This window comes from Candidatus Limnocylindria bacterium (assembly GCA_036523395.1).
GTDB lineage: Bacteria > Chloroflexota > Limnocylindria > P2-11E > P2-11E > CF-39.
In genome coordinates, this window is the sequence record DATDEH010000015.1 from 1 (window position 1) to 45,875 (window position 45,875).

General features: G+C 67.6%; 43 protein-coding genes. 30 read left to right on the forward strand and 13 right to left on the reverse strand.

Going from position 1 to position 45,875, the window contains the following annotated elements; translation table 11 throughout:
• Nucleotides 1-141: 141 nt before the first annotated feature.
• Genes VI056_01910 through VI056_01970 form a run of 13 tightly spaced genes read left to right on the forward strand, consistent with a single transcriptional unit; the run spans nucleotide 142 to nucleotide 12,496 of the window.
• Nucleotides 142-1,005 carry an EamA family transporter gene (locus tag VI056_01910; protein HEY6201774.1) on the forward strand — a complete coding sequence of 288 codons (864 nt, stop codon included), beginning with the start codon at nucleotides 142-144 and terminating at the stop codon, nucleotides 1,003-1,005.
• A 46-nt stretch (nucleotides 1,006-1,051) separates the two neighbouring features.
• Nucleotides 1,052-1,435, forward strand: coding sequence for a hypothetical protein (locus tag VI056_01915; GenBank protein ID HEY6201775.1), 384 nt, complete (start codon nucleotides 1,052-1,054; stop codon nucleotides 1,433-1,435).
• 34 nt (nucleotides 1,436-1,469) lie between these two features.
• On the forward strand, nucleotides 1,470-2,165 hold the full coding sequence (gene rsmI, locus VI056_01920; protein ID HEY6201776.1) for a 16S rRNA (cytidine(1402)-2'-O)-methyltransferase: 696 nt from the start codon (nucleotides 1,470-1,472) through the stop codon (nucleotides 2,163-2,165).
• Between the two features lie 47 nt (nucleotides 2,166-2,212).
• Nucleotides 2,213-2,761 carry a dihydrofolate reductase family protein gene (locus tag VI056_01925; protein HEY6201777.1) on the forward strand — a complete coding sequence of 183 codons (549 nt, stop codon included), beginning with the start codon at nucleotides 2,213-2,215 and terminating at the stop codon, nucleotides 2,759-2,761.
• Between the two features lie 54 nt (nucleotides 2,762-2,815).
• Nucleotides 2,816-4,456 (forward strand): ABC transporter substrate-binding protein, encoded by a 1,641-nt coding sequence (locus VI056_01930; GenBank protein ID HEY6201778.1) that lies wholly within the window; start codon nucleotides 2,816-2,818, stop codon nucleotides 4,454-4,456.
• A 34-nt stretch (nucleotides 4,457-4,490) separates the two neighbouring features.
• Nucleotides 4,491-5,450 carry an ABC transporter permease gene (locus VI056_01935; GenBank protein ID HEY6201779.1) on the forward strand — a complete coding sequence of 320 codons (960 nt, stop codon included), beginning with the start codon at nucleotides 4,491-4,493 and terminating at the stop codon, nucleotides 5,448-5,450.
• Nucleotides 5,447-6,250 (forward strand): ABC transporter permease, encoded by an 804-nt coding sequence (locus VI056_01940; GenBank protein HEY6201780.1) that lies wholly within the window; start codon nucleotides 5,447-5,449, stop codon nucleotides 6,248-6,250. Before VI056_01935 ends, VI056_01940 begins: the two co-directional genes overlap by 4 nt.
• Before the next feature lie 31 nt (nucleotides 6,251-6,281).
• Nucleotides 6,282-7,502 (forward strand): membrane dipeptidase, encoded by a 1,221-nt coding sequence (locus VI056_01945; GenBank protein HEY6201781.1) that lies wholly within the window; start codon nucleotides 6,282-6,284, stop codon nucleotides 7,500-7,502.
• A 46-nt stretch (nucleotides 7,503-7,548) separates the two neighbouring features.
• Nucleotides 7,549-8,256, forward strand: coding sequence for an alpha/beta hydrolase-fold protein (locus tag VI056_01950; GenBank protein ID HEY6201782.1), 708 nt, complete (start codon nucleotides 7,549-7,551; stop codon nucleotides 8,254-8,256).
• A complete protein-coding gene (locus VI056_01955) occupies nucleotides 8,253-9,215 on the forward strand; it encodes a hypothetical protein (protein HEY6201783.1) in 963 nt (320 codons plus the stop codon). The genes VI056_01950 and VI056_01955 overlap by 4 nt, the downstream gene beginning before the upstream one ends.
• On the forward strand, nucleotides 9,194-10,546 hold the full coding sequence (locus VI056_01960) for a hypothetical protein (protein HEY6201784.1): 1,353 nt from the start codon (nucleotides 9,194-9,196) through the stop codon (nucleotides 10,544-10,546). The genes VI056_01955 and VI056_01960 overlap by 22 nt, the downstream gene beginning before the upstream one ends.
• Nucleotides 10,543-11,667 carry a carboxylate-amine ligase gene (locus VI056_01965; protein ID HEY6201785.1) on the forward strand — a complete coding sequence of 375 codons (1,125 nt, stop codon included), beginning with the start codon at nucleotides 10,543-10,545 and terminating at the stop codon, nucleotides 11,665-11,667. The genes VI056_01960 and VI056_01965 overlap by 4 nt, the downstream gene beginning before the upstream one ends.
• 13 nt (nucleotides 11,668-11,680) lie before the next feature.
• Entirely contained in the window at nucleotides 11,681-12,496 is an 816-nt protein-coding gene (locus VI056_01970; protein ID HEY6201786.1) for a DinB family protein, read from the forward strand.
• Nucleotides 12,497-12,568: 72 nt separating this feature from the next.
• Here the strand turns inward: VI056_01970 and VI056_01975 are convergent, their stop codons facing one another.
• The gene (locus tag VI056_01975; protein HEY6201787.1) at nucleotides 12,569-13,300 is read right to left on the reverse strand and encodes a hypothetical protein; all 732 of its coding nucleotides are present in this window, start codon (nucleotides 13,298-13,300) and stop codon (nucleotides 12,569-12,571) included.
• 115 nt (nucleotides 13,301-13,415) lie between these two features.
• Nucleotides 13,416-14,918 (reverse strand): cyclic nucleotide-binding domain-containing protein, encoded by a 1,503-nt coding sequence (locus tag VI056_01980; protein HEY6201788.1) that lies wholly within the window; start codon nucleotides 14,916-14,918, stop codon nucleotides 13,416-13,418.
• 24 nt (nucleotides 14,919-14,942) lie between these two features.
• On the opposite strand from VI056_01980, the gene VI056_01985 reads away from it, so the two are divergent.
• On the forward strand, nucleotides 14,943-16,211 hold the full coding sequence (locus tag VI056_01985) for a hypothetical protein (GenBank protein HEY6201789.1): 1,269 nt from the start codon (nucleotides 14,943-14,945) through the stop codon (nucleotides 16,209-16,211).
• A gap of 76 nt (nucleotides 16,212-16,287) precedes the next feature.
• Here the strand turns inward: VI056_01985 and VI056_01990 are convergent, their stop codons facing one another.
• From VI056_01990 to VI056_02000, 3 genes are read right to left on the reverse strand one after another with little or no spacing between them, the layout of a single operon-like run.
• Nucleotides 16,288-17,736: a M28 family metallopeptidase gene (locus VI056_01990; protein HEY6201790.1), complete on the reverse strand. Its 1,449-nt coding sequence runs from the start codon at nucleotides 17,734-17,736 to the stop codon at nucleotides 16,288-16,290.
• Entirely contained in the window at nucleotides 17,733-20,105 is a 2,373-nt protein-coding gene (locus tag VI056_01995) for a M28 family peptidase (GenBank protein HEY6201791.1), read from the reverse strand. Before VI056_01995 ends, VI056_01990 begins: the two co-directional genes overlap by 4 nt.
• Nucleotides 20,105-21,028, reverse strand: a complete 924-nt coding sequence (locus tag VI056_02000; protein HEY6201792.1) for an ABC transporter permease — start codon at nucleotides 21,026-21,028, stop codon at nucleotides 20,105-20,107. The genes VI056_01995 and VI056_02000 overlap by 1 nt, the downstream gene beginning before the upstream one ends.
• A gap of 48 nt (nucleotides 21,029-21,076) precedes the next feature.
• On the opposite strand from VI056_02000, the gene metG reads away from it, so the two are divergent.
• The 6 genes from metG to VI056_02030 all read left to right on the forward strand — a co-directional run bounded on the left by metG (nucleotide 21,077) and on the right by VI056_02030 (nucleotide 27,066).
• The gene (gene metG, locus VI056_02005) at nucleotides 21,077-22,618 is read left to right on the forward strand and encodes a methionine--tRNA ligase (GenBank protein ID HEY6201793.1); all 1,542 of its coding nucleotides are present in this window, start codon (nucleotides 21,077-21,079) and stop codon (nucleotides 22,616-22,618) included.
• Nucleotides 22,619-22,628: 10 nt separating this feature from the next.
• The gene (locus tag VI056_02010; GenBank protein ID HEY6201794.1) at nucleotides 22,629-23,390 is read left to right on the forward strand and encodes a TatD family hydrolase; all 762 of its coding nucleotides are present in this window, start codon (nucleotides 22,629-22,631) and stop codon (nucleotides 23,388-23,390) included.
• A gap of 61 nt (nucleotides 23,391-23,451) precedes the next feature.
• Nucleotides 23,452-24,369: a DUF4349 domain-containing protein gene (locus VI056_02015; protein ID HEY6201795.1), complete on the forward strand. Its 918-nt coding sequence runs from the start codon at nucleotides 23,452-23,454 to the stop codon at nucleotides 24,367-24,369.
• Nucleotides 24,370-24,444: 75 nt separating this feature from the next.
• Nucleotides 24,445-24,885, forward strand: coding sequence for a GNAT family N-acetyltransferase (locus VI056_02020; GenBank protein HEY6201796.1), 441 nt, complete (start codon nucleotides 24,445-24,447; stop codon nucleotides 24,883-24,885).
• A 10-nt stretch (nucleotides 24,886-24,895) separates the two neighbouring features.
• Entirely contained in the window at nucleotides 24,896-26,197 is a 1,302-nt protein-coding gene (locus VI056_02025; protein ID HEY6201797.1) for a Phenylacetic acid catabolic protein, read from the forward strand.
• Entirely contained in the window at nucleotides 26,155-27,066 is a 912-nt protein-coding gene (locus VI056_02030) for an LLM class flavin-dependent oxidoreductase (GenBank protein ID HEY6201798.1), read from the forward strand. Before VI056_02025 ends, VI056_02030 begins: the two co-directional genes overlap by 43 nt.
• Here the strand turns inward: VI056_02030 and VI056_02035 are convergent.
• Nucleotides 27,063-28,316: an MFS transporter gene (locus tag VI056_02035; protein ID HEY6201799.1), complete on the reverse strand. Its 1,254-nt coding sequence runs from the start codon at nucleotides 28,314-28,316 to the stop codon at nucleotides 27,063-27,065. The genes VI056_02030 and VI056_02035 overlap by 4 nt on opposite strands.
• Between VI056_02035 and VI056_02040 the strand changes: the two genes are divergently transcribed.
• From VI056_02040 to VI056_02065, 6 genes are read left to right on the forward strand one after another with little or no spacing between them, the layout of a single operon-like run.
• Nucleotides 28,289-28,804 (forward strand): (2Fe-2S)-binding protein, encoded by a 516-nt coding sequence (locus VI056_02040; GenBank protein HEY6201800.1) that lies wholly within the window; start codon nucleotides 28,289-28,291, stop codon nucleotides 28,802-28,804. The genes VI056_02035 and VI056_02040 overlap by 28 nt on opposite strands.
• The gene (locus tag VI056_02045; GenBank protein HEY6201801.1) at nucleotides 28,801-29,658 is read left to right on the forward strand and encodes a xanthine dehydrogenase family protein subunit M; all 858 of its coding nucleotides are present in this window, start codon (nucleotides 28,801-28,803) and stop codon (nucleotides 29,656-29,658) included. Before VI056_02040 ends, VI056_02045 begins: the two co-directional genes overlap by 4 nt.
• Nucleotides 29,655-30,098 (forward strand): SRPBCC family protein, encoded by a 444-nt coding sequence (locus tag VI056_02050; GenBank protein HEY6201802.1) that lies wholly within the window; start codon nucleotides 29,655-29,657, stop codon nucleotides 30,096-30,098. Before VI056_02045 ends, VI056_02050 begins: the two co-directional genes overlap by 4 nt.
• Entirely contained in the window at nucleotides 30,095-32,260 is a 2,166-nt protein-coding gene (locus VI056_02055; GenBank protein HEY6201803.1) for a xanthine dehydrogenase family protein molybdopterin-binding subunit, read from the forward strand. The genes VI056_02050 and VI056_02055 overlap by 4 nt, the downstream gene beginning before the upstream one ends.
• Before the next feature lie 29 nt (nucleotides 32,261-32,289).
• Entirely contained in the window at nucleotides 32,290-33,012 is a 723-nt protein-coding gene (locus VI056_02060) for a Phenylacetic acid catabolic protein (protein HEY6201804.1), read from the forward strand.
• 13 nt (nucleotides 33,013-33,025) lie between these two features.
• The gene (locus tag VI056_02065) at nucleotides 33,026-34,564 is read left to right on the forward strand and encodes a benzoate-CoA ligase family protein (GenBank protein ID HEY6201805.1); all 1,539 of its coding nucleotides are present in this window, start codon (nucleotides 33,026-33,028) and stop codon (nucleotides 34,562-34,564) included.
• A 24-nt stretch (nucleotides 34,565-34,588) separates the two neighbouring features.
• On the opposite strand, the gene VI056_02070 is transcribed toward VI056_02065, so the two are convergent.
• The 7 genes from VI056_02070 to VI056_02100 all read right to left on the reverse strand — a co-directional run bounded on the left by VI056_02070 (nucleotide 34,589) and on the right by VI056_02100 (nucleotide 43,172).
• Nucleotides 34,589-36,340, reverse strand: a complete 1,752-nt coding sequence (locus tag VI056_02070) for a thiamine pyrophosphate-binding protein (GenBank protein HEY6201806.1) — start codon at nucleotides 36,338-36,340, stop codon at nucleotides 34,589-34,591.
• 25 nt (nucleotides 36,341-36,365) lie between these two features.
• Nucleotides 36,366-37,418 carry an ABC transporter substrate-binding protein gene (locus tag VI056_02075; GenBank protein HEY6201807.1) on the reverse strand — a complete coding sequence of 351 codons (1,053 nt, stop codon included), beginning with the start codon at nucleotides 37,416-37,418 and terminating at the stop codon, nucleotides 36,366-36,368.
• A 73-nt stretch (nucleotides 37,419-37,491) separates the two neighbouring features.
• Nucleotides 37,492-37,722: a hypothetical protein gene (locus tag VI056_02080; GenBank protein HEY6201808.1), complete on the reverse strand. Its 231-nt coding sequence runs from the start codon at nucleotides 37,720-37,722 to the stop codon at nucleotides 37,492-37,494.
• Nucleotides 37,723-37,740: 18 nt separating this feature from the next.
• Nucleotides 37,741-39,222 carry a UbiD family decarboxylase gene (locus VI056_02085; GenBank protein ID HEY6201809.1) on the reverse strand — a complete coding sequence of 494 codons (1,482 nt, stop codon included), beginning with the start codon at nucleotides 39,220-39,222 and terminating at the stop codon, nucleotides 37,741-37,743.
• A gap of 11 nt (nucleotides 39,223-39,233) precedes the next feature.
• Nucleotides 39,234-40,349 (reverse strand): ABC transporter ATP-binding protein, encoded by a 1,116-nt coding sequence (locus VI056_02090; protein HEY6201810.1) that lies wholly within the window; start codon nucleotides 40,347-40,349, stop codon nucleotides 39,234-39,236.
• Between the two features lie 2 nt (nucleotides 40,350-40,351).
• Nucleotides 40,352-42,070, reverse strand: coding sequence for an iron ABC transporter permease (locus VI056_02095; protein HEY6201811.1), 1,719 nt, complete (start codon nucleotides 42,068-42,070; stop codon nucleotides 40,352-40,354).
• 16 nt (nucleotides 42,071-42,086) lie between these two features.
• Nucleotides 42,087-43,172: an extracellular solute-binding protein gene (locus VI056_02100; protein ID HEY6201812.1), complete on the reverse strand. Its 1,086-nt coding sequence runs from the start codon at nucleotides 43,170-43,172 to the stop codon at nucleotides 42,087-42,089.
• A 76-nt stretch (nucleotides 43,173-43,248) separates the two neighbouring features.
• Between VI056_02100 and VI056_02105 the strand changes: the two genes are divergently transcribed.
• The 4 genes from VI056_02105 to VI056_02120 form a co-directional block, all read left to right on the forward strand.
• Entirely contained in the window at nucleotides 43,249-44,037 is a 789-nt protein-coding gene (locus tag VI056_02105; protein ID HEY6201813.1) for an ABC transporter ATP-binding protein, read from the forward strand.
• Nucleotides 44,038-44,937, forward strand: coding sequence for an ABC transporter permease (locus VI056_02110; protein ID HEY6201814.1), 900 nt, complete (start codon nucleotides 44,038-44,040; stop codon nucleotides 44,935-44,937).
• A gap of 7 nt (nucleotides 44,938-44,944) precedes the next feature.
• Nucleotides 44,945-45,490 carry a flavin reductase family protein gene (locus tag VI056_02115; GenBank protein HEY6201815.1) on the forward strand — a complete coding sequence of 182 codons (546 nt, stop codon included), beginning with the start codon at nucleotides 44,945-44,947 and terminating at the stop codon, nucleotides 45,488-45,490.
• Nucleotides 45,491-45,564: 74 nt separating this feature from the next.
• The coding region (locus VI056_02120; GenBank protein ID HEY6201816.1) for a class II aldolase/adducin family protein at nucleotides 45,565-45,875 on the forward strand (311 nt) is incomplete at its 3' end.

Here is a 45,875-nt window from a genome sequence, read left to right on the forward strand (position 1 = left end):
CCGACCGAGGGCCCCCGCGCGCGAGGGGTCCCCGTCCCGACGAGGGACGGGGTTTCGCGCGAAGAGAGGGTTTCGGTCGGCCCCGCGTCGGGGGAGCCTTCGAGCGAAGCCCCGCCTCTTCGCCTGGCTCTCGGTTATGCATTGGCCTTCACCGCTGCGTCGTGTTTCGGCGTTGGCGGCATCATCGCGAAGGCGGCGTTCAACGCGGGCGTCCCGCCGTCGTTATTGGCCGAGTGGCGCATCTTGTTTGGTTTTCTCGTCTATGCAGCGATCTTCGTGGTGATCCGTCCTTCGGCATTCCGAGTTCGACGAGCCGATGCGCCGCTCTTCGCCTTGTTCGGCGTCGTTGGCCTCGCTGGAGTCCAGTGGTCCTACTACGAGTCGATCCAACGGCTGCCGGTCGGGGTCGCGGTGGTCATCCAGTACACAGCGCCGGTCCTGTTGCTCATCTGGGCGCGGCTGCGCGGACGCACGGTCGGAAGCCGTCTGTGGCTCGCGGCAGCGCTCGCTCTCGTCGGCTGCTTCTTCGCCGCCGGCGCGTACGACGCCACGCTCTTCCAACTGAACACCGCGGGCGTCGCGCTCTCGGTGCTGTCCGCGTTCATCTTCGCTCTGTACTTCTCGCTCGCCGAGCGGATCCTCAAGCGCTATGACACGCCGACGCTCCTGATCTATGGATTCGGGTTCGCGCTTCTTGCCTGGGCGGCGTTCCGACCGCTGTGGACGCTCCCGTGGACCACGACGCCACCAGAGATCTACGGGCTGCTCGCAGGCGTGATCGTCATCGCGACGGTCATTCCATTCGGCCTCACGCTCGCCGCCGTGAAGCTGATCCCCGCGGCCCGCGTCGGCCTGACCGCCACGATCGAGCCGGTCATCGCGGCGATCGCGGCGTTCCTCGTGCTCGGCGAGCAGCTCGCGTTGCCGCAGATCGCCGGTGGCGCGATCGTGATCGCCGCCATTCTCATCGCGCAGAGTCTTCGTCCGACTGTGGATAGCGTCTAGGCCTGGTAAGAGAGACGGTCTCTGGCCGAATGAAAGGGCGTCGACGGTGAAGGACATAAGCACGGGTCGCGCGTGGGTGCCATCCCAGCTCACCATTTCCGGCGCAGTCGTCGCGTCGATTCTTGTAATGCGCCTTCCGGACGGAATCGCCGTGCGCTTCACGGAATGCCAAGGCCGATCGCCTGGAGTGCGGGAGTGGATGCGTCGGTGGTTTGAGGATCGTCGAGCGAAGTACGAGCGCGAGAAGGCGGGCGAGTTGGCGGTGCCGACAGCGGTGGTCACACTGAGTGTGCAGCGCGCGAAGTCTGGAGGTGAGTACGCCATTGTGGAAGCGTTCTCAGCAACCTCCGAAGCCACTTCGATCCCTGATGATTGGCCGGACGTCCCATACGCCGAGTTGGTTGCGCGAGCGGTCGCATTTCTGAGCTGAGCCAGAATCACGCCAGGCGAGAGAATCTCCACTGATGGGCAAGCTGTATCTCGTCGCGACGCCGATCGGTAATCTCGAGGACGTCTCGCAGCGCGCGCTGCGCATCCTGCAGGAAGCGCACATGGTCGCGTGTGAGGACACGCGACACACGCAGATCCTGCTGCGCAAGCACGAGATCCGCGCGAAGCACCTGACTGCGTACACGGAGTTCAACCACAAGCGACAGGTCGCGGTGCTCGTCGGGCAGCTTGATCGCGGCTGGGACATCGCGCTCGTCTCCGACGCCGGCACTCCCGCACTCTCCGACCCGGGAGAGCAGCTCGTGCGCGCGGCGATCGCGGCAGGCCACGAAGTCGTTGCGATACCCGGCCCGGCGGCGGCGATCGCGGCGCTCGTCGCGTCCGGCCTCCCCACACGCGAGTTCACGTTCGTCGGCTTCGTCGAGAAGAAGAGCGGGCCACGTCGTCGCCTCCTCGAGCGCCTCATCGCCGAGGGCCGCACCGTGGTGCTGTACGAGAGCCCGTACCGCGTTGCCGATCTTCTCGCGGACCTCGCGGCGGTCGCGCCGACCGCGTCGGTGGTTGTCGCGCGCGAGCTCACGAAGATCCACGAGGAGCTTGTGCGCGGCACGGCGACGGCGCTCGCGGCGCGGTTCGCGGAGAAGGCCGCCAAGGGTGAGGTGACCATCGTCTTCGCGGCCAATGTGCCCGCGGATCGGCCCACCGGCTAGGCGAGCAGACGTCTGATCTGACCTTCGATCGGCGATACGCTTACGTGATGCGACCCCTTCGGTATTCCATCAACGTCACGCTGGACGGGTGCTGCGATCATCGTGAAGGCTTCGCGGACGAAGACTTACATCGTCACGCGGTGGAAAACCTAGAACAGGCCGATGCTCTCCTCTTTGGCCGGGTGACGTACGAAATGATGGAGGCAGCGTTTCGGTCGCCGGCGCGGACGGGAACGAGGCCCGATTGGATGGAACCCTTCGCCCGGACGATCGACGCGGCAAAGAAGTACGTCGTGTCGAGCACCCTGGACCGGGTCGATTGGAACGCGGAGCTCGTGCGCGGGGATCTGGGGAAGGCCGTTCAACAGCTGAAACGGGAGTCGGGTAAGGGACTGCTCGTGGGAGGCGTGAAGCTCCCGCTGGCGTTGGCGGAGCTGGGCTTGATCGACGAGTACGAGTTCGTGGTGCATCCCAGGCTGGCGGGTCACGGGCCGACGTTGTTCGCGGGGCTATCGGAGCGTATCGACCTGAATCTCGTGAGCCGGCTGGAGTTCAGATCGGGGGCGGTGGCGCTGCGGTATGAGCCCAGAAGGTAGCCATCGGGCGTGTCTTCTAGACTCCGCGCGACAGACGACGTGGGGGAGGACGCAATGAAGCTCGGACTGCACACGATCTTGCTCCGTGCGACTTCGACGATGCTCGTCGCAGCGCTCGCGGTCTCGGCTTGCACGAGCACGACGACGCCACCCGGAGCATCGACCGCTCCGTCTGCGGCGGCGGCCGGGCCGGTGTCCGGCGGGACCGTGACGATCCCGATCGGCGCGGACCCGACGCTGAACCCCTGGAGTCCGAACGCCTTCGTGGAGTCGCTCTTCATCAACCGCGCGATCTTCGAGGGACTCACAAAGCCGGGCAAGGACCTTGCGCCGGCGGCGGACCTCGCCCAAAGCTGGACAGTCGCGCCGGATGGCCTGAGCTGGACGTTCAAGCTCCGCAGCGGCGTGAAGTGGAGCGACGGCAAACCCTTCACGGCCGACGACGTCGCGTTCACATTCAACGACATCGTTCTCAAGCCAGACCTCGGCGCGCAGAACAGGGCCAGCTATGCGGCGGTCAAGAGCGTCACGGTCGTCGATCCGACCACCGTGCGCTTCGATCTGACGCGGAAGTTCGCGGCCCTGGCGTCGTTCCTCGCCTACAACGCGGGCATCCTGCCCAAGCACGTGCTCTCCGCGAACCCGCTCACGACCACGACATTCAACAAGGGGATCCCGGTCAGCACCGGGCCGTTCAAGGTCGAGAAGTACACCTCCGGCCAGAGCGTCTCCCTGGTGCCCAACGAGAACTACTTCGGTCCGAAGCCGTTCCTCGACAAGGTCGTCTTCACCGTCGTGGCGGATCCGAACACACAGGTCGCGCAGGCGCTCTCCGGTGACCTGCAGATCATGATCTTGGACAACAAGGCGGCGGTGGACCGCATGAAGAGCGCGGCTGGCCTTGTCGTCGTGGCGCGTCCGCTCGTGCAGTACTACTGGCTCTCGCTCAACCAGACCGACAGCCGCTTCACCGACGTGCGCGTCCGTCAGGCGTTCGTTCACGCGATCGACCGCCAGGCGATCATCAAGTCGGTCGAGCTCGGGTACGGCTCGATCGCGAACAGTCCGATCACGCCGGCCCTCGCCGCGTACTACGACCCTTCGCTCGCGTCGAAGTACCCGTACGACCCGGCGAAAGCGACCGAGCTGCTCAAGGCGGCCGGGTGGACGCCAGGCGCGAACGGCGTGCTTCAGAAGGATGGCAAGCCGTTCCAGTTCACGATGGATGTTGGACAGCGCGGCGTTCTCGAGCCGGTCAACGCGCTCATCCAGCAGGACCTGAAGAAGGTCGGCGTCGTCGTCGACCTGAACACGATGGAGTGGAACTCCTACATCCAGAAAGACGTGGTGCGTCGTGAATACACGGCCACGGTGAACTGGTGGACCTACCCAAGCGACCCGGACGTCTTCCCCTACTACCACTCCAGCGCGGCGGGCAAGGGCTTCAACATTCCGGGCTACCAGGACCCGAAGCTAGATGACCTGCTCGTGCAGGGCCAGAGTGCCAGCGACCTCGAGTCGCGCAAGGCGGTCTACAAGCAGCTCCAGCAGTACACCTCCGAGGTGCTGCCATACCTGTTCCTCTGGTACCCGCAGGAGATCGACGTGCTGAGCTCGTCGCTCAAGGGCGTGCCGGAGCTCGGCCTGCGTGACGCCATGCACTACATCGGCGAATGGTGGTTGGCCAAGAAGTGACCTTCGCCTGTCGGCTCCGGCTTTCCGGAGCGGCCTGGCCGCTCCGGCAGTAGCCCGCTTCCTTTTCCAGCGCGTCGCGTTGGGGGCGCTCGTGATCGTTTTCGCGAGCGCCCTCACCTTCTTCTTCGTCAACCTCGCGCCCGGCGGTCCGGCCTCGGTCATGCGATTCGACGTCACGGCCGAGCAGCGCGAGGCACTGATAAAGCGCATGGGCCTCGACAAGCCCGTCACGCAGCGATACGTCGAATGGGTCACCGGGGCGGCGCGTGGCGACTTCGGCACGTCGCTCCTGACGGACGAGCCCGTCACCCAGCGCATCGGCGAGAGACTTCCGAACACTCTCATGCTCGCGGGCGCCGCGTTCGTGCTGTCGGTGCTGCTCGGTATCCCGATCGGTCTGATCCAGGCATTGCGCCGCGGGAGCCCGCTCGATCATGTGCTGAGCTTTCTCAGCGCGGTCGGACTCGCTGTGCCGGTGTTCTGGCTGGGCATCGTGCTGATCCTCATCTTCTCCGTGTCGCTCCACGTGCTGCCATCTGCCGGAGTGACCGGGATCACGACGGACACGTTGTTCGACCGCGCGCAGCACCTCGTCCTTCCCGCGGTGGTGCTGGCCTCGACGGTGCTTCCCACCATCGTCCGTTACATGCGTTCGGCGGCGATCGAGGTCCTGCACGAGGACTACATCCGTACCGCCGAGTCGAAGGGTCTGGGGCCGCGCCTCGTCGTCACGCGCCACGTCCTGCGGAACGCATTGGTCCCGGTGGTCAGCGCGCTGGGGGCGCTCGTGCCGCGTCTTCTGGGTGGCGCGGTCGTCACGGAGGCGGTGTTCAGCTGGCCGGGCCTCGGCCGGCTCGCACTCGAGGCGGCTCAGGGCCGGGACTATCCGCTCATCACCGGCCTCACGGTGGTCGCCGCCGCCATCGCGGTCGGGACGACGCTGCTCGTCGATGTCGCGTACACGCGCATCGATCCACGGGTGCGAGTCGCATGACGCGTCTCGGTGCCGCGGCCCTCGCGGTGCTCGCCGCGATATCCCTGCTCGCGATCGCCGGCCCGTTGCTGTGGACGATCCCTCCGGAGGCGACCAATCCGGCGCTGAACCTGGCCGGCCCGAGCGCCGCGCACCCGCTCGGAACCGACGAGCTCGGGCGCGACGTCCTGAGTCGGCTGCTGCACGGGACCCGCGTCACGCTGCTCGTGGGCGTTGCCGCGATGCTCGCCGCGCTGTCGATCGGCGTGTTCGTCGGTGCGATCGCGGGTTTCAGGGGCGGCTGGACCGACGCAGTCCTCATGCGTTTCACCGACGGGATGCTCGCGGTGCCGGCGTTCTTCTTCATCCTCGTCGTGGTCACCGTGCTCGGACCCGGTATCGCGACACTGGTCTTCGTCATCGGCGCGCTCTCGTGGATGCCGGTCGCACGCGTCGTGTATGGGGAGACGCTGCGCTGGAAGACCGCCGAGTTCGTCGTTGCCGCGATGTCGCTTGGCGTGCCGGCGCCGCGTCTGCTCGCTCGCCATATCCTTCCGCAGGCTATCCCGTCGCTCGTCGTCTCGGCCACTCTCGGCGTAGCGTTCGCGATCCTCACCGAGTCCGCGCTCAGCTATCTGAGCTTCGGCGTACAGTCGCCATTGCCATCACTGGGCAACATGCTGCAGAAGGCGCAGATCTACGTGTTCACGGCCCCGGTGCTCGCCATCTATCCCGGCCTCGTGATCACCGCGGTCGTGCTCGCGTTCAACTTTCTCGGCGATGGTCTGCGCGACGCGCTCGATCCGCGTCGTCGTCGTTAATATCGGCGCCTAGGCGCAGGGGAGGACAGACATGAAGACAGCCGATATCGGCAAGCGCACGAAGTACTCCGGCTACTCGAGCTTCCAGTACCTCGAGGGCGGCACTGACTACCGCGAGTTCGAGCTCGCGAAAGAGCTCGACCGCGTTCCGTCGCGCAAGGTCGAGGTCAGCGGCGCGCAGGAGCAGCGTGTCCAGCGCCTCCTCGACGAGAACCTCGCGGTCTCGCTGCACGATCACTGCTTCGTTGTCCCCGCGGACTTCGACGATCTCGCGGAGTACCGCCGCCAGGGCCGCGATGTCACGGGCTACGCCGGGATGGCGCAGTCCGGCCTCGACGCGGTGTTCGACTGCCTCATGGACGGTACCGCGACGATCACGTCGAAGGCGGGCTGGAAGTGGGACGACATCATCTACGACCTCGGCATGCGCCTCTCAGACATCGCGCATCAGGACTTCATCGTCCGCGGCGAAACGCTCGAAGACATCCGCCAGGCCAAGGCGAACGGTCAGATCGCGTTCATCGCGTCGCTCGAGGCCGCGACGGCGATCGAGAACGAAGTCGACCGCCTCGACATCCTCTACGGCCTGGGCATACGGTCATCGGGCATCGCGTACAGCGAGGCGAACACGCTGGGCAGCGGCTTGAAGGAAGCGCGCGACGGCGGCCTCACCGAATTCGGTCGCCAGGCGGTCCGGCGCATGAACAAGCTCGGGATCGCCATCGACATCTCACACTCTGGCGACCAGACGTGCCTGGACACGATCGAAGTCAGCGAGAAGCCGATCTTCATCACGCACGCCGGCGCGCGCGGGCTGTGGAACACGAAGCGGATGAAGCCGGATGAGGTCCTGAAGGCCATGGCCGCGAAGGGCGGCGTCATCGGTATCGAGGCCGCTCCGCACACAACGTTGACCAAGGCACACCCGAAGCATTCCATCGAGAGCTTCATGGAGCACTTCGAGTACTGCGCCGACCTCGTCGGGATCGACCATGTCGCGTTCGGTCCCGACACTCTGTTCGGCGACCACGTCGGGCTGCACCACTACTTCGCGAAGCAGCTCTCGATCAAGTCAGCGCACGGCGCGCAGGCCTTCGAGGAGGTCGAGTACGTCGACGGGATCGAGAACCCGGCGGAGGCGTTCCCGAACATCGTTCGCTGGCTCGTGAAGCACGATTACTCGGACGGCGACATCACCAAGGCCATCGGAGGGAACGTGATGCGCGTGCTCGAGGAGGCGTGGTTCCGGTAACTCCAAGCCCGCGTATCCTCCGACGGGCGAAGGGGGAGCCGGTCCATTGAAGCGCGACTACCGCAAATGGAACAGTCCCGCGCTGGGACGCGACATGGACCTGCTCGTTTTTGGGGAGGGCGGCACCCCGGTGCTCGTCTTCCCGACGTCGATGGGCCGCTTCTTCCAGTGGGAGGACTTCGGGATGATCGCCCACATGGCGCCGCGGATCGACGCCGGCTGGCTGCAGCTTTGGTGTGTCGACAGCGTGGATTCGGAGTCCTTCTACGACAAGAAGAAGTCACCGCAGGAGCGCGCTCAGCGGCATCTCGAGTACGAGCGCTACATCGTGGATGAGGTCCTGCCGATGATCCGCGCGGAGAATCCGGTCGACTTCCTCATCGTGGTTGGCGCGTCGTTCGGTGCGTTCCACGCGCTCGCGCTCGCGACACGCCGCCCAGGTCTGGCGCGCAAGGCGATCGGGCTCTCCGGCGCGTACGACGCGGCCCGTTGGCTGGGTGGCTCGCGTGAGGGCGAGGCGTACTACGTGAACCCGCTGACCTTCCTCCCCAACCTTAACGACGAGCGCTACCTCGAGCCGCTGCGGGCGACGGAGATCGTCATCGCCACCGGTCGCGACGACGCGAACGCGGACGAGTCGCGCCGCATGGCCAAGCTCCTTCAGGACAAGGGCGTTCCAGCGAGCCTGCATGTCTGGGACGGCTGGTCGCACGACTGGCCGTATTGGAAAGAGATGGTGGACGTGTTCCTGTGAGCAAGATCGTCGGACTTCTGGTCGGGCGCGAGAACACCTTCCCCGGACCGTTCATCGAGACAGTGAACCGCAAGGGCGCGGCCCACGGTGTCACCGCGGAGCTCGCGCTCCTCGGTGGCACGCGCGAGCTCGAGCTGCCGCGCTACCGCGTCATCGTCGACCGCATCAGTCACGAAGTGCCCTACTACCGCGCGCATCTCAAGAGCGCCGCGCTCATGGGCACCGTCGTCGTGAACGACCCGTTCTGGTGGGAGGCGGACGAGAAGTTCTTCGAGTGCACCCTCGCGCGGATGCTCGGCGTTGCCGTTCCGAAGACCGTCGTGCTGCCGAACAAGTCGTACATCTCCGACATCACCGAGCAGTCACTTCGGAACCTCAAGTACCCACTCGACTGGGACGACATCCTGTCGTACGTCGGCCTGCCCGCGATCCTCAAGCCCAACACCGGGGGCGGCTGGAAGGACGTGTATCGCGTCGATTCCAAACAGGATCTGCTCTGGGCGTACGACCAGTCGGGGGGCCTGCCTCCAGGACAGCGCCCCAAGACGATGATCCTGCAGGAGTTCATCAAGTGGGAGGACTACGTCCGGTGCATCTGCATCGGACGCAGGGACATCCTTCCCATCCGCTACGACCCGACGGCTCCGTTCGCGGACCGGTACGTCGTGAACCGCCCGGTCGACGGCGAGCTGCGCGACCGCGCCGTGCATGACGCCCGCGCGCTCGTGGATGCCCTCGGCTATGACATGGACACGGTCGAGTTCGCGGTCCGCGACGGGATCCTCTACGCGATCGACTTCCTCAACCCCGCGCCGGACTTTGACTCGTTCTCCATCAAGGAGGACAACTTCAACTGGGTGCTCGAGAAGATGAGCGATCTCGTCATCTCGTACGCGACCGATGCGGCGACGCCGCCCTGGAAGGGCGACCATCGCTGGTGGAAGCACGTCAGGTCGTGATCAAAGAGCCCGCCTTCGTCGTGGCGTGGAACGCGCTGCTCGCGGATCCGGCGACGGCGGCGGCGTGCGCGGAGGCCCTCTCGCAGGGCCAGCGCGAAGGCGGCGCGATGTGGGGCGAGCGGCCCCTGTGCGTTTCACTTCGGCCGAACCTGATCACCAAGCGCCAGCACTCAGCGAACGCGACGGCATCCGAGGCGCTGTACGGCGCGCTCGGTCGCCTGGAGCGCGCGCTCCTTCGTGAGGATGATCTTCGCCTCGAGCTGGACCTCTCGCCCGAGGAGGACCGCCTCGCGCTCGCCGACCCGGGCTTCACGGCCGCGTCCCCCTCATCACGGCTCGACGGCTTCGTCTCTGACGGAGTGATCCGCTACGTCGAGTACAACGCCGAGTCCCCGGCCGGCATGGCCTACAACGATGTGCTCGTGGGCATCTTCGAACGACTTCCGGCGATGAAGGCGTTCCGCAAGCGCTATCGCGCGCGTCCGATCCGCGCGGCGAGCAAGCAGCTGACCGCGATGAAGCGCGCGCACGGACGAAAGGTCGGCACCATCGCGATCGTCGACTGGACGGGCCTCCCGACGCTCACCGAGTTCCAGATGTTCCAGCGCGCGTTCACGGATAGCGGCGTGAGGACGATCATCTGCGCGCCGGAGGACCTCACGTACCGCGGCGGGCGCCTGCGCGCGAAGGGAACGCCGATCGACGTCGTCTACCGCCGCGTGCTCCTTTCGGAGCTGCTCGCGAAGCCCGAGGTCGCGCGACCGCTACTCCTGGCATATCTCGCCGGCGACGTGACCGTCGTGAACAGCCTGCGGGCGAAGCTCCTCCACAAGAAGATGAGCCTCGCGCTCCTCTCGGACGACCGCTACGCGCGGCTGTACACGCCGGCGCAGCGGCGTGCCATAGCGAAACACGTGCCGTGGACGCGCAAGGTGCGCGAGGGTCACACAACGTATGGCGGAAAGGTCATCGATCTCACCGAGTTCGTGGTGCGCAATCGCGAGCGTCTCGTGCTGAAGCCGAACGACGAGTACGGCGGCAAGGGCGTCGTGCTCGGCTGGACCGTCGATCGCCACGAATGGGAGCAGACGCTGCTCGGCGCGCTCACGTCGTCGTTCGTCGTGCAGGAGAAGGTCGCCGTGCCACGCGAGCCGTTCCCGGTCGTCCTCGACCGCGTGCACTTCCTCGACCTCAGTGTCGACTGCGATCCGTATCTCTTCTGGGGTCGCGTCGGCGGGGTGCTCACTCGCCTCTCCTCGAGCGCGCTGCTGAACGTCACCGCCGGAGCGGGCAGCGTCGTGCCGACCTACCTCGTCGAAGGCGCCGCATGAAGATCACCGACGTCCCGCGCCTCACGATCGGCATCGAAGAAGAGTTCCAGATCGTCGACGCGCAGGGTCAGCTGAAGAGCCACATCGAGACGCTCCTCACGGCGGCGGGTGGTCGCTACGGCGATCAGATCAAGCGTGAGATGATGCAGTCGGTCGTCGAAGCCGGCACGAAGATCTGCGCCGACATCAGCGAGGCACGTGACGAGATCGCCACGCTTCGCGGAACGCTCGCCGCGCTCCTGAAGCCTGCGGGCCTGCGGATCGCGTCCGCCGGCACGCACCCGTTCTCGCACTGGCAGGACCAGGAGGTCACCGAGCACGAGCGGTACAAGATCCTCGAAGAGGAGCTGCAGGACGTCATCCGCGAGCTGCTCATCTTCGGATTGCACGTGCACGTCGGGATCCCCGACCGCGAGCAGCGCATCGAGGTCATGAACGAAGCGCGCTACTTCCTGCCGCACCTGCTCGCGATCTCGACCTCGAGCCCGTTCTGGCTGACGCGCATCACGGGTCTCAAGTCGTACCGCCAGATCATCTGGCAGCGCTTCCCGCGGACCGGCATCCCGCCGGAGTTCAGCTCGTACGACGAGTACGAGAACTTCGTCGAGCTGCTGGTGAAGACGAAGTGCATCGACGACGGCCGGAAGATCTGGTGGGACCTCCGGCCGCACGCGACCTTCCCGACGATCGAGTTCCGCGTCTGCGATGCCGCGACGCGCGTTGAGGAGACGCTCTGCCTCGCCGCTCTGGTCCAGGCGATCTGCGCGAAGCTTCTCGTGCTGCGTGCGCGGAACCAGGGCTTCCGCCGCTATGCGCCGGCCCTGATCCAGGAGAACAAGTGGCGCGCGGTGCGCGGCGGGATGGACGCGAAGCTCATCGACTTCGGCAAGCAGATCGAGGTGCCGATGCGCGACCTCGCCGTCGAGCTGCTCGAGTTCGTCGACGACGTGGTCGACGCCCTCGGCTCGCGCCGCGAGGTCGAGTACCTGCAGACGATCATCCGGGAGGGGACCAGCGCAGACCGGCAGCTGCGAGCCTTTGCCGCGACCGGCCACCTGCACTATGTCGTCGACCACATCGCCGAGGAGACGATCGCGGGCGTGCCTGTCCTCACCGTATGACCGCCCCCGCCGTATGACGAAGACCGTCACGCAGGCGGTCGAGGAGCTCGTCCGCGCGACGGTGCATCTCTCGGACGAGGACATGGGCCGCGAGTGGAAGTGGGGGGACTACGACGACGAGGGCTTGCGCTTTGCCCTGCTCCTGACGCACCACGAGCTGCGGGACCTCGGCGTTCGGCTCGCCGCTCGCCAGCGACCGCATTCGCAGGCGCAGCGGATCCTTACGCAGTATCACCAGACCTACCGCGACCTCACCGGTGTCCTCGCCGGCGTCCGCAACGAGGATCTCGACCGCGCCCCCGCCGAAGGTGAATGGCCGCTGCGGGAGACGCTCGACCACATGCTCGGGGCGGAGTACGGCTTCCTCGGCGTGAATCGACTCGCGATAGAGCGGCATCGCGCGGGCTTTGCGACGGAGCCATCCGAGTCGGAGTTCAAGGAGTTCCGCAAGGCGTACGCCCCGCCGAAGGACGCCGTGACCGGCCCGATCGAATCGATCCGCAATGCCTTCTTCGAGATCCACCGGCGCGTCCTGCGTGAGCTCGGCGACGTGACCGACGCCGAACTTGAGAAGCGCGCGACGTTCTGGGAGGACGAGCCGATGCCGATCCGCTTCCGGCTGCATCGGTTCGAGGAGCACCTCCGCCAGCACACGATCCAGCTCGACAAGACGCTCGCCGTGATCCGTCCGCCGACCGAGGCGCACCGCCTGGTGCGCAACATCTACAACGCGCTGGCCGATGTCGAGATGGCGGACGCGCCCGCGGAGGATCTGCGCTCGGCCGCGGCGAACGTCATTTCCGAGCGCGCCGCCGCGATCGTGGCGTGATGCCCTCAACCCCGGCCGCCTTCGGGGCTGGACCGACCAGCACCGAAGGCAGACCAGGGCAGAGGCGGGAGATCAGCTCGCTGGTGTCAGTGTGAACATCAGGTAATGGCCGCCGGCCGGGCCGGCGGTCAGCACGAGGCTCGCGCCGGGTAGGGAATAGGCGCCCTGGCCCGCGGAGACGGTACCGGTCATGGCCGCGTCGCCACTCACGGTGAGACTTCCGTCGAGTACGAACAGCACGCGGAGTGACGGTCCCGATTGCCGGTCGACGCCTGTTGCGGCGAGGCGGCTGTCGGTAAGCGTCTCGGTGTAGGAACCCGCGGCGATCTGCGTCAGATCGCCCGTCGTGTAGAGCTCCTTCTGTCCGGGCACGATGATCGCGAGGGGGCGCGACGCTGCCGGACGCAGGCCGATGAACCACCAATCGTTGGCGGACGTGCCAGGGTTGACGTGCCCGTGCATGACGGCGGCACCGATGAAGGCGGCTTTGCCGGGCTGGACCATCACGGATGCTGCGCCGTCGACGTCCATCTGGTGTGTGCCCTGGACGGTGTAAACGAAGCCGGCGATGTGCTGATGCTTGATCGATCCGCCGGCCGCCTGGGGCAGATCCACGTAGTTGACGAACAGCGCGCCCGCGGGGATCGAATCGAGTTTGCCGGATGCGAGGATCGTGGCTGTTGCGCTCGGCGGTGCCGCCGTCGCGACGGCCGGCGCGCTCGTCGGCGCCGGCGCCGCCGCGCCTCCACACGCCGCTGCGACGAACAGGACCGTCGCGACGATGGGAACGATGCGTCGGAACACTTGAAAAACCTCCTCTACCGACTCTGCGGTCGGGTCCCGCTGTGCGAGACCGATGGCAGATTCGGTCGGTCAGGAGGAGCTCGCTATGACCCCTGTCATTCGCGGGCTGTGATGTTCAGCACAGCGCGCGCAGAGCCTCCGCGTCGAGGACGGTGATGGTGCCCCGGTCCATCGCGAGCGCGCCCATCCTGACGAACTGACCGAGGGCGCGGTTCACGTTCTCGCGGCTGGAGCCGACCATCGCGGCGAGGTCGCCCTGGGGCACCCGGACGGCGATCCGGACACCGCCGTCGACCTTCTGACCGTGCTTGTCCGCGAGCTCGAGAAGCTTGTGAGCGAGCCGGCCGGGCAGGTCCAGAAAGGCGATCTCGGCCAGCTCTTCGTCACCGCGCCGGACGCGATCGCTGAGCCTTGCGAGGAGCCGTAGCGCGAGGTCAGCGTCTTTTCGCACCACGGCGCGAAGGTCGTCCCTCCCGAGCGCGACGCAGGTCGTCGCTTCCACAGCGATCGCGTCGGCCGTGCGGACTCCGCTGGCCTCGATCGCGTCGAGCTCGCCCAGCGTTTCGCCCGGACCGAAGAGACCAAGGACGAACTCGCGTCCGTGTCGCGAAGTGCGGGAAACGCGCACCAGACCGCTTTCGATGACGAACATGGAGTCTGCCGGCTCACTCTCTCGCGTGAGATAGGTTCCCGCAGGGAAAGACCGGCGCCGCACGCGCGGTCCCAGCCCATCGGACACTTTTGGCGCGAGGCCCGCGAACAGCGGCGTGCGCAGCAGTACAGCCATCGGCTCGACGCCGCTGCTGACCAGTGCGGCGTCGAAGGCCAGCCGATAGGTCTGGACTGGAGCGCTTCGCCCAGCCAGCGTCACGATGTCGCCGCTTAGGAACGAGAACTCCGTGGCAGCCGCGCGAGTCGCCGCGTCGACGATGGCTTCGCCTGCATCGGCACGCGCAGTCAAACGGGCCGCGGTGTTGGTGATCTCGCCGACAGCGGTGAAGTCTTTGAAGCCACCGCCGCCGACGTTGCCGCAGAATTCCTCGCCCGTGGAGATCCCGACACCGATCTCCAGCCATGGGCCCCCAGACGCCCGGTAGCCGACGGCTTCGATGAGCGCGGCTGCGGCGGCGACCGCTTTGCGCGGATAGTCGCCGCCGCTCAGCCCTGGAACGAATAGGCCCATCACGTGGTCGCCAGCGACCTGGCCGAGGACGGCTTCATGCTGCAGAAGGACGCGCGAGGCGATGTCATAGAACCGTTTCAGACGTACTGGGACCACGTCTCGCGGCACCGATTCCGTCAGGCTCGTATACCCGCGGACGTCAGCGAACAGGATGCTGAGCGGGACGATCGCGCCGCCTTCGGGTGCCCACTCGAGGCAGCGCGCGCAAACGTGGGGTGTCTTCTGTGATGGGCGATAACCGAGGAGACGGAACGGTAGGGTGACCGGTCCGCCGTACGGAGCGTTGCAGAACTTGCAGCGCGGCCGCCCCGGGAAGAGCGCGAACAATCTTCGTGCGAGCCGTGGTCCGAGAGTCGTCGATCCGTCGCCGCGGAGGATCGCGGACCAGTGCGCGTCCATCTCGGGGTGGTTGCCAGTTGACTCAGACACTGCCACTTTGGGGCGATGGTATCGGCGAACATGCGGCGCCTCTTCGTTGGAGCGGCCGCTGTCGCGGCGAATCTCGGGTGGCTTCAGCTGGCTCCGGCGTTCGGTCTTCCGGTCACGGCACCCGCGGGGATATTGGACCGCGCACTCGGTGCGGATCGCGAGGCTGGTCCCGCGGGCTGGGCGCTGCTGCTAGTGGGTCAGGCCGTATTCGCTGCCCTCGCGTTCCTCGTCATCCTGCCTCGAAGGCGGGTGTGGCTGGCGTCGTTCGCGTTCGTCGTTGGCGCGTGGTTCGTCTCCGGAGCTGTCCTGATGCCTGTTATCGGGCTCATCCAAGGCGCCGCGCCAGCCGGCACCGCAGCCGCTATGCAGGCGAACTTCTTCATGCTGAACCTTGGCCTGGGGGCTGCCGCTGAGGCACTGGTTGGATGGCTGCTGTTCGGTGGTGTGATCGCAGCCGGCGCGACGCTCAACGTCACCCCGAGGGCTTTCGCGCTTGCGGCCGGCGCCGCGGCGGTCGCCGCCGTCATCGCGTTCGCGGCGCCGGCGCTCGGTGCGCAAGCAGGTTCGGGCCGGCTCGTCGAGGGCCGTATCGAAGCGCTGCCGCCGGCACCCGTCTTCATCAGCGTGCTTGAGCTCCCGCAGCCGGCTGGTGATGCGCTCATTCCGCATCCCCCACACATCGCCGGCTTCGTGGTCGACGTTTGGGGGACAGCGACGATGGTGATCGCCGGAGCGAATGTGGACGTTGCTCCAGGTGGAGCGGTCTTCTTGCCGAACCAACAGCCCCACGACCACGAGAATCGCGCGGCGGCTCCACTCGCGATCGCTTTGGCCGCCGCGATGGTCGGCATGACGGTCGGAGTCGTCTTGCTGCAGGGTCGTGCGCCCGCCGTCGCGTTGATGGCGGCGCTGCTGGTCGCGGGCACTGTGGCGACGATCAATCCGTTGATGAACCACTGGTACTTCATTGGTGTTCGCTCGGCCACCCAGCGTGGCGGCCCGATGCCCGTACCGGCGGGGCACCGGACATACGAGTCCGAGAACCTGACTGGCCTTGCGAGCGGGCCCTATCTGGAGCAGCTCACGCATCGCCGGCTTGGCGCCGGCGAATCCGTTCGCGTTGTCGGCCCCGCGGCGGTCGTCGTGCTCGACGGCCAAGTCTTGATCGCCAACGATGTACGAACGTTACGTCTGTCCGCGCAGTCCGGGACCACGATCGCGGGCGGTACGGAAGCGACAGCTCGGGTCGAGTCAGGAAGCGCGCGAGTCTTGATCGTCCAGCTGCTACCCGCCCGTTAAGTCGACCGCGCTAGCGTCTGCGATCCCGACCGTTTCCATCGCGAGGAAGTCAGGCTCTTGCACCGTCCTCCGCTGGCTATGGCCCCTCGCCCCGACCGAGGTCGAGCGCAACGGCCGTCACGACGTCGCCGGCCTGCTGCAGCCGCGGCGTCTCGATGAGCGCGATCGTGTCGCGAGGTGTGTGGAGGACGTAGTCGCTCCACAGGATCAATGACGACGGGACGCCGCGCTTCGCGAACGTCGTCTGGTCACTGCCCCCGCCGCGCATCGACTGGAACGGCACGCCGAGCGTCCGAGCCGCCGCGCGGATCCGGTCGACGAGCGCGGGGCTCTCATCGGATGCCTCGAGCGTGTTGCCGCAGCACCCGATGACGTCAAGGTTCAGATACGCGACCAGACTCTCGACCCGTCCCGGAGACGCGGCCATGCGAGCGGCGTAGGCCTCGGATCCGAGCAAGCCCTCTTCCTCGCCGGCCCACGCGACGAAGACGATGGAACGCTTGAGCTCGGCCCGTCTCGCTGTGAGCGCGCGTGCGACCTCGATCGTGACCGCGGGCCCGGACGCGTTGTCATTCGCGGCGGCGAAGACCGTGCCGTCGGGATCGGTGCCGACGCCGTCGAGGTGGCCGCCAATGAGGACGGCGCGTTTCGCGAGGTCCGGTTCGTTCCCGCGCAGCAGACCGACGACGTTGATGCCCTCAACATCGCGCACCGCCGTCAATGGGAGCGACATGCGCACGGTCACGCCGGTCTCGAACGCCGGCGACGGCGCGGTCGGGTTCGATCGTCGCGCGCGGACGCTGCTCTGCACCTGCGCGACGGTCCGCGCCGCGGGCGCGAGAAGCTCGTTGGCGACCCCCTCCGTGATCACGAGCACCGGGAGCGTTGGCGTGGAGAAGCGTGGGATGAACGAATAGCGGATCGAGGTGTCGCCGACGACCAGGACGCCGACCGCGCCCTCCGCGAAGGCGCTCTCGACGACGCCGCTCGCCGTCGGGCCGGTCACGAGCGCGATGCGCCCGCGAGTCGTCACGCCGGCGTAGTCATCCTGGCCGCCGCCCTTCGCGCCGCCTCCGACCACGACGACCTGTGCCTCCACGGCTCCGTCGCCGGAGCGACCGCCGACGCTCTCGGTGAAGTCGATGCGGTGCTTCCACGACCTCTCGTCCGCCCCGGTTCGCGTCAGGGTCGGCGTCGCGCTGAGATCGACGATCGGCATCGAGAAGCGCTGGAAGTACGTACCGCCGTCGCCCAGCGGCTCGAGGCCGATCGCCTTGAACTGGTCGGCGACGTACCGCGCCGCTTCCAGGTAGCCCGCCGACCCGCTGTAGCGGCCGCCGCGTGCCGGATCGGCGAGGTACGCGATGTGCTCGCGCGCCCGCGGTCCGTCGAAGACACCGGCGCCGGCGACGACGATCGCGGTTGACGGCGATACGGTAGATGAGACGCGCGGCGTCGGCGACGCGATGACCGGCGTCGGTCCGCACGACGCGACGATGAGTGCGGCGAATAGGAGCCGCCTCAACCGGTCGCCGCCATCTCGAGCACCGACTGCAACACGACCTCGCCCGACGCGCGGAGGCGCGCGGGATCGACGGTCGTTGGCGTATCGCCGACGGTGTGGAACGGGCCGACCTCCGTGCCTGTGATCATCACCGCGGGCACCCGCCGGCGCAGGAATGTGAAGTGATCGCTGCCCCCGATGCCCGATGGGTACTCGAGGTCGTAGCCGAGGCGGTCGGCCGCGGAACGCAGGCGCTGGTGCAGCTCGAAGCTCTCGTCGGACGCCGCGAGACCGCCGCAGCATCCGTCCATGTCGAGATTGATGAAGGCCACGATGTTCTCGGCGCGCCACGGTTGCGTGACGGCGTTGGCGAGGAACGCGTCCGAGCCGAGGAGTCCCTCCTCCTCGCCCGCGAAGGCCACGAAGATGACGGAGTTCTTCAGCATCGCCTTGTTCGCGGCGAGCACCCGCGCGATCTCGATCGTGACCGCCGGACCCGACGCGTTGTCGTTCGCGGCCTGGAACACCCTCCCGTCCGGGTCGGTCCCGACGCCGTCGAGGTGTCCGCCTATGACCATGAATTTCTTCGAGCGCTCGGGATCGGTCCCGCGCAGCATGCCCACCACGTTCGCCGTGCGCACCGGCTCGGGCTGCCGGAGCGAGACCTCGATGCGAACGCGCGTCGGCGTATCGAACGAGAGTGGCTGAGGTGTGCTGCGGACCAGGCTGGGCCGTTGATCCGCGCGGCGGCGTCGCTCCTGGAGCGCGCTGCGCAGGTCGGCGATGCGCTTTCCCGACGGCGCGATGAGCTCGTCGGCCACCGTTTCGGTCACGGTGATGACCGGGATGACGTCCTTCTCGAAGAACGCCGAGTACGACGGCCGGATGATGCCGAGCTCGGGTGCTGCGACGAATATCACGGCTTTGGCGCCGGAGCGGATCGCCGCGTCGATCGGATCGCCCTGTGTCGGTCCGGCGATCAGGACGATGTTCCCCTCGGGGTGCGTTCCCTGGTAGTCGCTGTAATCCTGGGTCCGGATCCCACCACCGACGTACACGACGTTCCCCTCGGCCGTGCCGCTGCCAGCGCGGCCACCGACGCGCTCGCTGAAGTCGGCGCGCGGCGCGTAGATCCTCGGATCGTCGCCGGTGCGTTCGAACACCGGCATCGCGCTCAGCCTGACGATGTTCGTTCCCCAGTTCTGGAGGTACGTGCCGTCGCTTCCGATGGGCTCGAGGCCGATCGACTTGAACTGCTCCGCGACATACCGCGCGGAGTCGTTGTAACCGGCGGACCCGGTGTACCGTCCCGCGCGCGCCGGGTCGGCCAGCCAGTCGACATGCGCGCGCGCCTTGGCCGAGTCGAACTCGCGCGCGATCGGGACATAGCTGCCCGCCGGTCCGACGTAGGGGCTCGCGAGGCGGAGGGCGACGAAGATCGCCACGACCGCGAATCCGGTACGCAGCGACAGGAGCTTGCCAAGCGCGACCGGTGCGCGCTCGAAGAACGTCCGCAGACCGTGCCCCATCAGGTTGAAGCCGAGGATCGCGCTCGCGAACGCGGTCGCGGGAACGAGCGCGATCCACTGCGCGCGGTAGATCTCGAACTTCCCCTGCGCCAGAATTGCGCCCCACTCCGTCGTCGCGAAGATGAACTCGGTCCCGCCCCCGCGACCGGTGACATCGGTCGACACGTTCTGCCCGCCGCCCACGACGATGCCGAGAAAGCCGAGCTCGCCGAGCACGAGGAGGATCGCGCTCGCTTCGAGCGCCGCGGCCACCGCGAGCATCGGAAGCAGATTCGGAAGCACGTGGCGCGCGAACACAGCGAACTCCGAGAGGCCGAGCGATCGGGCGGCCTCGAGGAACGGACGCCCGCGCAGTGCGACGACGGCGGAGCGCGTCGCGCGGCCGAAGCCCCACCAGCCGGTGATCGCCAGCGCCGCGGCGAAGGCACTGACGCCCGAGCGGATGTCGAGGGCGAAGATCCAGAGCATCGCGAAGAGGACCGTCGGGAACGCGCCGAACGCGTCGATGAGCGCGGACACGCCGCGGTCGAGCGACGAGCCGGCGAACCAGCCCGCGAGCGCGCCGAGCGTCGTCCCAACGACGAGGCGCACCGCGAGCACGACGAACGCGATCGTGAGCGTCGCGCGCGCGCCGTACATGACGCCCGCCCACAGGTCGCGGCCGTTGCGATCGGAGCCGAGCGGGTAGCCGTACGTTCCTGGGTCGTACGGCGCGAGGACCGAGCGCGGACCGTCGATGATCAGCGTCGTGCTCTTGAGCGGATCGACGTTCGTGAGGAGCGGCGCCGCGAGTCCGAGGAAGATCCAGCCGCCGATGATCGCCGCGCCGATGATGAGCTGCCACGTGAGCGCGCGGCGCATCAGGACGCCGCTCCGGTGGACGCATGCACCAGACGCGCCGCGGCCGCGTCGAGCGCGAACCGGGTCACCGCGATCGTCACCACGAGAGCACCGAGCAGCGTGCCGGCGGTCGCGGCATCGAATCGCTGGATCGCCTGCAGCAGCGAGAAGCCAAGCCCCGGCCACGAGAAGAACACTTCGACGACCGGCAGCGTCGAGAGTCCGATCGAAAGCGCGGCGGCGATCGCGCCGAGGATCGGCACGAGCGCGTTGCGCAGCGCATGGCGACCGATGACGACGCGCTCGAGGAGGCCCTTTGACCGTGCGGTGCGCACATGGTCCGCGCCGAGTTCTTCGTCGACGGCGACGAACGCGAAGTTCGCGATCTGGGCGAACGGGCGCGCGGCGAGGACGAACGTCGGAAGGATGAGATGGTCGTCGACGCCGAAACCGAAGCTCGGCCAGAGGCGGATGTTGTAACGGCGCACCATCTCGGCCGACAACAGGATGAGGAGGATCGCGAGGAGGAACGACGGCGTCGAGATCACCGCGGTCATGCTGCCGACGAGCACCGCCCGCAGCCGCGTGCTGCGGGTGGCTGCGGCGACCACACCGACGGTGACGCCGAACACCGTGGCCAGCGTCACCGCGAGGCCGACGAGCAGCATGCTCTTGGGGTACGCGTCGAGCAGCACCTCGCCCATCGAGCGCCGCCGTCCACCGAGGATCGATGTCGACGTGGCCTCGCCGAGCGAGCCCTGGAAGAGGCTCGCGAAGTAGTCCTGTGTCCCTTCCCAAGCTTGCTGGAGGATGTCGGCGATGGGCGCGTGATCGAAGCGGGAGCGTGCCGCGACGAGGGCGATCTGCGCGAGCACGACGATGAGAACGAAGGTGAAGATGACGAGCAGGACGCGCGTGAGGATCGCGACGGCAGCGCGACTCAACGGAGGTCGACAAGGGGCATGTCGACCTAGAATACCGAGCAAATTCCGATGAAGTTCTATGTCACGACCGCCATTGCCTACGTCAACGACCGGCCCGGACTCCATCACGGTTACGAGTTCACGGGGGCGGACGCGCTTGCTCGCTTTCACCGCCAGCGCGGCGACGAGGTGTTCTTCCTCACCGGTACCGATGAGAACGCGACGCGCAACGAGCAGGCGGCCAAGGAGCAAGGAATACCGACCAGACAGCTCGTCGACAAATATGCCGCCCAATTCCAGCAGATGGCTGATCTTTGGAACATCTCCTACGACCGCTTTATCCGCACGACGGACGCCGACCACGTCGCGGGTGTCCAGGAGTTCGTGCGCCGCTGGATCGCGAACGACGACGTGTATCTCACCACCTACGAGGGCTGGTACTGCACCGGGTGCGAAGCGTTCTACGAGGAGAGCGATCTCATCAACGGGCAGTGTCCGATCCACCCAACGCGGCAGATCCAGCGTCTCAAAGAGGAGAACTACTTCTTCCGTCTGAGCAAGTACGAGCAGCGCCTCAAGGACCTGTACCGCGAGCATCCCGAGTTCTGCGTGCCCGAGATACGTCGCAACGAGGTCCTCGGCTGGCTGGACCGAGGGCTACGCGACATCAGCGTGTCGCGGCGGAATCTCACCTGGGGGATCCCGTTCCCCGACAAGCCTGGCCACACGGTGTATGTCTGGTTCGACGCGCTCATCAACTACGTGACCGGCGTCGGCTTCGGGGCCGACGAGACCACGTTCAAGAAGTGGTGGCCGGCCGACCTGCATGTCATCGGCCTGGACATCACACGCTTTCACTGCATCTTCTGGCCAGCCATGCTGATGTCGGCCGGCATCGAGTTACCGCGGCAGGTCTACGCGCACGGCTTCTTGCACTACGCGGGTGAAGGCAGACTTTCGCGTTCGAGCGGCAACATGATCGATCCCATCGCCGCCGCGAACGAGTGGGGGAGTGATGCGCTTCGATACCTACTCCTGCGCGAGGCGCCGTTCGCGAAGGATTCGCCGATCTCCCCGGAGATCCTCGACCTTCGCTTCAACGCCGATCTCGCGAACGGGCTCGGCAACCTGGTCTCCCGCGCCACGAAGATGGTCGAGCTGTACTCCGACGGCCGGGTGCCAACGCCAGGGAAGGGCGGTCCCTCAGAGAAGGCGCTGCGCGAGACTGCCGAGCGCGCGCTCGAGACGCACGATGTATCGGCCGCGCGGCTCGACTTCTCCGATGCCCTCGCCGCGATCTTCAGCGTCGTCGAAGAGGCGAACAAGCATTTCCAGCGCACCCAGCCGTGGCAGGCGGTGAAGGACCCAGCCCGGAAGGACGAGGTCGACGCGGCTCTTTACGCCGGCCTCGAGGCGGTCCGCCTTGTCGCGTACCTCCTGTTCCCGTACATGCCGACGATCAGCCCGCGCATCGCCGAGGTGCTCGACGTCGAATCGCCGGCGTCTGCGAAATGGGAGGCCGTCGCGCGTTGGGGCCTGCTGCAGCCGGGGAAGCAGATCCGCTCCGCGCCGTCGCTTTTCCCAAGGCTCGAGCGAGCGAAGACGGCCTGACGCGCCGCGCGTGATCGACGCACACGCGCACCTCGACGACCGCCGCTTCATTGACGATCTCGACGACGTGCTTGCGCGCGCGTCGGCGGCGGGGATCGAGCGCGTGCTCTCGTGCGCCGAGGATCTCGCGTCCAGTGAACGGAACGTCCTCATCGCGCGTCGACACCCGTCGGTGCGTATCGCGGTCGGTGTTCATCCGCACCGGTCGGAGTCGTGGAACTCCGACGTGCTCGGAATGATCGACCGCCTCGCGCGCGACAAGCACGTCGTCGCGATCGGCGAGATAGGGATCGATCTCTCCGGCCGCAGTGCGCCGCGCGAGGCGCAGGAGATCGCGTTCCTCGCGCAGCTCTCGCTCGCGAACGTTCTCGGGTTGCCGGTCGTCGTCCATGTGCGCGACGCGGGTCAGCTGACGCGCGAGCTCGTCGATCGGGCCGGTGCTGCGCGCGGCATGGTGCACTGCTTCAGCGAGGGACCGGAGGAGATCGACGAGTGGATGCGACGCGGCTTCTTCGTCTCGTTCGCCGGCACCGTGACGTATCCGAAGAACGACGCGCTGCGGCGCGCCACCGCCCGTGCGTCCGGGGACCGGATCCTGGTCGAGACCGATGCGCCGTATCTGACGCCACAGGCGCGCCGCGGCGAGCGGAATGAGCCTGCTTTCGTCCTTGAAACCCTGGCCGCGGTGGCCGCCGCTCGGGGCCGGGACCCCGCCGAGCTTGGCCTCCAGTGCACCGAAAACGCCCAGAAACTCTTCGGAGACCGCTTCTAGGGAACACAACCGAGCCAGCCGTCGTATCAACCAGCAGCACCTTGAAAGGCTGGTGAGGGACATGCGGCGCTCACTGCGCGTCCTCGGGCTTCTCGCGTTCGTCCTCGTGCTCGCAGCGGCCTGCTCGCAGGCGGCTGCCCCGACAGCATCCGGGCCTGAGTTCAGGAACATCGGCGGCAACCTCGGCGACGGCGCCGCGGCAGTCCCGGCGCCCCCGAAGGGCGCTCCCGGCAGCATCGCGGCGTTCGACGCGACGACCACGACGCAGAACGGCATCCCGACGCTCGTCACGAGCCCCAACCGGAATCTCATCCTGACCGCGAATGTCTCGATGAAGACGCAGGATCCGTGGGCGACCGCCGACAAGGCGCGCGCCATCGCGAGCGGACTCGGCGGCGACATCCTCGCCATGAGCCAGACCGGCCAGGGCGACAACCGCAGCGCGCTCATCACCGTGCGTGTTCCATCGGACCGCTTCGATGAAGCGCTCCGCCAGCTGAAGCTCCTCGACGGCGAGGTCCTGACGTCGAACGTCGACGCGAAGGACGTCACCGACCAGTTCACCGACCTGCAGGCGCGACTCGTCGCGAAGCAGGCCGAGGAACAGCGTTACCTCCAGCTCTTCCCGCAGGCGAAGACGGTCGATGAGACGCTCAAGATCGACGCGGCGCTCGGCAACGTGCGCACGCAGATCGAGCAGCTGCAGGGTCAGCTCAACCTCATCAAGAACCGGACCGAGTTCTCGACGATCACCATGTCGATCGCGCCGATCGTGACCGTGCCCCCGACGACGGGTGGCGCGTGGGACCCGTCGGTCACCTTCGCGAAGGCGATCGCCGCCCTCTCCGTGTTCTTCCGCTTCGCCGCCGACCTTGCGATCTGGGTCCTCGTGTTCGGCTGGCTCCCGCTCATCGGCCTCGCGCTCGCGTTCGCCGCGATGCGCATGCGCCGTCCCAGCGCAGCCTCTCCTACGGCCTAGCGCTCCCTCCCCGACGCGGCGGTGGCCCTACCCCTCAGCGGGTGGGGCCGCCGCCATCTCCTAAACTCGCCGTCGATGGCTGACGTGCGCATCCGTCCGGTGAACGAGCTCGACATCGAGGCGATCTGCCGCATCGACGAGCGCATCACCGGCACGTACCGCCCCGATATGTGGGAAGACCGCGTCGTCTACTTCATCCGCCGCGACCCGGACTCATCGCAGGTCGCCGAGGTGGATGGCAAGGTCGTCGGCTTCATGCTCGGCGAGGTCCGCGGCGGCGAGTTCGGAATGGAAGAGCCGACCGGCTGGCTCGAGTTCTTCGGCGTCGATCCCTCGGCGCGCGAGCGCGGGATCGGACGCGGGCTCACCGACGCCCTGCTCGCCGGTTTCAAGAGGCGCGGCGCGCATGTCGCGCGCACGATGGTACGGACGCAGGACGCCGACATCGCTCGTTTCGTGGCGGCGATGGGCTTCACGCCCGCGCCGGTCAGCGCCCTGGAGAAGCGGCTCGGGTAACCTAGACCTCGTGAGCGATCAGATCCACATGCTGCCGAAGGCGTATCACGAGGCTGTTGAGCATTGGCAGCGGCACAACTTCCCTGAATTCCCGGAGCTCAGCAAGCGCTGGCAGCAGTACTTCCCCAAGGACGAGGAGTTCTGCCTATGTGCGCGGATCGAGCAGGGCATGCCGGGCGAGATCCAGGTCGGCGACAAGAAGGGGCAACCCAAGGCGGCCGTCCCGAGTGAGCTCGACAAGGAAGCGGCGGAGCAGCTCCTCATGATCGTTCGCGCGCAGGCGTCGACCGAGTTCGGCTCGATCCAGCAGCACCACGGCACCTTCGAGCGTGCCAACGACCCGCACGATCAGACCTGGGTCCTGCGCGTCATGGCCGAGGAGCTCCGCCACGGCTACCAGATGATCCACCTGCTCACGTCGGCTGACTGGTCGTCGGTGACCGACACGAAGCCGCAGGACATGGTCGAAGAGATCCTGTCGATGCAGACCGGTTCGCACGTACTCGCCGCGTTCAACCTTGAGTACGACAGCTTCGGCGACAGCATCGTCTTCGCCGCGTTCATCGACCGGGTCGGCAAATACCAGCTCACGATGCAGAAGGTGAACGCCTACGCGCCGATGGCCGCGTCGATGCCGCCGATGCTGCGAGAAGAAGCCTTCCATCTCGCCGCGGGCGTCATCCCGATGCGCCGCTGGATGGAGGCCGCCGCGAGCGATCGCAACGCGACGATGGATGTCTCGACGATCCAGAAGATGGTCGCGAAGTGGTACGGCAGGGGTCTAGAGATGTTCGGCGACGAGCGAGGCGGGCAGACGAATGTGAAGCTCGGCCTCAAGGACATGGCCAATCGTCAGGCGCAGGATCTCTACATCGAAGAGTGCACGAAGATGCTCGACGATCTGAACATCCGCTTCGTCCGCGCCCGGCTCGCGCACCTGTCGCGCGAGCAAGCCGATTCGGCCTATGAGCGCGTCAAGGCAGGCGACACGGTCGAGGCGGTCTCGCGCGACGACCTGCTGCGGCTGCCCGATCGCCGCTTCTTCCGACGTCGTGGCGAGCCGGCCTTCCAGCTGGTCGGGTTCGACGGCGAGGAGTTCACCGACGTCGAGGCGTACATCGCGCACGTGCTGAAGCACCTTCCCGAGGCGTACCGCGCGTCGATCGACGTCAAGCACTGGATCGAGATGCAGCGCAAGGTCAGCAGTGGCGAGCTGGAGTTGAAGAAGGCGATCTCGTCGATGCCGCGTCTTGCCCGCTCCGGCGGCGCGTGCCCGTGCTCGAAATCGGTGCGCTGGGTGATGGACTCGTAGAGACCGGTCTGGGCGTCGACTCGCGTCTTGGCCTGTCTCCGTCGCAGCTTCGCGATCTTGCGCCCGAGGCGAGCGCTCTCGGTTACCAGAGCCTCTGGACCAACGCGAACGTCGACTACGACCCGATCGCGATGTGCGTCGCATGGCACGAGCGATCGGGCCTCGCGACGGGCGTGTCCGTTGTCCCCATCGCGCGCAACCCCGCGCCGGTGCTCGCGCTCGCCGCGCGCACCGCGCACGAGATCACCGGGAACAAGTTCATCCTCGGCGTGGGCTCGGGCAGCGTGACCGAGCGGCCGATCCGCGCGGTGCGCGCGTATATCGACGAGCTCCGGAGGACGGCCAAGGATGTGCCGACCTACATCGGCGCACTCGGGCCGCAGATGCTCGCGCTGGCCGGCCGCCACGCCGACGGTGCGGCGCTCAACTGGTGCACGCCCGGGCAGGTCGCGTGGAGCCGCGAGCGGGTCGGACCTCGCGCGAAGCTGGTCGAGTACATACGCATGTGCGTCGACGACGACATCGCGGCGGCGCGCCTCGCGCTCGCGAAACAGATCCTCGCGTATGCGCTCATGGTGCGACCGAGTGGGGCGCGCGGTTATCGCGCGCATTTCGAGCGCATGGGCTTCGGCCGCCAGCTCGATGAGCTCGAGCGCCGGCAGGCGGCGGGCGCCTCTGAAGACGACCTCGCGCGCGCGGTGCCCGACGAGGTCCTGAATGCGATCGGGTACGCCGGTCCCGCTTCGGGAGCGGCCGCCGCGTTCAAGACGCTGAGCCAGGGCCTCGACGTCGCGATCGTCCGGGTGCTGGTCGCCCGGTCCGGGAGTGTCGACGGGGTCCGCGCGGTGATGCGAGCGGCGCTGGCCTAGGACGCGGCCGCGTCCGTCGGTCCTTCGAGGACCGGTGTCGGATCCCGGAAGCTTCGCACCTCATCGTTGCGCGCGTTCACGCCGACGATCACAGCGGCGATCACCACCGCGCCCGCGGTCGCCGCGATCTGCGGTCCGAACGCCTCCACCGTGATGCCGGTCTGCAGCTGCGACGTCTGCGCCATCCCGCGGCCGACCAGCAGGAACGCCGACAACGTCCGTCCTCGATACGCCTCATCCGCCTGAAGCTGGAAGATGCTGTTGCGCATCGTCGCCCACCAGGTATCGGCGAAGCCGACGAGCGCGAGCGTGGCAGCCGAGAGCTCGAACGAGCGCGACCACGCGAAGAGCGCGAACGCCACGACGTAGGCGTAGCCCGACAGCATCATCGATCGACCCTTGCGCTCGATGTCGCCGCTCATCACCAGACCGCCCGTTCCGACGAGGGCGCCGGCACCGAGAGAGCTGAGCAGGAAGCCGAGCCCCCCGGGACCTGCGTGCAGCACGTCCTTCGCGACGATCGTCACGAGCGCGGTGTTGGCGCCAAAGAGGCTGTGCGCGGACTCGAGGAGCAGCAGGTTGGCGAGGATCGGCTTGCCCAGCGTGTAGCGCGCGCCGTCGATCGTCTCCGCCACGAGTGACCCTCGTACTCGATCGACGATCGGGGGCTTGCTGATGAGCAGGAGCGCACCGATGATCGCGAGGAAGCTGACGGCATTGATGAAGTACGGGAGCGCCGGTCCGGTCGCCACGATGAGGATCCCGGCCAGGCTGGGCCCGATGAGCCGGGCGATGCGGAACACCGCGGCGTTCAGGGTGATCGCGTTCTGCATCTGCGACCTGGGGACCATCGTCGTGTACATCGCGCGGCGCGCCGGTGCATCGAAGGTCTGGAGCGTCCCGTTGATCGCGCTCGCCAGATAGATGTGCCACACCTCCACCTGCCCCGTCGCGACCACGAGACCAAGTCCGAAGGAGGTCAGGGCCGAGCCGCTCTGCGTGATGAGAAGCAGGCGGCGACGATCGACGCGGTCAGCGATCGCCCCGGCGAGGAGCCCGAATGCGAAGGTCGGGATCGCGCGCATCGCGCCGCCGATCCCGAGAAGCACGGGCGACCCGGTGATCTCGTAGAGCAGCCACGTCGTGAGCGTTTGCTCCATCCAGCTGCCGCACTGAGAGACCGTGAGGCCGGTGAAATAGAGCGCGAAGTCGCGATGACGGAGTGGGGCGAGGCCGGGAGCGAAGCGCATCTGCGCGTCCTATATTCGTTTTTCTGAGCACGCACCGTCTTCGCTTCACACTGAACGGTTCACCGCAGTCGCCCGAGGTCCGTGCGGATCGGCGGCTCATCGACGTGCTGCGCGTCGACCTCGCATTGACCGGGACCAAAGAGGGCTGCTCCATCGGCGTGTGCGGCGCGTGCAGCGTGCTCGTTGACGGAGAGCTGCTTTCGGCCTGCCTGCTGCCCGCGGTCTACGTCGACGGCCGTGCCGTGACGACGGTGGAGGGCCTCGCGAACGGAGAAACGCTTTCGCCGCTGCAGGACGCGTTCATCCGCGACGGCGGCTTCCAGTGCGGCATCTGTACGCCGGGCCAGCTCATCGCGGCGACCGCGCTTCTCGCCGAGCACCCGCGGCCCACCGACGACCAGATCCGCGAATGGATGATGGGCAACCTCTGCCGCTGCACCGGTTATCACGGCATCACCCGGGCGATCAAGACCGCGGCGGCGGCGTGACGTACGACTACCACGAGCCCGAGTCGGTGCCCGAGGCGCTCGACCTGCTCGCCCGGCACGGCGACGACGCTCATCTCGTCGCAGGTGCGACGGCGTTCACGCTGCTGTGGCGTCAGGGCCTGCTGCGACCCGGGCACGTCATCGGTCTTCGCGGCATCGCGGCGCTCGGCGGTATCACCGCCTCGGGCGGCGGTCTTGTGATCGGCGCGACGGTGACCCATCGCACGATCGAGCGGTCGCAGGACGTCGCCCGCTACTGTCCAGCCATCACGCGAACGTTCGCGTCGGTGGCGACGGTGCGCGTGCGCAATCAGGCGACGATCGGCGGCAATCTCGCGCACGCCGATCCGGCGCAGGATCCGCCGCCGATGCTCATCGCCCTCAGCGCAGAGGTCGTTGTGGCATCGAAGACGGGTGAGCGTGCCGTTCCGGTCGAGGACCTCTTCGTCGACGTCTTCACGACGTCGCTTCGTCCCGGCGAGATCATCACCGCCGTTCGGTTCCCCGCGCTGGCCGCGGGAACGCGCGCGACGTATCTGAAGTTCCTGCCGCGGACGGCGGACGATTACGCGACTGTTTCAGTGGCCGCGGCGATGCGGCTTGCGGACGACGGCACGGTGGCGGACGTTCGCGTCGCGCTCGGCGCGGCGGGACCCACGCCGAGACGCGCCCGCTCTGTGGAGGACGCCCTTCGCGGGGCCAGGCCCGATCAAGAACGGATCGCCGATGCGGCCGCGCGCGTCGACCGTGACATCGAGCCATTCGACGACGTGCGCGGCTCCGCCGCTTACAAGCGTGAGATGGCGCGCCTCTGGACCGAACGCGCGCTCACGTCACTGGTGGCGGCGCCATGAAGCTGGCGCACACCGCGCTCGTTCACGCACCACGTGCGACGGTGTGGAAGCTCGTGACCGATATCCCGGCCGCGGCGCGGTGCGTGCCCGGCGTCGCCGCGGTCACGCCCTCCGGCGCCGGCAAGTACAAGGGGTCGCTGCTGGTCCAGCTCGGTCCCGTTCGGCTCGTGCTCGACGGCGACATCGCACTCACGTCGACCGACGAGGCCGCGGGCAAAGCATCGCTCCGCGCCGACGCGAAGGACACGCGCCTCGGCGGCACGGTCCGCGCGACGATGGAGCTCGCGCTCGCCGACAAGGGCGCGGACACCGAGCTGCGCATCACGAGCGACGTGCAGATCGCCGGGCGCATCGGAGAGTTCGGGCAGCCGGTCATCCAGCGCAAGGCCGATCAGCTGATGACCCAGTTCGCCGACTGCCTCGCGCGCACGCTCGCGTGAGGCTCGCGAAGACCGCGGCGCCCGACATCTTCGGAACGCCGGAGTGGCGGGTCGAGGGTCGCGACAAGGTCACCGGCGCGGCGAAGTACGCGGCGGACATCACGAGACCGGGAATGCTCCACGCCGCGTTCGTCGGAAGCACCTACCCGCACGCGCGTGTCGTGTCGGTCGACGTCGAGGCCGCGGGCAAGGTCTCGGGCGTGCGCGCGGTGATCACCGGCGCGGACGTGCGCCCCGCCCGATTCGGTCGGCGTCTACAGGACTGGCCGGTCCTCGCCTGGGACCGCGTGCGCTTCATCGGCGATCGCGTCGCGGCGGTCGCCGCGGATTCGCTCGAGGCCGCGGAGCAAGCGGCTGCCCTGATCGAGGTCGGGTACGAGGAGCTGCCGGCGGTCTTCGATACGGAGGCGGCGCTCGCGGCCGACGCGCCGGTCCTGCACCCGGACGCGGCCGAGTACAAGTACTTCGGCGGTGCGCGGCCCCAGCGCCCACACCCGAACGCGCAGGGACACGTCGTGCATGAACACGGCGACGTCGCGACCGGGTTCCAAAACGCCGCGGCCGTCTTCGAGCACGAGTTCAACGTTCCGCGCATCCATCCCGCGTACATCGAGCCCCACGCGAGCCTGGTCTGGATCGAAGGCGAGACCGTTCACGTCGTCACGACGAACAAGGCTCCGTTCTCGCTGCGCGATCAGATGGCCGTCACGATCGGGGTACCCGCGGAGCGCATCGTCGTCGACACGCCACATGTCGGCGGTGACTTTGGTGGAAAGGGCCTGTCGCTCGACGAGTTCGCGCTGTATTTCCTGGCGCGCGCGACGGGCCGGCCGGTGCGTTCGGTGCTCCGGTACACGGACGAGCTTCAGCTCTCGAACACGCGGCACGCAGCGCGCATCCGGCTCCGCACCGGAGTCGATCGCGACGGCCGCATCACCGCACATCAAGCCCGCGTCGTGTTCGACGGCGGTGCGTACGCGGCCGGGAAGCCGGTCGCCGGCGTGCTCCCCGGCGGCCCGACGCTGACCCTCGCGGGCTACCACGTACCTGCCGCGCGCGTCGAGGCGGTCGCGGTGTACACGAACACGCTGCCCGCGGGTCATGCGCGCGCGCCGAGCCAGCCCCAGCACACCTTCGCCGCCGAGTCGCACCTCGACCTCATCGCGAGGGCGATGGAGATCGACCCGGTCGAGCTTCGAGCCCGCAACGCGATCCGTGCCGGCGAGACCGACGTGGAGGGCGCGGTATGGCACGACTCGCAGGCGCCGCGCGTCCTAGCGATGCTTCGCGCGTCGTCGCAATGGGGCGGCACGGTCGCGAAGGATCACGGACGCGGCGTGGCTTTTTCGGCGCGGCACGTCGGTCGCGGTAAGACCTCGCTGACGGTGACGCTGCGCGGCGACGCAACGGTCGAGGTCCTCACCGGCGTGGCGGACCAGGGCGGCGGCGCGCACACCATGATCCAGCGCGTCGTGACACGCGAGCTCGGTATCGATGCGACACGTGTCCGCGTATCGCAGGGCGACACGGGCCATGCGAACGTCGACCCCGGCGTCGGTGGCAGCCGAGTGACCCCGGTCGCGGGCAACGCCGCGCTCGACGGAGCCCGCAAGCTGAAAGCGCGTCTCGCCGAGCTCGGCCTGACGCTCGAGCAAGCCGCCCAGACCGCGGCGCCCCTCGTTGTGACGGGGGAGGGCGAGCAGAACGAGCACCTCTACGGGGTGTACGCGTATTCGATCGAGGTCTCGGTCGATCGTCGGACGGGCTGCTTCCGCATCGTCGACGCGGTGCTCGTCGCGGACGTCGGCACCGTGATCAACCCGGTCGCGGTGCGCGGACAGCTCGAGGGCGGGTTCGTCTTCGGCCTGGGTCAAGCCGTGATGGAGGAGCTGCGCCTCGAGGACGGTCGTGTGACGACGACGAATCTCGGCGACTACAAGATCCCCACCATCGCCGACGCACCGCCGCTGCGCCTCGTGCTCATCACCGACGCGCCTGGACCAGGGCCGTTCGGCGCGAAATCCGTGGGCGAGCTTGCTAACCCGGCCGTGGGCGCGGCCATCGCGAACGCCATCGACGCCGCGGTCGGAGCGCGAGTGATGTCGCTGCCGATCACGGCCGAGAAGGTGCGTACGGCCCTCAGCACAGCGGAGCGTCGCTAGTATTCGCGCGACCTTAGCGGGGAGGCGTCATGTCGCAGTTCAACGACAAAGTCACGCCCAAAGATTTCGTGAAGATGGCGCCCGAGTACAAGGATCTTCTCATCCGCCTGCTCACGATCCAGGCGGACTGCGAGATCGGCGGACCGCACATCTACGTCGATCACTGGACGCTGCGCGCGCCGACCGTCGACGACCAGTGGCGCGTCGCGCGCATCGCATCCGAGGAGATCGACCACTGCCGCAAGATCCTGCGGCTGCTCAACCTCGTCGACGTCGACCGCTCCGACATCCTCGAACGGCCGCGCAGCAAGCGTGAGGTCGACGCCTTCAAGGAGGACATGCCGACCTGGGCCGACTTCGCCGCGTTCGGCTTTCTCATCGACAAGGTGGGTGAGTACCAGCTCGAGGAGATGGTCGGCTCGACGTTCGCGCCGATCGACGACACGCTCCCCGTGATCCTCCGTGAGGAGAAGGGCCACGTCGCTTACGGCGAGCAGCAGCTGGAAAAGCTCGTGAAGTCCGGCGCCGACGGAAAGGCGCAAGCACAGGCGGCCATCGACAAATGGTTCATCGTCGGACTGGACATGTTCGGCAAGTCCGGCTCCTCCCGCACCGAGCGCTACCTCGAATGGGGCCTGAAGCGCCGCACCAACGAGGAGGCGCGAAGGCAGTACCTCGCGGAGATGGAGCCGAAGATCGCCGCGCTCGGGCTCGTCGTGCCGGATCGTCTGCTGGGCAGGAAGTACCTCTAGCGGACTTCAGCGCGTGACGGACTTCTTCAATCTTTCAACGATCCTGCTCGACGAGCATCTCGACGCGGGTCGCGGCGACCGTCCGGCGCTTCGCTACGAAGGCGCGACGTTCAGCTACCGTGACATCTCGCGCCTGGTCGCGCGCGCCGGCAACGCGCTGCGCACGCTCGGTGTCGAGATCGAGGAGCGGGTCGCGCTGTTGCTGCCGGATTCACCGGAGTTCGTCGCGACGTTCCTTGGCGCGATCCGCATCGGTGCCGTGCCGGTGACCATCTCGACCCACCTCACGGGCGAGGACTACGCCGAGCTGCTCGCCGATTGCAGAGCGCGCGTGCTCGTCGCGCACGCGATCGTGATGCCGCGCGTCGCGCCGATCCGCCGCGGGCTGAAGCATCTGCGGCGCGTCGTCATCGCCGGCGGGGATCAAGGCGACGACGTCGGGTTCGACGAGATCACGCGCGCGCAGCCCTACGAGCTCGCGCCCGAAGCGACGACCGCCGATGACATGGCGTTCTGGCAGTACTCGAGCGGGACCACGGGCCGTCCGAAGGCGGTGGTGCACTTGCACGGGCCATCCGTCGCGCCCGCTGACTTGCACGGCACTCTCGTCGTGGAGATGCGGCCGGAGGACCGCGTGCTCAGCGTGGCGAAGCTGTTCTTCTCGTACGGCCTCGGCGCGTCGCTGCTCATACCATTCCGGCACGGCGCCTCGTCGATCCTTCTCCCGGGCCGGCCCGAGCCGCACCTGGTGTTCGACACGATCGCGCGAGAGCGGCCGACCCTCCTCTATTCGGTGCCGACGTCTTACGCCGCGCTCCTCGCAGTCTCCGAGAGCCCACGTCGCGACATGTCGTCGCTGCGCCGCTGCATTTCTGCGGGTGAGTCGCTTCCCGCCCCGATGTTCGAGCGCTGGCGCGCGCGTTTCGGTCTCGAGATCCTGGACGGCATCGGGTCGACCGAGATCGGCTACATCGCGATCTCGAACTTCCCCGGTCGTGTGCGTCCCGGCACGTCGGGCCAGGTCATTCCGGGATACGAGGCGCGCGTGCAGCGCGCGGACGGCGAGCGGGCCGCGGTGGACGAGGTGGGCGACCTGCTGGTGCGCGGTCCGTCGACCGCGGCGTTCTACTGGCGCCGTCGCGCCGCGACCAAGCACACCTTCCGCGGCGAGTGGGTGTTCACCGGAGACCGCTACTCGGTCGATGCCGACGGCTACTACACGAACCACGGTCGCTCGGACGATCTCCTCCGCGTGAGCGGCCACTGGGTCTCACCGCTCGAGGTCGAGTCGGTCCTGCTCCGGCATGCAGCGGTGCGCGAATGCGCGGTGGTCGCCCGGGCCGATGGCGACGGCCTCATCAAGCCGTGCGCGTACGTCGTCTGCGCCGATGGGGCGACCGGCGCGGCCGCGCTCGCGGACGAGCTCAAGTCGTTCGTGAAGGATTCGCTCGCGCCGTACAAGTACCCGCGCTGGGTCGAGTTCATCCCCGAGCTGCCGAAGACGTCGACCGGCAAGATCCAGCGTTTCAAGCTGCGGCATACCGCGTCCTAGATCCATCTGTAGCGAGTATTCGCTCTAGCGGAAGCGCGAGGACTGCCGGCGCCGGACGATCGTGTCGACGAGCGCCGGCAACCTTTTCTCTTTCACGTACGCGAGCGCGCGCCTGATCGCCGGGCCGGCCTCATCGGGATCCGCGATCGGGCCCTCCGCGTGCCAGCCGAAGCTCTTCGCGAGCATCGCGAAGTCCGGCGCCGGATCGTCGAGCTCCTGACCGACACGCGCGTTCTCCACCGGCGTTCCGCGGTGGCGCGCGACGCGGATCTGATGCTCGAAGTCGTTGTAGTACGCGCGGTTGTTGTACATGACCACCAGCAGCGGGATGCGGCTGTTCGCCGCGGTCCAGAGCGCGCCCGGGTCGTACATGAGATCGCCGTCGGGCTGGATGTCGATGACGATCGTGTCGGTGCCGCGATACGCGAGCCCGACACCGAGCGAGACGCCGATCTGCGTCGCGGTCCCGAACGAGCGACCCGGGTGCCGCTTCGGCGAATCGACATCCCAGAGGCGCAGCGTCCAGTCCTCGAGCGTGTTCGCGGTCAGCACCCAGTCCTCGCCCTTGATGACGTTCCAGATCTCCGAAGCGAGGCGCGCCGCCGTCAGCGGGGACGCATCCCAATCCGACTTCGCGTCGCGTTGCCACTTCTCGCTGAGCGCGTCATGCGCGGCGCCGATCTCCTTTCGCCGGGCCGCGCGGTCTCCCGCGCCCGCCTGCGGGCGAACGAGCGAGCGCAGTGCGGGCAGCGCGAGTCGGGTGTCCGCGACGACCGAAAGCGTCACCGGCTGGAAGTCGCCGAGATCCTCGGCCCACTTGCTCTGCCGCAGCTCGGAGAGCCCGATGTCCACGATCGGTGTGCCGACCGGAACGCGCGAGCGCTTCGCCCGGTCGGCGCTGTCACGGTCGAGCTCGCTGAGCGCTCGGTGGAGGTCACCGACGTCGAGCGCGATCACGAGATCGGCGTCCTTGAGTGCGTCGCCGCCCGACAGGTTGAGCGGATGCCGGTTCGGGATGTTCACGCGGCCGTGCAGGTCGATGACCGCCGCCGCGATCTCCTCCGCGAGGCCGACGAGCTCGGGCACCGCTTCAGGATGCCGGCCGGTGAACTCGGTCACGATGACCGGCCGCTTCGCGCGTGCGATGAGCTCCGCGACCCTCGCGAGCGCCGCCGGGTCGGCCTGCACCGGCGTCGGGCGCGCCGCGCCGGCCACCTCGTCGATCGCGACCGCGTGATCCAGCGGATCCTCCTGGAGCCCAGCGTCGTAGCAGAGGTAGACCGGACCGGCGGGCTCGGTCGTGGCGATCCGATACGCCCGCGCGAACGAATTCGGGAAGTCGTCCACGGTCGCGGGCTGGTCGTCCCACTTCGTGAAGTTGCGGACCGCCTCGGCCTGCACCTGCGCGGTGTGGATCCAGTCGATCGCCGGCCGGCGCCGGTGCCGATCGACCGGGCCCGTCGCGCCGAGCAGCATGAGCGGAACACGATCGAGGTGGGCGTAGTACACGCCCATCGTCGAGTGCAGCAGGCCTACGACGTCATGGACGATCGCCCCCATCGGCCGTCCGGTCGTCTTCGCGTATCCGTGCGCGACGTTGACCGCGACCTTCTCGTGCGTGCACAGGATGATCTCGGGCTTGCCCTCGCCGTAGTTGACGAGCGAGTCGTGCAGTCCGCGGTACGTGGCGCCCGGGTTGAGCGCGACGTACTCGATGCCGAAGGCCTGCAGGAGATCGACGATGACGTCCGAGCCGAAGCGGGGCGAGCGCGTCATGGCGCCCGCCCCGCCCTCGTCGAGGCTATTTGCCGACGCCGCGCTTCTCGGCGTCCGCGACGTACTTGTCCTCGATCACCTTGGTGACATCGAGGTCCTTCACCTTCGCGTTCGTCGCTACGAGCGTGTCTCGCGTTGAGTTGAACGACGCGACGGTCGGATGCGGGTACGAGGGGAAGATCGTTCCGACGTAGAAGTCGTACGTCTGCGAGAGCGCCGCGGAGTCCTCGGCCTTCGTCGTGTCGAGCTTCAGCAGCTTCGCGAGGACCGGGATGGTCCTCGCCTTGTCCTTCTTCGCGATACCGATCGCCTCGATCTCCGCGTCGACATACGACTGCACGGCCCGCGGGTTCTTCTCGGCCCACGATTTCAGCACGATGGTGCAGTTGTCGGTGGCGGGTATCTTCTCAGCGCCGAGGTCGTAGATGACCTTGAAGCCGGAGGCAAGCAGCTTGACCGTGTCTGGTGGATGGCCCGGGCCGGCGTAGGCGGCCCCGCCGATCATGCCGGTCGCAAGATTCGCCGTCGATCCGAACGCCTGAATGGTCACGTCCTTTGCCGGGTCGAGGCCGAGCCGCTTCAGCGATTCCACCGCCGCGACGTAGGCAGAGCCGCCCACGGTCGCGACGCCGACGGTCTTGCCCTTGAGGTCGGCGGGCGTCTTGTAGTCGGCCTTCGCGAGGAACTGCCACGGCGTCACCGGGACGAAGAGCGCGACGACCTGCATGTCGGATCCGCCGACGAATCCGCTCATCGCCTCCGTCCCGCCGAAGTTGCCGACCTGCGTCTGGTTGGAGACGAGCGCGGCCGCGGACGGCGAGCCACCGTCGATGAGGCTCAGCTCGACGTCAAGACCACGCTTCTCGAAGAGGCCGAGCTCCTTTGCCATGAACGGCGCAAGGTTGGCGGGAGTGACATTGCCGTATGACGACTTGATCTTGATCGGCGTTGGTGATGCGGTCGGTGCGACCGATGCGGCGACGGTCGGCGCCGAGCTCGCCGCGGGAGTGCTGCCTCCGCACGCGCCCGCGATGAACAGCGCGGTGATCCCAAGAGCCAGGACACGGCGGACGCGCATCCCACACCTCCGAGGTTGCCGGTCTGCCCCACAGGCGACCGGAGCGCGAATGGTTATACCATTCGGCGCGCGCTTAGGCGGCGCGCCCCTCGAACATGGTCCCGAGTTCGGTCAGCCGTGTCCGCGTCGCTCGTAGGAGCGCGCCGTCGAGGTAGGACGGCTGCAGACCGGACGCCCAGTAGAGGACCGCACGATGATTCGCCTGTTCCGACTCACGCCGTGTACGGAGAGTGACGTCACGGCCGATGCCGCGGAACTCCAGCCACGACTGCCAGATGCCGTCGATGCGCTCGCTCGCATACACGGAGGCCGCCGCGGTCCTCTAACGCGCGCGGCCCTCCGGCTTCTCTCCCTTGCCCACCAGCCAGCCCCAGCGGTCGAGGGCCTTCTGCTTCGTCGCCGGCGTCGGAAGCTGCGACCGCGGGAACTTGTCGCGCCACTCCCACGGCCGCGTCGCGTCGATCACGGCGCGTGACGAGAAGCCCTTCTTGTCGGGGTGGATCCGCGGATCGAGCGGACCGCTCCACGCGCGGGGAATGATGTCGATCGATTCTGCGGGCTCGGAGCGCGTGCACATCGCCCAGAGCACCTGCTCCAGGTCCATGACGTCGATGTCGTCATCCACGACGATCACGTAGCGGCCGAGGTAGGCGCCGGTGTGCACGCTCGCAGCGGCGTGACCGACCTGGCGCGCGTGCCCCGCGTAGCGCTGATTGATCGAGACCGCGTTGAAGAGCCGAGAGCCGCCCACCTCATGGCACCACACGCCGACGATGCCCGGAATGCTCGCGGCCTCGAGGTCGCCGCGAAGCCGAGCCGATCGCATGAACGCGCGATAGAACGACTGCTCGTCCGGCGGCACGTTCGGCGGCGACGCGAGGATGATCGGATCGTTGCGGTGGTAGATGGCGTGCACGCGGAGCACCGGCTCCTCGCGTTCTCCCGAGGCGTAGTAGCCGGTCCACTCACCGAAGGGTCCCTCGACGGCCTTGTCGTTCGCGTCGGCGAAGCCTTCCATCACGATCTCGGCGTCGGCCGGGATCGGCAGGCCGGTGACCGGGCCCTTCACGACGCGGTATGGCGCGCCGCGAACTCCGCCGGCCCAGTCGTATTCGGTGATTCCGTACGGGATCTCGGTGCACGCCGCGAGGAACAGCAGCGGGTCGCCGCCCGGTACGAACGCGACCGGCATCTTCTCGCCCCGCGCGAACCACTTGTCACGGTGCTGGCGCCCGTGCTTGCCGGGTGAGATGTAGAAGCCGAGCCGCGTCTTGTCGTGGACCATCACGCGGTACGTGCCGAGGTTGACCCAGTGCTCGTCCGGATCGATCGTGATGTCGAAGCTGCCCGTGCCGAGGTAGCGGCCGCCGTCGAACTCGTGCCACTTCGGCGCCGGGAAGACCGTGCAGTCGATCTGATCGCCGCGCAGGACGTTCTCGAACACGGGGCCGTCCTTCACGACCTCGGCGGCGATCGTCGGGATGCCCTTGCGCACACGCTCCTGCCACTGCTTCACGAGCTCATGTGGCGACGCATCGATCGGGAGGCCGAGCGTGATCGCGATGCGCGCGAACGAGCCGAGGCCGTTCGACAGCACGCGGAAGCCTTTCCTGTAGCCGGCGATCTCGTCGAAGAGCGTCGCCTTCGACGGGCGCGTCCGGCCGAGGAGCTCGGTCGCCATTCCGATGTCCTCTTCGGTGTTCGCGCCGGTGACGACCTGCAGCTCGCCGATCTCCTCGACCCTCTTCAGCCAGTCGCGAAGATCGGTCGGGGTCTTGGTCTCCGTGCTGATCGTGGTGGCCATTTGGCTGCCTCCTACGTGTCGTCGTCCTCGAATGTACGCGCCAGGGCACGTGGTCTCCAACCGTCATCGGGGATCGCCGCGCAGTGTTCGACCGGGAACTCCACCCACACCTTCTGATCGCGGCGGAGCTGTGTCGTTGGATGCGCGCGTGCGCGGACGAGCAGGTCGCCGATCTCCACGACGCAGTCGAGTCGATCGCCGAGGAACGCGGCGACGCGCAGCGTGCCCGCGAACTCGTTCGTCAGACCGGCCGCCTGGGGGCGCACAACGATGTTCTCCGGGCGCAGGACGAGCAGGCCTTTTTCGCCTGGCGCGAGGCCGTCGATCGTGCACGTGACGACGCCGCCCAGCGCGCGGATCCCTCCGGCGGTTATCTCGCCCGGCAGGAACGTGGCCTCGCCCACGAAGTCCGCGACGAACCCCGACGCCGGCGCTCGATAGAGATCGCGCGGCGCGCCCTCCTGCACGATCTTGCCGGCCTGCATCACCGCGATGCGATGGGAGAGGAACAGCGCCTCGCCCTGATCGTGCGTCACGTAGATCGTCGTGATCCCGAGACGTCGTTGGAGCTGGCGCAGTTCGATCCGCATGCGCTCGCGCAGCTTGGCGTCGAGATTCGACAGCGGCTCGTCGAGCAGCAGCACCTTCGGGCGGCGCACGAGCGCGCGCGCGAGCGCGAGGCGCTGCTGCTGGCCGCCGGAGAGCTGCGGCGCCGGGCGCTCCTCGAGGCCCTCGAGGCCGACGAGCGCGAGCGCGTCTTCGACCATCCGTGTCGTCTCGGCCCTCGACGGCGGGTGCTCGCTGACGCGCAGTGGGAACGCGACGTTCTCGAACACCGTCATGTGCGGCCAGATCGCGTACGACTGGAACACCATGCCGATGTCGCGCGCGTAGGTCGGCACGAAGTGACCGGGACCGGAGAGCACCGCATCGTCGAGACGGATCGTGCCGGCCTCCGGACGCTCGAGGCCCGCGACACAGCGCAGGGTCGTCGTCTTGCCGCACCCGGAGGGACCGAGCAGTGTGAAGAACCGCCCTTCCTCGACGTTGAAGGAGATGTCCTCCACGGCGCGGACGTCACCGCGGTCGGTCACGAACGTCTTGCGGAGCCCTTCGACCTGCAACACGGCTAAGCCTCGCGGATGGTGCGGCCGCCGAGCCGCTGCAGGACCGTCACCAGGATCACGAGGATCACGATGAGGAAGATCGAGAGCGCGGCGATGCTCGTGTAGTTGCCGGAGTCCCGGAGGTCGAAGATGCGAACAGCGAGAACGACGCTCTGGGTCGAGTACAGCAGCACGCTGCTCCCGAGCTCGCGCAGCGACACGATGAAGATGTAGATCCACGTGCCGACGAGCGCCGGCCGCAGGAGCGGCAACAGGACGAGCCGGAAGGTGGGCCACCAGCGGGCACCCGCCGCCGCCGCGGCCTCCTCGAGCTCGCGGTGCACCTGGATGAGCGCGGCGCTGTTGCCGCGGATCCCGTACGGCAGATACCGCGTGATGTACGCGACCAGGAGGATCCACAGCGTCCCGTAGATGCGGAGCGGGATGGTGAAGTACACCCAGATCAGGCTGATGCCGAGGACGATGCCGGGGATCGTGATCGGCACGAACGCGAGGAAGTCGAGCAAGCCGCGACCCGGGATCCGCGTGCGGATCGTGACCCAGGCGATCACCGCGGTGAGCGCGACGACGATGGTCGCGGCGCCGACACCCAGCAGCAGGCTGTTGAACACAGCGGTGCGTGTAAGGTCGTCGCTCAGGATGAACGCGTAGTTCGAAAGAGTGAGCTCGCGCAGCGACTCGATTGACGGCACCGAGTACACGCGCACGAAGCTGGCGTAGAGCAACACGAGGAACGGCAGCACGATCGCCAGGACCGCGTACAGGCCCAGCCCGGCGAGCGCGACGTAGCGGAAGCGCCCGAGCTCGAGGCGCCGCGGCCGATATGCCTTGCCCGTGACCGTTGTGTACCGCTCGATGCGTCGCGTCGTCCGGCGATGAAGCACGAGGCCGACGACGGAGATCGCGAGCAGCACCAGACCATACGCCGCCGCGAGCCCGAAGCTCGGCGGGTAGAGCTTCAGCGAAAGGTAGATGCGGGACGTGTAGACGAAGATGCGGCCGGGGATCCCGATGATCGCCGGCACCTCGAACCCCTCGAGCGCGCGCACGAAGAGGATGAGCAGTACGGAGGCCACGCTGGGGAGGAGCAACGGCAGCGTCACGCGACTGAATGTCCTCCAAGCATTCGCGCGGCTCGCGGCCGCCGCCTCCTCGAGGCTCGGATCCATCGCGCGGAAGGCGGCGCTCATCAGGATGAACGCGAGCGGCGCGGTGTGCAGACCCTCGATCCACATCATCCCGGGGAGGCTGTAGACCGAGAGCGTGAAGCCGAAGAGCGCCTTGAGCGGCGCGTTGATCCATCCGATCTCGGGGCTCAGCAGGAACAGCCAGGCGATGGTGTGCACGATCCCAGGGACGATGAGGGGTACGAGCGCGATGCCGTACCAGAGGCTGCGCGCGGGGACGTTGGTGCGCTCCACCGCCCATGCGACGCCCGTCCCGATCGCGAAGGCGAGCGCGGAAGCTCCACCCGCATACATCAGCGAATTCGCGAGGAGCTCGAGCGAGGCCTGATCGGTGAGGACGCGCTCCAGATACCGCGTCGTGAACTGGAAATCGAGCGCGCTCCCGGAAGCGGACACCGCGCCGAGCACCAGCATCGCAAGCGGGACGACCGTGAGATAGGCGAGGAGCAGGGCGGCGATGCCTACGATCGCGACGTCGGCGCGCCACGCCGGGAGATGGATCCCGGCGCGGCGCGCGGCGGTCGTGGTCGCCATCAGTCCGTCGTCGTGATCACTTGACGCCGAGCGTGCTGTTCCAGAACGCCTGGTCCTTGTCGAAGTCGGCACGCAGCGCGAGGCTCACGTAGAAGATCGGCGCGAAGTTGTTCAGGTCCGGGTACTTCGGCGGGACCTTCGGGTTCGCCGGCACGCGGCCGGTCGACTGGATCGCCTTCTGCCCGTCGATGGATGTCATCCACTCCATGAGCAGCTTGGCCGCGTTCGGGTGCGGCGGCTTGTTCGCAAGGGCGATGCCCTGCACGTCCGTGATGATCGGGTTCGTCTGGCCCCAGGTGATGGGCTTGTTCTCTTCGTTCTTCAGCTGGGCGAGCCGATGCCCGTTCGAGGAGAGCGTCGCCGCGAATTCGCCCGCGGCCAGCAGGTTCGCCATGTCGGTGTGGCCGCTGCGCAGCGACGGCTTGTTCGCCGCGATGCACTTGAGAACGGCCTGCGCCTCAGTGTCGCCGAGGATCTTGCGCATCGCGGAGTAGACGACGACGTCGCCCTGCTCGACCGCGATCTTGCCCGACAGCGCCGGGTTGCAGAGATCCTTCCAGGTCTTGATCGTGACGCCGGCCGGCAGCTTCGTCGTGTTGATGCCCGGGATGTCGTTGTTGAGCCGCGCGGCGATGAAGGCGCCGCTCGCGTCCTTCACCTCGGCGGGGTAGTCGCCCGCGGACGCGACGATGTACTTCTGGGTGTAGCCCTGCTCGATGATGTAGCCGACCTCGAAGAGGTTCGACTCCACCAGATCGAACAGGTCCTGCCCCGCTTTCTTTTCCGTCACGACCTTGGTCGTCAGCACCTCACCCGAGGCGCGCGTGTGCACGACCTTGACGCCGGGGAACTTCTCCTCGAACTTCGGGAAGACCTTCTTGCCGTCGTCGGCGTTCATGGAGGAGTAGATCTGGACTTCCTTCTCGGCCTTCGCGAGCTCGTAGAGCCGAGCCATGACGGTGTCCGGCGAGTCGCTCGTCGTCGGCTTGGCCGACGCGCTCGCCGCGACCGTCGGGCTCGCCTGCGTGCTCGGCGTGGTCCCGCCGCAGGCCGCGAACATGAGTCCAAAGATCGCTAGCGCCGCCGCGAGCTTGCGTTCCACCTCTCGCACCTCCCAGAGGGCATCGAATGTTAATACCATTGGACCAAAGGCGACTCGAGGCCCACACTTCAGACGGATGAAGCTCCAGGCGCGGGACGTCATCATCCACCATCGCCGCCAGCGCTACGGCGACATGCTCCTCGCGGTCGACGGCGCGACGATGGACATCGGCGAGGGCGAGTTCGTCGCGATCGTCGGACCCTCCGGCTGCGGCAAGACGACGTTCCTCAATGCCGTCGATGGGCTGCTCCCGATAACGTCAGGCACCCTGACTCTCAACGGGAGGCAGATCGACCGTCCCGGGCACGACCGCGGCATGGTCTTCCAGCAGCCGAGCCTCCTTCCGTGGCGCACGGTCATGGGGAATGTCATGTACGGGGTCGAGCTTCTGGGCCTGCCGAAGGAAGACGCACGTGCGATCGCCAAACGGTTCGTCGAGATGGTCGGTCTTGAAGGCTTCGCCGAGTCCTATCCGCTCGAGCTCAGCGGTGGTATGCAGCAGCGCGTGAACCTCGCGCGCGCGCTTGCCGTCGATCCCGAGATCCTCCTTCTCGACGAGCCTTTCGCCGCGCTCGATGCGCAGACGCGCGAGACGATGCAGCACGAGCTGCTGCGCATCTGGAACCAGACGCGCAAGACCGCGGTCTTCATCACGCACGACATCGTCGAAGCCGTGTACCTGGCCGACCGCGTCATCGTGTTCACCGCGCGACCGGGACGAGTGAAGGAGATCCTGAGGGTCGACATCCCGCGCCCGCGCGACCTGCGCGTGAAGCGCGATCCGCATTTCGTAGAGATCGAGACGCGCATCTGGGAGAGCATCCGGGAGGAGGCGGCCCGCGACACGCTGGCCGCGACCGCATAGATGGCGGAGCGCGTCGAGGAACCCATCAAGTACGACACCCTCCAGAACTATCCGACCGAGCAGGTAGGGACCGGGGTCTTCCCGACGCGCGTTCCCCACGAGTCGCCGCTGCGGACCACGCCGCTCCCGCCTCAGAACTGGTTCCAGAAGCACGAAGCACTGATCATCGGGACGGCCGCGGTCGTCGTCTTCTTCGCCGTCTGGCAGGCTGTCGGGTCGGCGCGGATCGTGTCGCGGCTCTTCCTGCCCGCGCCGACAGATGTCATCGAAGCTTTCACCGAGCTCGTGAAGGACGGCGAGCTCGCGCAGGACCTCGGGTACTCCGGCGCGGAATTCGGTATCGGCTACGTACTCGCCGCCGTCGTCGCGATCCCGCTCGGCCTTCTCCTCGGCTGGTATCCGCGGTTCCGGTACGCGCTCGATCCGTTCGTCACGTTCCTCTATGCCACACCACGCATCGTGCTCTTGCCGCTGTTCATCATCTGGTTCGGGATCGGCATGGAGTCGAAGATCGCGGTGATCTTCCTCGGCGCGTTCTTCGCGATCCTCATCAACACCACTGCGGGCGTGCGCAACCTCGATGCGCATCTCATCAAGGTCGCGCGCTCGCTCGGCGCGGGGGATCTCGTCATCTTCAAGACGATCGCTTTGCCGGGATCGGTCCCCTTCATCCTCACCGGCCTGCGCCTCGGCATCGGTCACGCTCTGATCGGTGTCGTCGTCGGCGAGCTCGTGGCTGCGCAGCACGGGATCGGACGGATGATGGCGATCGCCGGCGCGACGTTCCAGAGCTCGAAGGTCTTCGCCGGCCTCTTCTTCATCGCGGCCGCGGGCATGCTGCTCACCTACGCGCTGCAGCGGCTCGAGCGTCACTTCGACGCGTGGCGCCCGCAGCGCTGAGCGCGCCGTGACCGCTGACCTGAAGAGTGATGCCTACGCCATCGCGCGGCACGTTCTGTCGCGGATCGCCCACCCGGTCGCGATCATCGGCGCGGCGCACGAGGGCGAGCGCTCCTGCGCGACGGGCACGACGATGTATGTCTCGCTATCGCCGGCGATGGTCGCGGTCGCCGAGCATCACGGCTCGCGAACGACGCGGCTCATCCGCGACAGCGGCCAGTTCAGCGTGTCGCTGCTCCACGACTCGCAGCAGGATCTCGCCGCCGCAGCGGGGAAGCCGGCAGCCGGCCCGGACAAGTTCGCCGCGCTTCGCATCCCGGTGGTCGAGCCGCCCGAGGGACTGCTCGCACCCGCGGTCGCGGGCAGCATCGCGATCCTGTGGTGCCGCGTAGCGCGTTCGGTCGAGACCGGTGACCATCTGCTCTTCGTCGGCGAGGTCGTCGCGCATCACATCGACGAGCGCAAGGTGGATCCCCTGCTGCGCTACCGACGACGCTACATGCGCAGCGGTCACTGGACGAGCGAGGAGTCACCGGAGGGCTACCCGACCTGAGCGCCGATCGGGCCGATCTCCGCACGCTCGTCGCGACCGCCGCGCGAGCGCTCGCCGTCGCAGGCCTCTTCGACATGCATGGCCACATCTCGGTGCGTGACGGCGACACCATCTACATCAACGACCGCGGCTCGAGTCGCATCGCGACCCGGCCGGATCAGGTCGCCGCGGTGCGGCTCGCTGACGGCCGGCCCATCGGCGACCGCGAGCCGCCGTCGGAAACGCCGCTGCATCTCGCGATCTATCGCGCGCGCCGTGACGCGGGCAGCGTCGCGCATTTCCATCCACGCGCCGCCACCGCGCTCGCGGTCGCGGGCCGGCCGCTCATCGTCGCCTCAAATGCAGGCGCGTGGTTCGGCGGCACCGTCCCGGTGTACGACGATCC

What these genes read in the sequence shown, in the direction of transcription:
- rsmI (HEY6201776.1), top strand. Translation starts at nt 1,470, where the DNA reads ATGGGCAAGCTGTATCTCGTCGCGACGCCGATCGGTAATCTCGAGGAC.
- VI056_01925 (HEY6201777.1), top strand. Translation starts at nt 2,213, where the DNA reads ATGCGACCCCTTCGGTATTCCATCAACGTCACGCTGGACGGGTGCTGC.
- VI056_01930 (HEY6201778.1), top strand. Translation starts at nt 2,816, where the DNA reads ATGAAGCTCGGACTGCACACGATCTTGCTCCGTGCGACTTCGACGATG.
- VI056_01940 (HEY6201780.1), top strand. Translation starts at nt 5,447, where the DNA reads ATGACGCGTCTCGGTGCCGCGGCCCTCGCGGTGCTCGCCGCGATATCC.
- VI056_01945 (HEY6201781.1), top strand. Translation starts at nt 6,282, where the DNA reads ATGAAGACAGCCGATATCGGCAAGCGCACGAAGTACTCCGGCTACTCG.
- VI056_01965 (HEY6201785.1), top strand. Translation starts at nt 10,543, where the DNA reads ATGAAGATCACCGACGTCCCGCGCCTCACGATCGGCATCGAAGAAGAG.
- VI056_01970 (HEY6201786.1), top strand. Translation starts at nt 11,681, where the DNA reads ATGACGAAGACCGTCACGCAGGCGGTCGAGGAGCTCGTCCGCGCGACG.
- VI056_01985 (HEY6201789.1), top strand. Translation starts at nt 14,943, where the DNA reads ATGCGGCGCCTCTTCGTTGGAGCGGCCGCTGTCGCGGCGAATCTCGGG.
- VI056_01995 (HEY6201791.1), bottom strand. Translation starts at nt 20,105, where the DNA reads ATGCGCCGCGCGCTCACGTGGCAGCTCATCATCGGCGCGGCGATCATC.
- metG (HEY6201793.1), top strand. Translation starts at nt 21,077, where the DNA reads ATGAAGTTCTATGTCACGACCGCCATTGCCTACGTCAACGACCGGCCC.
- VI056_02015 (HEY6201795.1), top strand. Translation starts at nt 23,452, where the DNA reads ATGCGGCGCTCACTGCGCGTCCTCGGGCTTCTCGCGTTCGTCCTCGTG.
- VI056_02020 (HEY6201796.1), top strand. Translation starts at nt 24,445, where the DNA reads ATGGCTGACGTGCGCATCCGTCCGGTGAACGAGCTCGACATCGAGGCG.
- VI056_02035 (HEY6201799.1), bottom strand. Translation starts at nt 28,316, where the DNA reads ATGCGCTTCGCTCCCGGCCTCGCCCCACTCCGTCATCGCGACTTCGCG.
- VI056_02050 (HEY6201802.1), top strand. Translation starts at nt 29,655, where the DNA reads ATGAAGCTGGCGCACACCGCGCTCGTTCACGCACCACGTGCGACGGTG.
- VI056_02060 (HEY6201804.1), top strand. Translation starts at nt 32,290, where the DNA reads ATGTCGCAGTTCAACGACAAAGTCACGCCCAAAGATTTCGTGAAGATG.
- VI056_02070 (HEY6201806.1), bottom strand. Translation starts at nt 36,340, where the DNA reads ATGACGCGCTCGCCCCGCTTCGGCTCGGACGTCATCGTCGATCTCCTG.
- VI056_02075 (HEY6201807.1), bottom strand. Translation starts at nt 37,418, where the DNA reads ATGCGCGTCCGCCGTGTCCTGGCTCTTGGGATCACCGCGCTGTTCATC.
- VI056_02085 (HEY6201809.1), bottom strand. Translation starts at nt 39,222, where the DNA reads ATGGCCACCACGATCAGCACGGAGACCAAGACCCCGACCGATCTTCGC.
- VI056_02095 (HEY6201811.1), bottom strand. Translation starts at nt 42,070, where the DNA reads ATGGCGACCACGACCGCCGCGCGCCGCGCCGGGATCCATCTCCCGGCG.
- VI056_02105 (HEY6201813.1), top strand. Translation starts at nt 43,249, where the DNA reads ATGAAGCTCCAGGCGCGGGACGTCATCATCCACCATCGCCGCCAGCGC.
- VI056_02110 (HEY6201814.1), top strand. Translation starts at nt 44,038, where the DNA reads ATGGCGGAGCGCGTCGAGGAACCCATCAAGTACGACACCCTCCAGAAC.